This is a genomic window from Jeotgalibaca sp. A127 (assembly GCF_052266745.1).
In the GTDB taxonomy this organism is placed as follows: Bacteria; Bacillota; Bacilli; order Lactobacillales; family Aerococcaceae; genus Jeotgalibaca.
The window spans coordinates 57,672-115,342 of sequence record NZ_JBQPRC010000002.1; the positions used below are offsets into that span (position 1 = coordinate 57,672).

The 57,671-nt window shown below is 43.1% G+C and carries 57 protein-coding genes, 1 tRNA gene and 1 pseudogene (2 of these 59 cut by a window edge); 40 read left to right on the plus strand and 19 right to left on the minus strand.

Translation table 11 applies throughout. The features are described 5' to 3' along the window. From ACTVAI_RS02545 to ACTVAI_RS02565, 5 genes are all read left to right on the plus strand, one after another. Positions 1-241: the 3' portion of a 2-keto-3-deoxygluconate permease gene (locus ACTVAI_RS02545; RefSeq protein ID WP_443485805.1), read on the plus strand. The gene continues 698 nt to the left of window position 1, outside the view; the window shows 241 of its 939 coding nt (coding positions 699-939); the start codon falls outside the window, past its left edge; the stop codon is at positions 239-241. 84 nt (positions 242-325) lie between these two features. Continuing rightward, positions 326-1,132: a hypothetical protein gene (locus tag ACTVAI_RS02550; RefSeq protein WP_443485806.1), complete on the plus strand. Its 807-nt coding sequence runs from the start codon at positions 326-328 to the stop codon at positions 1,130-1,132. A gap of 127 nt (positions 1,133-1,259) precedes the next feature. Further along, on the plus strand, positions 1,260-2,180 hold the full coding sequence (locus tag ACTVAI_RS02555) for a peptidase U32 family protein (RefSeq protein ID WP_443485807.1): 921 nt from the start codon (positions 1,260-1,262) through the stop codon (positions 2,178-2,180). A 16-nt stretch (positions 2,181-2,196) separates the two neighbouring features. Further along, entirely contained in the window at positions 2,197-3,465 is a 1,269-nt protein-coding gene (locus tag ACTVAI_RS02560; protein ID WP_443472590.1) for a peptidase U32 family protein, read from the plus strand. A 248-nt stretch (positions 3,466-3,713) separates the two neighbouring features. Further along, positions 3,714-4,454 (plus strand): SDR family NAD(P)-dependent oxidoreductase, encoded by a 741-nt coding sequence (locus ACTVAI_RS02565; RefSeq protein WP_443472589.1) that lies wholly within the window; start codon positions 3,714-3,716, stop codon positions 4,452-4,454. 61 nt (positions 4,455-4,515) lie between these two features. On the opposite strand, the gene ACTVAI_RS02570 is transcribed toward ACTVAI_RS02565, so the two are convergent. Further along, a complete protein-coding gene (locus tag ACTVAI_RS02570) occupies positions 4,516-5,688 on the minus strand; it encodes a 5-methyltetrahydropteroyltriglutamate--homocysteine methyltransferase (protein WP_443485808.1) in 1,173 nt (390 codons plus the stop codon). A gap of 116 nt (positions 5,689-5,804) precedes the next feature. On the opposite strand from ACTVAI_RS02570, the gene ACTVAI_RS02575 reads away from it, so the two are divergent. Continuing rightward, on the plus strand, positions 5,805-6,707 hold the full coding sequence (locus ACTVAI_RS02575; protein ID WP_443485809.1) for a LysR family transcriptional regulator: 903 nt from the start codon (positions 5,805-5,807) through the stop codon (positions 6,705-6,707). Between the two features lie 244 nt (positions 6,708-6,951). On the opposite strand, the gene fghA is transcribed toward ACTVAI_RS02575, so the two are convergent. Both fghA and ACTVAI_RS02585 read right to left on the minus strand, forming a co-directional pair. Continuing rightward, positions 6,952-7,785 (minus strand): S-formylglutathione hydrolase, encoded by an 834-nt coding sequence (gene fghA, locus ACTVAI_RS02580; RefSeq protein ID WP_443472586.1) that lies wholly within the window; start codon positions 7,783-7,785, stop codon positions 6,952-6,954. A 4-nt stretch (positions 7,786-7,789) separates the two neighbouring features. Next, entirely contained in the window at positions 7,790-8,905 is a 1,116-nt protein-coding gene (locus ACTVAI_RS02585; RefSeq protein ID WP_443485810.1) for an S-(hydroxymethyl)glutathione dehydrogenase/class III alcohol dehydrogenase, read from the minus strand. A 122-nt stretch (positions 8,906-9,027) separates the two neighbouring features. Here ACTVAI_RS02585 and ACTVAI_RS02590 point away from each other — a divergent pair, with 122 nt between their 5' ends. Together ACTVAI_RS02590 and ACTVAI_RS02595 are read left to right on the plus strand one after the other, a co-directional pair. Further along, the gene (locus tag ACTVAI_RS02590; RefSeq protein WP_443472584.1) at positions 9,028-9,390 is read left to right on the plus strand and encodes a winged helix-turn-helix transcriptional regulator; all 363 of its coding nucleotides are present in this window, start codon (positions 9,028-9,030) and stop codon (positions 9,388-9,390) included. A gap of 58 nt (positions 9,391-9,448) precedes the next feature. Further along, positions 9,449-10,156, plus strand: coding sequence for a B3/B4 domain-containing protein (locus ACTVAI_RS02595; RefSeq protein WP_443472583.1), 708 nt, complete (start codon positions 9,449-9,451; stop codon positions 10,154-10,156). Between the two features lie 257 nt (positions 10,157-10,413). Here ACTVAI_RS02595 and ACTVAI_RS02600 read toward each other — a convergent pair whose 3' ends face one another. Both ACTVAI_RS02600 and ACTVAI_RS02605 read right to left on the minus strand, forming a co-directional pair. After that, complete coding sequence (locus ACTVAI_RS02600; protein WP_443472582.1) at positions 10,414-11,526, minus strand: 5-methyltetrahydropteroyltriglutamate--homocysteine S-methyltransferase; 1,113 nt, start codon at positions 11,524-11,526, stop codon at positions 10,414-10,416. Positions 11,527-11,931: 405 nt separating this feature from the next. Then, on the minus strand, positions 11,932-12,825 hold the full coding sequence (locus ACTVAI_RS02605; RefSeq protein ID WP_443472581.1) for an RluA family pseudouridine synthase: 894 nt from the start codon (positions 12,823-12,825) through the stop codon (positions 11,932-11,934). Between the two features lie 75 nt (positions 12,826-12,900). Between ACTVAI_RS02605 and ACTVAI_RS02610 the strand changes: the two genes are divergently transcribed. The 4 genes from ACTVAI_RS02610 (at position 12,901) to ACTVAI_RS02625 (ending at position 16,043) form a co-directional block, all read left to right on the plus strand. Next, positions 12,901-13,371: a DUF1456 family protein gene (locus ACTVAI_RS02610; protein WP_443485811.1), complete on the plus strand. Its 471-nt coding sequence runs from the start codon at positions 12,901-12,903 to the stop codon at positions 13,369-13,371. A 143-nt stretch (positions 13,372-13,514) separates the two neighbouring features. Continuing rightward, positions 13,515-13,835: a PTS lactose/cellobiose transporter subunit IIA gene (locus tag ACTVAI_RS02615; RefSeq protein WP_443485812.1), complete on the plus strand. Its 321-nt coding sequence runs from the start codon at positions 13,515-13,517 to the stop codon at positions 13,833-13,835. A gap of 365 nt (positions 13,836-14,200) precedes the next feature. Then, positions 14,201-15,058 (plus strand): ROK family protein, encoded by an 858-nt coding sequence (locus tag ACTVAI_RS02620; protein ID WP_443485813.1) that lies wholly within the window; start codon positions 14,201-14,203, stop codon positions 15,056-15,058. Between the two features lie 16 nt (positions 15,059-15,074). Further along, positions 15,075-16,043 carry a Gfo/Idh/MocA family protein gene (locus tag ACTVAI_RS02625; RefSeq protein ID WP_443485814.1) on the plus strand — a complete coding sequence of 323 codons (969 nt, stop codon included), beginning with the start codon at positions 15,075-15,077 and terminating at the stop codon, positions 16,041-16,043. A 197-nt stretch (positions 16,044-16,240) separates the two neighbouring features. Here the strand turns inward: ACTVAI_RS02625 and ACTVAI_RS02630 are convergent, their stop codons facing one another. Then, positions 16,241-16,918: a PspA/IM30 family protein gene (locus ACTVAI_RS02630; protein WP_443472576.1), complete on the minus strand. Its 678-nt coding sequence runs from the start codon at positions 16,916-16,918 to the stop codon at positions 16,241-16,243. A 31-nt stretch (positions 16,919-16,949) separates the two neighbouring features. After that, on the minus strand, positions 16,950-17,999 hold the full coding sequence (locus tag ACTVAI_RS02635) for a hypothetical protein (RefSeq protein WP_443472575.1): 1,050 nt from the start codon (positions 17,997-17,999) through the stop codon (positions 16,950-16,952). Positions 18,000-18,223: 224 nt separating this feature from the next. On the opposite strand from ACTVAI_RS02635, the gene ACTVAI_RS02640 reads away from it, so the two are divergent. The 3 genes from ACTVAI_RS02640 to ACTVAI_RS02650 all read left to right on the plus strand — a co-directional run bounded on the left by ACTVAI_RS02640 (position 18,224) and on the right by ACTVAI_RS02650 (position 22,489). After that, positions 18,224-20,830 carry an ABC transporter ATP-binding protein/permease gene (locus tag ACTVAI_RS02640; protein WP_443485815.1) on the plus strand — a complete coding sequence of 869 codons (2,607 nt, stop codon included), beginning with the start codon at positions 18,224-18,226 and terminating at the stop codon, positions 20,828-20,830. 80 nt (positions 20,831-20,910) lie between these two features. Further along, on the plus strand, positions 20,911-21,423 hold the full coding sequence (locus tag ACTVAI_RS02645) for a hypothetical protein (RefSeq protein ID WP_443472573.1): 513 nt from the start codon (positions 20,911-20,913) through the stop codon (positions 21,421-21,423). 13 nt (positions 21,424-21,436) lie between these two features. Continuing rightward, positions 21,437-22,489 carry a winged helix DNA-binding domain-containing protein gene (locus tag ACTVAI_RS02650; protein ID WP_443485816.1) on the plus strand — a complete coding sequence of 351 codons (1,053 nt, stop codon included), beginning with the start codon at positions 21,437-21,439 and terminating at the stop codon, positions 22,487-22,489. Between the two features lie 149 nt (positions 22,490-22,638). Here ACTVAI_RS02650 and ACTVAI_RS02655 read toward each other — a convergent pair. Continuing rightward, positions 22,639-22,710, minus strand: a tRNA-Val gene (locus ACTVAI_RS02655). Positions 22,711-22,836: 126 nt separating this feature from the next. Here ACTVAI_RS02655 and ACTVAI_RS02660 point away from each other — a divergent pair. From ACTVAI_RS02660 to ACTVAI_RS02680, 5 genes are all read left to right on the plus strand, one after another. Next, positions 22,837-24,345, plus strand: a complete 1,509-nt coding sequence (locus ACTVAI_RS02660) for a DUF1846 domain-containing protein (protein ID WP_443472571.1) — start codon at positions 22,837-22,839, stop codon at positions 24,343-24,345. A 75-nt stretch (positions 24,346-24,420) separates the two neighbouring features. Continuing rightward, the gene (locus ACTVAI_RS02665) at positions 24,421-24,882 is read left to right on the plus strand and encodes a hypothetical protein (RefSeq protein ID WP_443472570.1); all 462 of its coding nucleotides are present in this window, start codon (positions 24,421-24,423) and stop codon (positions 24,880-24,882) included. Positions 24,883-24,885: 3 nt separating this feature from the next. Next, positions 24,886-25,632: a DNA/RNA non-specific endonuclease gene (locus ACTVAI_RS02670; RefSeq protein ID WP_443485817.1), complete on the plus strand. Its 747-nt coding sequence runs from the start codon at positions 24,886-24,888 to the stop codon at positions 25,630-25,632. A gap of 36 nt (positions 25,633-25,668) precedes the next feature. Beyond that, positions 25,669-25,989 (plus strand): hypothetical protein, encoded by a 321-nt coding sequence (locus tag ACTVAI_RS02675; RefSeq protein ID WP_443485818.1) that lies wholly within the window; start codon positions 25,669-25,671, stop codon positions 25,987-25,989. 18 nt (positions 25,990-26,007) lie between these two features. Continuing rightward, complete coding sequence (locus tag ACTVAI_RS02680; protein ID WP_443485819.1) at positions 26,008-26,892, plus strand: VOC family protein; 885 nt, start codon at positions 26,008-26,010, stop codon at positions 26,890-26,892. Between the two features lie 225 nt (positions 26,893-27,117). Here ACTVAI_RS02680 and ACTVAI_RS02685 read toward each other — a convergent pair whose 3' ends face one another. Both ACTVAI_RS02685 and ACTVAI_RS02690 read right to left on the minus strand, forming a co-directional pair. After that, entirely contained in the window at positions 27,118-27,795 is a 678-nt protein-coding gene (locus ACTVAI_RS02685) for a Crp/Fnr family transcriptional regulator (protein ID WP_443485820.1), read from the minus strand. 20 nt (positions 27,796-27,815) lie between these two features. Continuing rightward, positions 27,816-28,136 (minus strand): putative heavy metal-binding protein, encoded by a 321-nt coding sequence (locus ACTVAI_RS02690; RefSeq protein WP_443472565.1) that lies wholly within the window; start codon positions 28,134-28,136, stop codon positions 27,816-27,818. 122 nt (positions 28,137-28,258) lie between these two features. On the opposite strand from ACTVAI_RS02690, the gene ACTVAI_RS02695 reads away from it, so the two are divergent. Beyond that, positions 28,259-28,495 carry a hypothetical protein gene (locus ACTVAI_RS02695; RefSeq protein ID WP_443472564.1) on the plus strand — a complete coding sequence of 79 codons (237 nt, stop codon included), beginning with the start codon at positions 28,259-28,261 and terminating at the stop codon, positions 28,493-28,495. Positions 28,496-28,510: 15 nt separating this feature from the next. Then, positions 28,511-29,077 (plus strand): NUDIX hydrolase, encoded by a 567-nt coding sequence (locus tag ACTVAI_RS02700; RefSeq protein WP_443485821.1) that lies wholly within the window; start codon positions 28,511-28,513, stop codon positions 29,075-29,077. Here ACTVAI_RS02700 and ACTVAI_RS02705 read toward each other — a convergent pair. Genes ACTVAI_RS02705 through ACTVAI_RS02715 form a run of 3 tightly spaced genes read right to left on the minus strand, consistent with a single transcriptional unit; the run spans position 29,074 to position 31,160 of the window. Beyond that, the gene (locus tag ACTVAI_RS02705; protein ID WP_443472562.1) at positions 29,074-30,279 is read right to left on the minus strand and encodes a DUF438 domain-containing protein; all 1,206 of its coding nucleotides are present in this window, start codon (positions 30,277-30,279) and stop codon (positions 29,074-29,076) included. The two genes, ACTVAI_RS02700 and ACTVAI_RS02705, sit on opposite strands and share 4 nt — an antisense overlap. Beyond that, positions 30,276-30,509: a DUF1858 domain-containing protein gene (locus ACTVAI_RS02710; protein WP_443472561.1), complete on the minus strand. Its 234-nt coding sequence runs from the start codon at positions 30,507-30,509 to the stop codon at positions 30,276-30,278. The genes ACTVAI_RS02705 and ACTVAI_RS02710 overlap by 4 nt, the downstream gene beginning before the upstream one ends. 33 nt (positions 30,510-30,542) lie before the next feature. Next, positions 30,543-31,160, minus strand: coding sequence for a phosphoribosyltransferase (locus ACTVAI_RS02715; RefSeq protein WP_443485822.1), 618 nt, complete (start codon positions 31,158-31,160; stop codon positions 30,543-30,545). A 240-nt stretch (positions 31,161-31,400) separates the two neighbouring features. Between ACTVAI_RS02715 and ACTVAI_RS02720 the strand changes: the two genes are divergently transcribed. After that, a complete protein-coding gene (locus ACTVAI_RS02720; RefSeq protein WP_443472559.1) occupies positions 31,401-33,821 on the plus strand; it encodes an AAA family ATPase in 2,421 nt (806 codons plus the stop codon). 295 nt (positions 33,822-34,116) lie between these two features. Here the strand turns inward: ACTVAI_RS02720 and ACTVAI_RS02725 are convergent, their stop codons facing one another. Then, complete coding sequence (locus tag ACTVAI_RS02725; protein WP_443472558.1) at positions 34,117-34,755, minus strand: HI_0552 family protein; 639 nt, start codon at positions 34,753-34,755, stop codon at positions 34,117-34,119. 95 nt (positions 34,756-34,850) lie between these two features. Here ACTVAI_RS02725 and ACTVAI_RS02730 point away from each other — a divergent pair, with 95 nt between their 5' ends. Continuing rightward, positions 34,851-37,031 carry a DNA topoisomerase III gene (locus tag ACTVAI_RS02730; protein ID WP_443485823.1) on the plus strand — a complete coding sequence of 727 codons (2,181 nt, stop codon included), beginning with the start codon at positions 34,851-34,853 and terminating at the stop codon, positions 37,029-37,031. An 18-nt stretch (positions 37,032-37,049) separates the two neighbouring features. On the opposite strand, the gene ACTVAI_RS02735 is transcribed toward ACTVAI_RS02730, so the two are convergent. After that, the gene (locus ACTVAI_RS02735; RefSeq protein WP_443472556.1) at positions 37,050-37,340 is read right to left on the minus strand and encodes a TIGR04104 family putative zinc finger protein; all 291 of its coding nucleotides are present in this window, start codon (positions 37,338-37,340) and stop codon (positions 37,050-37,052) included. 327 nt (positions 37,341-37,667) lie between these two features. Here ACTVAI_RS02735 and ACTVAI_RS02740 point away from each other — a divergent pair, with 327 nt between their 5' ends. The 6 genes and pseudogenes from ACTVAI_RS02740 to ACTVAI_RS02765 all read left to right on the plus strand — a co-directional run. Then, positions 37,668-39,125 (plus strand): MFS transporter, encoded by a 1,458-nt coding sequence (locus ACTVAI_RS02740; RefSeq protein WP_443472555.1) that lies wholly within the window; start codon positions 37,668-37,670, stop codon positions 39,123-39,125. An 87-nt stretch (positions 39,126-39,212) separates the two neighbouring features. Then, positions 39,213-39,593: a DUF1622 domain-containing protein gene (locus ACTVAI_RS02745; protein WP_443472554.1), complete on the plus strand. Its 381-nt coding sequence runs from the start codon at positions 39,213-39,215 to the stop codon at positions 39,591-39,593. Then, positions 39,583-40,302, plus strand: coding sequence for a 16S rRNA pseudouridine(516) synthase (locus ACTVAI_RS02750; protein ID WP_443485824.1), 720 nt, complete (start codon positions 39,583-39,585; stop codon positions 40,300-40,302). The genes ACTVAI_RS02745 and ACTVAI_RS02750 overlap by 11 nt, the downstream gene beginning before the upstream one ends. Positions 40,303-40,305: 3 nt before the next feature. Next, a complete protein-coding gene (locus ACTVAI_RS02755) occupies positions 40,306-40,476 on the plus strand; it encodes a hypothetical protein (protein ID WP_443485825.1) in 171 nt (56 codons plus the stop codon). A gap of 15 nt (positions 40,477-40,491) precedes the next feature. Then, the gene (locus tag ACTVAI_RS02760; protein ID WP_443485826.1) at positions 40,492-41,313 is read left to right on the plus strand and encodes a hypothetical protein; all 822 of its coding nucleotides are present in this window, start codon (positions 40,492-40,494) and stop codon (positions 41,311-41,313) included. A 48-nt stretch (positions 41,314-41,361) separates the two neighbouring features. Continuing rightward, a pseudogene (locus ACTVAI_RS02765) lies at positions 41,362-41,499 on the plus strand (DUF2087 domain-containing protein); the annotation flags it as partial. Positions 41,500-41,619: 120 nt separating this feature from the next. Here ACTVAI_RS02765 and ACTVAI_RS02770 read toward each other — a convergent pair. Beyond that, positions 41,620-42,810, minus strand: coding sequence for an AI-2E family transporter (locus tag ACTVAI_RS02770; protein ID WP_443472551.1), 1,191 nt, complete (start codon positions 42,808-42,810; stop codon positions 41,620-41,622). A gap of 113 nt (positions 42,811-42,923) precedes the next feature. Here ACTVAI_RS02770 and ACTVAI_RS02775 point away from each other — a divergent pair, with 113 nt between their 5' ends. Continuing rightward, the gene (locus ACTVAI_RS02775; protein ID WP_443472550.1) at positions 42,924-43,523 is read left to right on the plus strand and encodes a cob(I)yrinic acid a,c-diamide adenosyltransferase; all 600 of its coding nucleotides are present in this window, start codon (positions 42,924-42,926) and stop codon (positions 43,521-43,523) included. A 72-nt stretch (positions 43,524-43,595) separates the two neighbouring features. Beyond that, positions 43,596-44,471, plus strand: a complete 876-nt coding sequence (locus ACTVAI_RS02780) for an SDR family oxidoreductase (RefSeq protein ID WP_443485827.1) — start codon at positions 43,596-43,598, stop codon at positions 44,469-44,471. A gap of 57 nt (positions 44,472-44,528) precedes the next feature. Here ACTVAI_RS02780 and ACTVAI_RS02785 read toward each other — a convergent pair whose 3' ends face one another. Continuing rightward, a complete protein-coding gene (locus ACTVAI_RS02785) occupies positions 44,529-46,085 on the minus strand; it encodes an NAD(P)H-hydrate dehydratase (RefSeq protein WP_443485828.1) in 1,557 nt (518 codons plus the stop codon). 447 nt (positions 46,086-46,532) lie between these two features. Between ACTVAI_RS02785 and ACTVAI_RS02790 the strand changes: the two genes are divergently transcribed. From ACTVAI_RS02790 to ACTVAI_RS02815, 6 genes are all read left to right on the plus strand, one after another. Next, entirely contained in the window at positions 46,533-47,867 is a 1,335-nt protein-coding gene (locus ACTVAI_RS02790) for a uracil-xanthine permease family protein (RefSeq protein ID WP_443472547.1), read from the plus strand. 125 nt (positions 47,868-47,992) lie between these two features. Then, complete coding sequence (locus tag ACTVAI_RS02795) at positions 47,993-48,607, plus strand: 5' nucleotidase, NT5C type (RefSeq protein WP_443485829.1); 615 nt, start codon at positions 47,993-47,995, stop codon at positions 48,605-48,607. A 55-nt stretch (positions 48,608-48,662) separates the two neighbouring features. Continuing rightward, a complete protein-coding gene (locus tag ACTVAI_RS02800) occupies positions 48,663-49,367 on the plus strand; it encodes a zinc metallopeptidase (RefSeq protein ID WP_443472545.1) in 705 nt (234 codons plus the stop codon). A 162-nt stretch (positions 49,368-49,529) separates the two neighbouring features. Further along, on the plus strand, positions 49,530-50,129 hold the full coding sequence (locus tag ACTVAI_RS02805; protein ID WP_443485830.1) for a TetR/AcrR family transcriptional regulator: 600 nt from the start codon (positions 49,530-49,532) through the stop codon (positions 50,127-50,129). A gap of 22 nt (positions 50,130-50,151) precedes the next feature. After that, a complete protein-coding gene (locus ACTVAI_RS02810; RefSeq protein WP_443472543.1) occupies positions 50,152-51,372 on the plus strand; it encodes a YcjF family protein in 1,221 nt (406 codons plus the stop codon). A 524-nt stretch (positions 51,373-51,896) separates the two neighbouring features. Beyond that, complete coding sequence (locus ACTVAI_RS02815) at positions 51,897-52,637, plus strand: sulfite exporter TauE/SafE family protein (protein WP_443472542.1); 741 nt, start codon at positions 51,897-51,899, stop codon at positions 52,635-52,637. Positions 52,638-52,826: 189 nt separating this feature from the next. Here ACTVAI_RS02815 and ACTVAI_RS02820 read toward each other — a convergent pair whose 3' ends face one another. Together ACTVAI_RS02820 and ACTVAI_RS02825 are read right to left on the minus strand one after the other, a co-directional pair. After that, entirely contained in the window at positions 52,827-54,164 is a 1,338-nt protein-coding gene (locus tag ACTVAI_RS02820) for a DUF1576 domain-containing protein (RefSeq protein WP_443485831.1), read from the minus strand. 137 nt (positions 54,165-54,301) lie between these two features. Continuing rightward, positions 54,302-55,138 (minus strand): helix-turn-helix domain-containing protein, encoded by an 837-nt coding sequence (locus tag ACTVAI_RS02825; RefSeq protein WP_443472540.1) that lies wholly within the window; start codon positions 55,136-55,138, stop codon positions 54,302-54,304. Between the two features lie 167 nt (positions 55,139-55,305). Between ACTVAI_RS02825 and ACTVAI_RS02830 the strand changes: the two genes are divergently transcribed. Both ACTVAI_RS02830 and ACTVAI_RS02835 read left to right on the plus strand, forming a co-directional pair. Then, positions 55,306-57,060 (plus strand): ABC transporter ATP-binding protein, encoded by a 1,755-nt coding sequence (locus ACTVAI_RS02830; protein WP_443472539.1) that lies wholly within the window; start codon positions 55,306-55,308, stop codon positions 57,058-57,060. Next, a protein-coding gene (locus ACTVAI_RS02835) for an ABC transporter ATP-binding protein (RefSeq protein WP_443472538.1) crosses the window boundary here: on the plus strand, positions 57,044-57,671 show its start. It continues 1,145 nt past the right edge of the window; 628 of the gene's 1,773 nt are visible here — the first part of the coding sequence; its start codon is at positions 57,044-57,046; its stop codon lies off the right edge, out of view. Before ACTVAI_RS02830 ends, ACTVAI_RS02835 begins: the two co-directional genes overlap by 17 nt.

Sequence of the window (57,671 nt, forward strand, 5' to 3'; positions counted from 1 at the left end):
GACGATGCCGATTATGGATTTTTTCGAAACAAAAGTACTTCACTACGAAGGTTACTCCGGAATCGCATTGAGTACTGTAGCGGGTGTTACCACTGCCGTACCCGCTATCGTAGCAGTTGCGTTGCCACAAGTAAGGGAATATACAGTCTCTGCAACGGCACAAATACTAACGGCGACAATCATTACAAACGTCTTGGCACCAATTATTATTAGAAAATTGTATGGGAAAAGACATCACTGAAAGAAGAACGCTGAAATTATCTTATTGTTAGATAATTTCAGCGTCTTTTTGTATTATAATATAATTATAAACGGAGGTGTTGGTTTGAAAAAAATTGGAATTTTGCTAGCATCATTAATTGTTTTCTCTGCATGTACATCCACGGATAGTGTGACTGAGTCAATTCAGGCTGTTAAGAAAGCTTCAGAAAAAACACATTTACTTGAAAATGGGGCCTACACGAATACAGTCAAACAAACGATGCAAGATATGAGTGTAGAAAATATCGTCGACGGTATATTTATCAAGAAAGATAAAAATTATGATTGGTATATGAAATTAATTTTGAGCTTAGATGGAGATACTGCCAATCATACCGTGAGTGAAGTTGTACAGATTGACAGCATCCAAAAAAGTCGTTTTAGCCTAGTGGATGAAGACGAACTGGGAGGATGGGCCATCACTTCTGAGGAAAGCAAGGAAGACCCACCTAATCTCTTCTTTCATGCAGAATCACTCCCTTCGAAAAAGTACGTCGAAAAATTGGAAGTATCTGAAGATGAGTACGGTATGCTTTATACGTTTATCATGAACAATGCTTATGGAGACGTATTGACAAAAGAAGGAGTTACCCAGGCTGAGAAAGCTCTGAAAGAGGCGAAACAGAGTAAAGATACCGCCGATAGCATCACGATATTGGAGGAAAACATTGCCCGCGTCGCAGCCATCAATTATGATAATATCACCCTGTCATTTATTATTGACGAGGAAGGAGTCCTTGTTTCTCATCAAACCACGATGGTTATGCTGACAAATTCAAATGGGGATGAAATGGAAACCACTGCTTCAATGGGTACAAGCATCACAGATTATAACAACTCGGAAATTGAAGAACAGATTCCTCACCCGTAAAAACGTATTCATGTGAAATTTTTATCGATAAAGCCAAATTGGAAGGGTTATCCACATTTTTTGCCATTGTGATTTTTAAAACAAACATATAAAATGGATATACTGAATAATGAAAGAAGGTTGAAAGATGATTGAGTTGATTGCAACAACTGAATCGCTTGAACAAGGTAAACAGGTGCTGTTAAACGGCGCCGATTATGTCGTTACAGGTGAAGAGGTCTTTGGTTTACGTCTACCGGGACATTTAACAGATGAAGAAATTGGCGAATTAGTAACTTTTGCACATGAACAAGGTAAACAGGTCATTGTGGCCGCAAATGCGATTTTGCACAATGACAAAATTGAGCTTGCACGCCCTTATTTGAAACGCATGAAGGCATTGAACGTCGACAAACTGCTCGTAGGCGACACAGGCCTTATCCAGATCATGAAAGATCCCGAATACTACATTCCGTACATTTACGATGCTTCCGTTTTAACCACAAGCAGCGGTCAAGTGAACTTTTGGAAAAAGTACGGCGCGGTTGCAGCCTTGGTGGCACGGGAAGTCCCTTATGTGGAATTGGAACTTTTGCTTCCAAAAGCTGAAATTCCCGTTGTGACGCAAGTTTACGGCGCGCAATGCATCCAGCAAAGCAAACGTAATCTTCTCGACAACTACTTTAATTTTATCGAAAAAGAACCCCTTAACTTTGAAGACCGTCACCTTTTCCTTTCTGAACCTGGGAAAGATGATACGCATTACTCTGTTTATCAGGATTCGCACGGCACGCACGTATTTGCGACCAACGATATTCATTTGTTGGAACAACTACCGATGCTGGAAGGAATCAACGCGAAACAATGGTATTTGGACGGCCTCTACACACCGGGTGAAGATTTTGTTGCTGTGGTCAAAGCATATGACCAAGCGCGTCAACTTCTGGAATCAGGTGAATGGAACGAAGCACAGGTTTCACAACTGGATGAATGGGTGAAAAAACACCACCCAGCAAACCGTGAACTGGATACCGGTTTCTTCCTCTATGCAGCGGACAAGGTTCAATAGGAAGGGGACAGACGAAATGACTAAAACATTAAAACGTCCTGAATTGCTGGCACCAGCAGGGACACTTGAAAAATTGAAAACAGCGATTCATTACGGTGCGGATGCTGTTTATATTGGTGGCGATGCTTACGGCTTGCGTAGCCGGGCAGGAAATTTCTCTTTTGAAGAAATGGCTGAAGGAGTAGCTTTTGCCCATGAACGCGGAGCAAAAGTGTATGTAGCAGCAAACATGGTAACCCATGAAAACAACGAAATTGGCGCGGGCGAATTTTTCCGGACCATTCGTGATATTGGGATTGATGCGATTATCGTATCCGATCCAGCCTTGATGCAAATCGCGGCAATGGATGCGCCTGGTTTGGAAATTCATTTATCAACGCAGCAATCAGCAGTAAACTATGAAACGTTGAACTTCTGGCAAGAAGCCGGTTTGACACGTTGCGTGTTGGGACGGGAAGTTTCCATGGCAGAAGTGGCGGAAATTCGTAAACGTACAACGGTTGAAATTGAAGCTTTCATCCACGGCGCCATGTGTATTGCTTACTCCGGCCGTTGTGTGCTTTCCAACCACATGGCTGATCGGGACGCAAACCGTGGTGGTTGTTCACAATCCTGTCGTTGGAAATACGGGTTGTTTGATCTACCAACGTTAGGTAACCGCGAAATGGTTGGTAAAGGCGAAGAAGGAATTGACGAAGCATTTTCCATGAGCGCCGTTGATCTTTCGATGATTGAACACATTCCGGATATCGTGGAAAATGGTATCGACTCTTTGAAAATAGAGGGTCGGATGAAGTCGATCCACTACGTTTCAACGGTTGTGAATGTTTATCGTAAAGCGATTGATAGTTATCTGGAAGACCCAGAGAACTATGCGTTGCAACAGGATTGGGTAGATGAACTGTGGAAAGTGGCGCAACGGGAGTTGGCGACTGGTTTCTTCTACGGGGAACCAACTGAAAATGAGCAATTGTTCGGCGAACGTCGCCGGATGCCGCGTTATAAATTCGTTGGCCAGGTATTGGCTTATGATCCTGAAACGCAAATTGCCACAATCCAACAACGGAATAAATTCAAGATTGGCGATACGGTAGAATTTTACGGACCGGGCATGCGCCACCATATGGAAACAATCGAAGAAATTTGGGACGAAGAGGGCGCGAACATCGATGCCGCTCCGCACGCAATGCAGGTCATTACGATGAAAGTGAGTCAGCCGGTCAAGCCGCAAGACATGATCAGAAAATCATTGGAACGTACCCGCCGCAAAGCTGTCCAAAAATAACATTGAGAGGAATCCCTGAGGTTTGGGGATTCCTTTTTTTGACTATAATTTAACTCACCGGTTGATTGTGCAGGCTTTAAATAATAGTCTGCATAGCAACGAACGGCTGCCTCAAAGGTATGCACACTATAGACCAAAGTCTGCACAGCTCTAACAATTTACCCGAGAGGTGTGCAGAGGCAATTTGGTTGGCTTGTCTGGAGTGGACATCTATAATAAAAGCAATGACAAAGGAAAGGGTGGATGTAATGGGAAAATTACAAAATCGTGTTGCTTTGGTTTATGGAGGGACGTCCGGATTAGGCGAAGCGAGTGCGAAAAAATTCGCAGCGGAAGGGGCCAAGGTAGCGGTGGCCGGCCGTTCTGAAGAAGATGGAAAAAGAATTGTGAACGAGATTAAGTCAGCAGGTGGTGAAGCCATTTTCGTAAAGGTAGACTTAATGGATGTGGCACAGATAAAAGAAAGTGTTAAAACGGTAATCGATGAATATGGCACGATTGATATTCTTTATAATGGCGCCGGGATTCTGGACAAGTACGAAAATGTTATCGATACTGACGTGGATACCTTTGACAACCTGATGGCCTTGAATGTGAAGGCGCCATTCATCGCTACCAAGGAAGTCATGCCACTTTTTGTTGAAAAAGGATCCGGGACTGTCATCAATCTGGGTTCACAGGCGACCCGGTTTGCCGGTGTTGGGGGAACGGCATATGTGACAACAAAACATGCCATTGAAGGTTTCACCAAGCAACTAGCTTATGACTTCGGACCGAAAGGAATCAAGGCCAATTTGCTGGCGCCTGGTTTCATCGAAACACCGATGACTGAAGGCATTGAAGAAGCGCGCCTGAAGGAAATCCCCGACCAACGTGCCGGAAAAGCGGAGGAAATTGCCAATCTCGCACTTTTCTTGGCTTCGGATGACTCCAACTATATGAATGGCGCGACTGTCTTGATGGATGGCGGTTGGACAGTTGGCCGCTAAATAAAATTAAATTAAAGAGACGTTCGTTGACCATTTAAAAGTCACGAACGCCTCTTTTATGTTATTCGCCCCAGAATGCCAAAGCAAGCTCTTGGCCTTGGCTGATTTTCGCCCATTGTTGCTCAGTAGAAAGCTCATTTCCGCAGTCACAGGAAGCGAAGCCACATTGGTGGGAAAGGAATAATTTGTCTTTGTCGACATATTTAGTTGCTTCTTCCAACTGTGCCAATACATTTTGCTCATCCGCCAATGTTGACGTTTTGCTCGATAGGAAGCCCAAAACGACTTCAGTTTCCGGTTTATTCTCAAAAGCTTTCAAGGCTTCCAATCCACCAGCACGGGAATCATCCCATTCGAGATAGAAGCGGTCATAGTTTTGGCGCTCAAGGAAAAATTTCGCTACTTCACCGTAGGAACCGGCCATGGCATTACGGGAAGCATAGTTGCCGCGGCAGTTATGGGTATAGACGGTTAAGCCGACAGCATGAGCAGCATCGATGGCCGCATTGTTCAAGTTGATGAAATCAAGTGCGATACTTTCGATTTCTTCTTCAGACATATCTGTTTTGTTATGGAAACCAGTCGGGTTATCTTTGGCGAAAAGAGACCAGACGCAGTCGTCTAATTGAATAGTCTTACCGCCGACAGCCGCATACTGTTCGAAGAATTGGGTATAGGCAACCTTCATTCCTTCCGCTAACTCAGCCGGAGTCGCATAAACGTTACTGAAAGATTCCGGACGTCCTGTCAACTCGCCGTAAAGGTGGCCTGGCGAAGGGATGGTCAATTTGACTTCAACGTCTGCGGGTGCCAATTCACGGGTACGCAGATAGTGGGCGATGAAAGGGTGATCCTTGCTAGCCAAAGGAGCAGTGATTTCAATCCCGATATCCTTGCGCGTTTCGAAACTGTAGTCCGTCGCATGGGAGTGTGCTTCGTCCTCAAAGAAATAACCGTGGTCGGCGATGAAGCGGCGCACCCCTTCGAATCCCCAGAAAAAGTCGAGGTGCCAAAGTGAACGGGAGAACTCGCCATCTGTAATCTCCGGCAAACCGGCCTCAATTTGTTCCTGGACGATTTGTTTGACCGCTTGTTCCTCTGCCTCACGGTACCCTTGGAAATCCTCGTAAAAAGGGTAGGTGATATCGTCTCTATGTTCGATTTTCTCTTTATATTCTAATAAGTCAGCAGGGCGCAAAAATGAACCCACTGTTAGGAAACGTTTAGATGTCATATTTAAAAACTCCTTCTTTTGTTTTAGTGTTCTCATTGTATTATAATATTCTTATCATTGATAATACTTATAAATAGTCACTATCCATAGAAAAAAGCTATGACAAGGAGAAACATATGAACATCCGCCATTTACAATATCTCATTCAAGTGGTTGAAGCTGGTTCCATTACCCAGGCAGCCAAAGAACTTTACATTTCCCAGCCATCATTATCGAATGCCATCACCAATTTAGAAAAAGAAATGAATATCCAAATCCTGAACCGTAGCGCCAAAGGGATTATTATGACGAAGGACGGGGAAGAATTTCTCGCATATGCCAATCAAGTATTGGAACAGGTAGAACTCATGAACCGCCGTTACAAGGACCAGGAATCGCCGAAGCGAATTTTCAGTGTCGCGGCGCATCATTATTCATTTGTAGTGGAAGCCTTCGTTAAGTTACTGAAAGAAATCGACGCGGAACATTACCAGGCGAACCTGAACGAAGGGCGCACGCATGAAATCATCGAGGAAGTCGCAAATCTTAAGAGTGAAATCGGCGTCCTGTACCGCAGTCACTACAATCACCGTGTCATCACGACAAAACTCGACGAGCAGCACTTAACCTTCCATCCATTAAAAACAGCCCATCCGCATCTCTTTGTTTTTAAAAAACACCCCCTCGCTAAGAGGAAATCTGTTACTTTGGCGGATTTGGAGCCCTATCCCAAGCTGAGTTTCGAACAAGGTAAACACAATTCCTTCTACTATTGGGAAGAGGTATTGGCGGATCACCCCTCACCTAAATCGATTATCGTGACGGACCGCGCTACCTTATTTAATTTGGCGATTGGTTTAAATGGTTACACCATCAGTTCCGGAAATTTGAACAAAGAATTAAATGGCGAAGACATCGTCGCTGTCCCCTTGGAAACGGATGAAGAGATTGAAATAGGCTATATTACCAACGATTTCCATACTTTGAGTATGACAGCCCTGCGCTACATTGAGTTATTGGGGATGAGTTTGGACGATTAAACAAAAAGGCTTGACCGGGTTTTTAATGTGGCGATTAGCACAGGGAAAACGAGTGAACGCCGCACTTAGAGTCTCAAGTGCGGCGTTGGTGAAGGAAGTTGGTTTATGAACGCCGCTTTTTTCCAATAAATGCGGCGTTTAGTAATCTGAATAATTCTAAAAACCGCACTTTGGGGAAAAGTGCGGCTTTTAACGGCTTATTAATATCGGAACGCCGCACTCCTACAGAAATTGGAGGGTGTCATTACTTCAAATGCTTCATATGGAAGGCAAAGTGCTCTTCCAAAAATGTTGCAATGAAGAAATAACTATGGTCATATCCTTCCTGTTTATCGTAGGTGACTTGTGCATTGTTCGCAGAAGCTTGAGCCAAAAATGCTGTTTCGTCAAGTTGTTCCGGATAGAATCCGTCTGCACTACCTTGGGTAATCAAGATCGGTATATCACTGGCTGTTTTGATTAATTCAGTGGCATCCCAATCCAACCACTTGTTAGTATCATCACCCAAGTATGCAGTGAAGGCTTTTTGCCCCCAAGGAACTTGAATTGGATTCGTGATTGGTGAGAATGCTGAGATGGAATTAAACCGTTCTTTGTTTTTCATGCCGAGAACCAAGGCCCCGTGCCCGCCCATCGAGTGGCCCATAATACTCTCCTTGCCAGAAAAGTTCGGGATTAGGGATTTCACTATTTCTGACAATTCTTCGATGAGGTAGGTATACATTTGGTAATGTTTTGCCCAAGGTTCTTGGGTGGCATTTAAATAAAAGCCGGCACCTTGTCCCAAATCATAGCCTTCATCATCGGGAACGTCTTCGCCACGCGGGGATGTATCCGGAACGACTACGGCAACCTGATGCTTATCTGCCAGCCGTTGGAAGCCACTCTTCTGGCTGAAGTTATCATCGGTACAGGTCAAACCAGACAACCACCAAATCAGTGGTAGGGACTTTTGCTCTTCGTTTCTTGGTAGATAGAGACTGAATGTCATTTGACATTGGAGGGAATCGGAATAGTGTTGATATTTCCGTTGTTCCCCGTTAAATGCACGAATATTCTGGATTAATTCCAATTGCATGGTTTCACTCCTCGTAAGTTAGAATGGTACGGATTGATTCACCTTTATGTAGTAGATCGAAAGCTTCATTGATATCAGTAAAGTTCAAGTGGTGTGTAATGAATGAATCAAGATCAATCTTGCCATCCATAAATTCGCCAATCATGGCAGGTAGTTCTGATCTGCCTTTGACTCCGCCGAAAGCTGAACCGCGCCAAACGCGACCAGTAACAAGTTGGAAAGGACGGGTGGAAATTTCTTGACCAGCACCGGCAACCCCAATGATGGTGCTTTCGCCCCAACCTTTATGACAACATTCAAGAGCCTGACGCATAACGTGTACATTACCGATGCATTCAAAGCTGTAATCGACACCGCCGTCCGTCATTTCAACAATGACCTCTTGAATCGGTCTGTCAAATTTAGCAGGGTTGATGAAGTCGGTCGCACCCATTTTTTTGGCAAGTTCGAATTTGTCTTCATTTAAATCAATGGCGATAATCCGGCTTGCTTTCGCTTGGACCAAACCTTGGATAACGGCTAATCCGATTGCACCCATCCCAAAGACAGCTGCGACAGCACCTTCTTCAACTTTTGCTGTGTTATGGACAGCGCCGATACCAGTTGTAACACCGCAACCAAATAGGCAGACTTTATCAAGTGGTGCTTCAGGTTCAACTTTTACCAAGTTGATTTCATTCACGACCGTGTATTCACTGAATGTACTTGTTCCCATATAGTGGTAAACGGGTTCGCCATTATAGGAAAAACGCGTCGTACCGTCCGGCATCAAACCTTTACCTTGTGTTTCGCGGACAGCGCCACAAAGATTCGTTTTACCTGACAGACAGAATTTACATTTACCACATTCAGGAGTGTATAGCGGGATTACGTGATCCCCCGGTACAACAGATGTCACACCTTCACCTACAGAAACAACAACACCAGCACCTTCGTGGCCCAAAACGGATGGGAAAACACCCTCTGGATCATCCCCTGAAAGGGTAAAAGCATCGGTATGACAAACCGAGGTATATAATGTTTTGACTAAAACTTCATTTGCTTTTGGCTCTTCAACATCGATCTCGACAATCTGAAGTGGTTCTCCAGGCTTAAATGCGACTGCAGCTCTACTTTTCATGTTAAATTCCTTCTTTCTTGAAAATGTCTTATTTACTTTGTCATATTCGCATACTATAATTCGAGTTGCAATACTGACAAATTTGTCAGTGGGGTTATTTTAAATAAGGAAGAGTGAACGTAATGACCATAACTTACCAAGATAAAACTTTTTTTACAAGCAAAGACCTGGCGCTTTCTGTAGTGGGAGGACGCTGGAAAATCGCCATAATCTGGTGCCTGCTGCAAGAATCCCCTTTGCGCTTGAGCGAAATCCAACGGAGATTGCCTGACGTGAACCAACGGATGTTGATTCGGCAATTGAAGGAATTAGAGCAAGATCAAATTTTGACACGCCATGTTTATCCGGTTGTACCACCGAAAGTGGAATATAAATTGACGGAAATTGGTCGACAGCTGGCTCCGGTCGTAAATACTATTTGTGAATGGGGCGACCATTATCATGACTATTTAAAAGATAGCGGCGCCATAAAAAATTTGGGCTGATTTGTTTTTATCGCCTATAATAATCTTAGTGAAGGATACTAAAAAGGAGGATTAACCGATGAAATTTACTGTCTCGCCAACCTTTTGGGAGGTATTCCCGGAAGGTGAAATCGCTGTTTTGGTATTGAAAGGCATTAATAATCGACCTAAACCGGAAGAGAAAGTGGTCTTTGCTTCCCTTTTGAAAGATGCAAAGGAAGAGAGCAAACAATATCTAGGTGAAGAAGTCTTTTCGGAAAATGAAATAGTTCAAGCTTGGCGCGAAGCCTACCGTAAATTTAAAACGAAAAAGGGTGCGCGCTCGTCAATTGAAGCTCTTTTGAAACGCGTTGATCAGGACCGCGAGTTTACCCCAATCAACCCATTAGTTGATATTTACAACAGTATCTCCCTTTCGTTTGGTGTCCCATGTGGCGGCGAGGATCTGGATACGATGTCAGGGGACATCGTGCTCGGGAAAGCGCAGGGGGGTGAGGGCTTCCGGGCGTTGGGCGACGATGCGGATGCGCCCGCACTGCCTGAGGAAATTATTTACTATGACGCTGAAGGTGCGATTTGCCGATCGCTGAACTGGCGTGATGCCCAACGAACGATGCTAACGGAAAATACAAGCAATGCGATTTTATTTATGGAAGCTGTTGAACCGGAAATGATTGAACAGACGAATAAAGCAATGCGTGCATTAAAAGACCGCTCCGATGTTCATTTTGGTGTAGAAGGACGTTTGTACCGAGTAACGAAAGATAATCCGGAAATTACATTTTAGTCATACAAAAAGCTGATGCCTCGAATGGCATCAGCTTTTTTTGGAGATAGGTGCGGCGTTAAGTTGGATAAACAGTAAGGAACGCCGCACTTCAGGTGCCAAGTGCGGCGTTCATCAACTAAGTGGGGCACTAAACGCCGCATTTTCTCAAAAAGTGCGGCGTTTAGAAATTTTATTTTTCCTTAATGCCGCAGTTTTCTCAAAAATGCGGCGTTAAGGATTGCTGAGCGACCCGAACGCCGCACTCGCTAGGAATACTATCCCCATACTTCCTCGGCAATCTCTTTAACCAGTTTGATTTTCGCCCATTGTTCTGCTTCTGTCAGGGAGTTTCCTTCTTCGGTAGAAGAGAAACCACATTGCGTTGACAAACATAGGTTTTCCAAAGGTACGAATTGACTTGCTTCCTTGATGCGGGCGATGACATCTGCCTTGTTTTCCAGTTCCGGTGATTTGGATGTGATCAATCCAAGCACGACTTTTTTGCCAGGCGTTACTTTTGCCAAAGGTTCAAACCCACCGGCACGGTCGGAATCGAATTCCAGGTAGTAAGCATGCACATTTTCCTGATCAAACAACGGTGTTGCGACAGAAGTGTACGCACCGGATGCAAACCAAGTTGAACGGTAATTTCCACGGCAAACGTGGGTAACGATATTCATGCCTTCCGGTTTTCCGTCAATCGCCGCATTATTTGCGCGCACATATAAATCTTTCAAATAAACCAGTTCTTCTTCGGTCAACTGATGGCCGTCATAGAATTCACCGCCGATTAAGCGTCCCCACGTACAGTCGTCAAATTGAACCGTGCGGCAACCAGCAGCGTATAAGTCGTTGAGAACGGTATGGTAGGCAGCAGCCAAGTCTTCTACCAAATCATCGATTTCCGGGTAGACAGCATTTGTAAATTCAAGGTTGGATTTACGCAAGGATTCCTGTACGAATTGAGCGGGAGCCGGTACTGTTTGACGCGCCTCGATTCCTTCGGGAGTATTAGCGATCAAGAATTTATAGTGTTCCACAAATGGATGGTTTTCACCAGTAATCTTGCCGTGGATGCGCGCTGTTTCAGAACGGGTATTCATCGCCGCAAACTTGTTGCCGCTCTCGTTGTATTCCTTCGCGATACCGTTCAATCCCCACATGAAATCGAAGTGCCACCACGAGCGACGATACTCGCCGTCAGTTACAGCCTTCAAACCGGCAGCCACTTGTTGCTGGATTAATTCTTTGATTGCTGCATCTTCCACAGCCGTTAATGCTTCTTTAGAAATTTTTTCTTCAGCGAACTCTTTCCGTGCTTGTTTCAACTTTTCCGGACGTAAGAAAGATCCGACGATATCATAGCGAAATGGTGATGTTTGAGTCATTTGAAATCCCCCTAATAATTTTTGATAGTAAAAAAATACCCATCCCTTTGCACATTAAATTAATGTACAAAGGGACGCGTATTTTGTCGTGTTACCACCCTCATTCATGCCATTTTCACAAATGACATCTCTGCAAGTTCTATAAATAAAACCCTGTACGGTAACGGGTACTGCCGTCCAGTCTGCGTGAACAAACTAAAAACTCCGAGTTCATTTTCATAGTTTCATGGGTATCCCTTCCCACCAGCCGGGACTCTCTTTGACGTATCGACTATGACACTTCTCTTCAACGTTGATTATTAAAATCGTATGAAAATAGCTTAACAGATTCTCATAAAAAGCGCAACAACATAAAACGACGATTAACTGGGTATCTACCCGAATCAATCGTCGTTTCAAAGCTAATTAACTTTCTTTTGAATAAAACAGGAAATCTTTCGGTACTTTTGAAGTATAGCGTTCCAGTTTTCCAGTCTTTGGATGAATAAAGGCAAGCGTCGAAGCGTGCAGTCCCAAACGTTTCAAAGGATTACGTTTTGCCCCATATTTTTTGTCACCGGCAACGGGATGCCCGATGGATTCCATGTGCACCCGAATCTGGTTTTTACGGCCCGTTTCCAGTTCGACTTCCAACAAAGTATGCTCTTTATTGCCACGGATTTTTTTCCAATGGGTAACGGCATATTTACCACCATTGTCATAATTATAGGAATGAACTTTCATGGCTTTACTTTCAGTTAACCAGGACTTGATTGTCCCTTCAGATTCCGTCACTTCACCTTCAACGAGTGCTGTATAGATGCGTTCCTTGACAATCGTATGCCAATCTTTCTGCAAAGCTTCCTTTACTTCTTCGGTTTTGGCATAAACCATAACCCCGGAAGTGTCGCGGTCCAAACGGTGGACGATAAAAATCCGGCTGTTTTTATTTGTTTCTTTTACATATTGCGTTAATTGCCGGTAAGCAGTCATCTCCGCTTGGTTGCGGTCGCCCATCGAAAGAATGCCGGCATCCTTGTGAATCACGATGATAGCGTCGTCCTCGTGCAGAATGTTGATGCCTTTCAATGCTGTTTTAGTCATGGCAGTTTTATTGCTCATCACGCTGACGGTTTGTCCGACCGCCAAAGGATGGTTATGTTGGGTCACTTTTTTTCCGTCGACTGCGACTTGGCCACGCGTTAAAATAGATTTCACCGCATTACGACCTAGATTGGGATGAATGGCGATTAAAAATGGCAAAAGGGTGGTTGATTCGGTAATTGTGTAGTCTGTTACGCCTGTTTTGATAAAAATCACTCTTTCCTAATTATGTTGTCACTGTAGTATAGCAGAAAATTTGGTATAATATGAGAGAAATGGAAGGTGCTAAGTATGGATAATAATGATCGTTTGACACGTTTGCGATATGCTCTGGATATCAAGGATAATGATGTGGTGGAAATTTTCCGCCTGGGTGGCGCAACGGTAACAAAAGAGCAAGTGCGTGCGATGACAACACGCGATAAAGATGGTAATTACGAAGAAGAATTGGATAACGAAAGATTTGAACGTTTTTTGAATGGCATGATAACCTCACAAAGGGGTGTGCGTGAAGGCGCCCCGGAACCAGAGTTGGAACTTCATTCAGGAAATGTTAATAATTTACTGTTGAAGAAAGTAAAAATTGCGTTGTCACTCACGGGTGACGATATGTTGGAAATAATGGATGATGCTGAGGCGCGTATTTCAAAAAGTGAATTGGGCGCTGTTTTACGAAAAGAAGGGCATCGAAATTATAAACCCTGTGGCAACCGCTATGTGCGCAACTTTTTAAAAGGTTTGGCGTTACGTTATCGCGGTTAAAACTTGGAAAATGTACTCCCCGAACTCTGGGGAGTATTTTTTAAATAAAAGCGTAATAAATGGCATGTAAGTGTAGGATTATAACAAAACAAAAGTGATCACGACATCATATATGCCTATACAAATAGAAAAGGAGTAATAAGATGTTAGAACCAAAAAAAAATGAAGTGATTATGCAACTTATTATGCATGGCGGCGATGCAAAAGGTAAAGCAATGGAAGCAATCGCAGCTGCTAAAGCGGGCGATTTTGAATCCGCTACCAACAAAATAAAAGAATCCGAAGCAGCGCTTGTAGCGGCCCATCACGCGCAAACCGGCTTGCTGACGCAAGAAGCATCCGGAGATCCAGTGGAAGTTTCATTATTACTGATTCATGGTCAAGACCATTTGATGACGGCCATTACGTTTAAGGACCTAGCAAAAGAAATTATTGAAGTTTACGAGAGAATGGAGAGCAAATAGCGGCTGCTAAAGCAATTATTTTAGTGACGCATCCGGGATGATGAAAGGCGAAAAAGTTCTAACGGAAGCCTTGGCTATGCTTGATTAGTAAATGAGAGAGGGTTTGGGGTAATTGTCCCGAACCCTTAATTTTTTGGTCGAAAAACGTCTGTTAGGCTCATTGGAAATGGCTAACCGTCGCCATTTCACTAAATAACGCCGATTAAGAAATTTTGTATGATCTGATCGGCGCTATTTTACGATTTCGCGACTATTAGCGCGGCAACGAAAATTTAATCGTCGTTTTTCGGTAAAATTGTCCAAACTGTTTTTTTCTATTGAAAACGGTATAATAAAACCAATACAAAGATGTGAGGAGTGGAGAAATGATAGTAGGTGCAATCGAGGCAGGTGGCACAAAGTTTGTGTGTGCAATCGGGGATAAAGACAATAAGGTTATTGAGCGTGTTTCTTTTCCGACAACCACCCCGGAAGAAACATTGGCACACGTCTTCAATTTTTTTGATAAATATGAAATCAACGCTATCGGAATCGGTTCATTCGGACCGATTGAAGTGAATCATGATTCTGACAAATATGGGTATATCCTGTCCACACCAAAATTAGCTTGGAAAGATTTCGATTTTATTGGTGCCATGAAAGACCGTTACAAGGTGCCTATGGGCTGGACAACCGATGTAAATGCGGCAGCATTGGGCGAATCGACTTTAGGTGCAGCCCAAGGGTTGGACAATATGATGTATCTAACCGTCGGAACCGGTGTTGGTGGCGGCGCAATACTAAACGGCCGGATTCTGGAAGGAATTGGTCACCCGGAAATGGGGCACTTGTTGGTGAAACCCCATGAAAATGATCACTATGCCGGCTCTTGTCCATACCACGGTAACTGTCTGGAAGGAATGGCAGCGGGACCATCAATCGATGGTCGCTTAAACAAAGCAGGGAAAGATGTTGATCCGCAAGACGAAGTATGGGATTTTATTGCCTATTATCTGGGTCAAGCGATTGTGGCATACACGGTCATGCTTCGTCCCGAACGCATCGTCATGGGCGGCGGCGTGATGAAAGTGCCCGGCCTTTTGGATAAAGTGAAAACCTCATTCGAGACACTATTAGGTGATTACGTCCCCGTTCCGCCTTTGGATGATTACCTTGTTTTACCAAAATTGGCAGACGATGCAGGCATTACCGGAGCCATCATCTTGGCCAATCAACAGCTTTAAGAGGGGGATTACAACCGTGACAAAATTAAATTGGGTCGTTTTAGGAACAGGAACAATCGCAAATGAATTTGCGACTCATTTCAAAGCAGAAAAAGCGGTGCTTTATGGTGTCGCATCACGTAGCCTGGAAAAATCAGAAGCCTTTGCGGAGAAATACGATATCCCGCACGCATACAGTTCTTACGCGGAAGCATTGGCTGATCAAAACGTTGAAGTGGTTTACATTGCTGTACCACATAGCCATCATTATCAGCTGATTAAAGCAGCCCTTAAAGCCGGCAAACACGTACTCTGTGAGAAAGTCATTACCGTTAATGGGGAGCAGTTGCGTGAAGTAACCCAACTTGCCGAAGAAAATCACTTATACTTGGCAGAAGCCATGACGATTTTCAATATGCCGCTGTATCGTACCTTGAAAGAATGGATCCGGGAAAACGACCTGGGACCACTGAAAATGATCCAAGCATCATTCGGCAGTTTCAAGGACACTGATCCATCCGTTTACTATTTCAACAAAGCCCTTGCTGGCGGTGCCCTTTTCGATATCGGTACGTATGCGTTATCGTTCGTTCGTCATTTCCTATCCAGCAAGCCAACCGAAATCCTGACCCTCGGAAATCTGCACGAATCCGGCGTGGACGAATCATCCGCCATCATTTTAAGAAACGAAGAACAGGAACTAGCGACCGTTTCGCTCACATTCCGGGCAAAGATGCCCAAACAAGGCGTGGTCGCATTTGAAAAAGGCTTCCTGACGATCATGGACTATCCCCGTCCCACTCAAGCAACGTTTACGAGTTATGATGGCAAACACCAAACCATCGAGGCGGGAGATACCGTGCAGGCACTTAACTACGAAGTGGCCAACTTTACCGACATGATTCTTGGGAAAAAAGAAAACAAAACCCTCCCATTGACTATGGATGTCGTCGAAATTATGGACACCGTACGAAAAGAGTGGGGTTTGGAATACCCATTTGAATAAGGGTGATTACTCACGGGCATATTTTGCTCTGAGTAATCACTTTTTTTACTATTACTTGAAGATGGAAGTTCCAACCCCTCTTTTTTGAATTTTAGATTTATTCCAATGACATTGCCGGGCGTAAACAACACCAAATAACCAAGAACCCAAAAAAGAGGCTGCGGGAATCATCCCACAGCCTCATCTAAATATCAGTTTTACATACCTAAATCTTTTTTCATTCTTTCCAATTCATCTTCAACCGCTGCCGATGTTTGGGAAGCATATTTCTCTTCCAAAGCTTTCGCTTCGTCTAATGGCTCGGAATTGAGTTCAGACATGGCGTTGGCTTCATCCAGCATACGAGTAGCTTTGTCTTCCATTCGCTTGAATGATCCCATTGCGCTTTCGGAACGTGTGACATTTTCGGAAACATCGTTCAATTTCTCTTGTGCTTTGGCAACAGACATCTTGCCTTTAATCATGTCACGACGTTGGCGAAGGGTATTGATGTCTTTTGCCAATTTGTCATGCATTTGGCGCATCTTAACGGCATTCTCATGAGCAGAAGCATAACTTGATGCTAGACCTGCACCCACGCTTTCGATTTCTTGTTTTTTGGATAAGAAAATACGTGCGTCGTCTTCATTGCCAGCTTCCAAAGCTTTCTTGGCAAGTTCTTCATATTTTCTAACTTCTGCTTCATTTTGGTCGACTTCACGTTTCGCACGTGCTTCTTCCGCCATGACACCAGCAGTATCGTGTTTAACTTCCGCTAAATCTTCCATCATATCACGGAGATATTGGTCGATCATTTTCTCTGGGTCTTCCATTCGATCGATAACAGCATTCACGTTTGCACTGATAATATCTGAAAAGCGTCCTAAAATTGACATAATTTTATTCCTCCTAAAATTTATCTTTTTATTATTCTTTATCTTCATATTTCTTGGCCAACTCATCTGCTTCGGAATCTTTGCCAAATGTTTCAATTGGCGTCTTCAGAAGGTCCTCTGTTCGTTTTGCTTCAATTGCTTCTTGTTCCTTGCGTTTCCGCCACCATAGGAACAAGATACCGGCTAATCCCACAAGCCCCAGTACAATCAGCACCGGAATCCAAGGTGAAGTAGTTACTTCCATTATCCGATCTGCCGCGTCCTTGAAGGAATTACTGAAGAACTGTTCATCCGTTAAGTTACCATCATAGTAATTACGATCGATATAATCGAGCAGTATGGTTCCGGCTTCAGAATCAATAACCTGATTAGCCTGCGTTCCTGTTACATAATAGGTAATATACTGGTTTGGTATTCCTTCATAAAATACAAACAGTAAGTGCGCTTCATCGGCAAACAACTCGTCGTATTTTTCATTGGCAAATGCCTCGACTTGATCCATGCTGGCAGTTTGGGAACCATTTATTTCATCTGTAATATACAAATGAGGTTGAACGCCCGTTTTCTCGTAGAAATGTCTTAAACCATCTACTAGTTGTGCGTCATTAGTGATCCAACCAGCATCATCCGTGAAATAGGCTGTTTCGTTGACGGACCCGGCAGGTAAGGGTTCTCTCTCAACTGTGGATGGTGCAACTGATGAACCACCACCACCTACATTAGCCAAGAAGAAAAAGATTACTGCCAAGACGCTCAGAACAATAGCCAGAGTTCCACATCCCGGCGCACAACCGCCACCACCAGGGGAACGGTTTGGACCACGATTGGAATAGCGTCTGCCACCCGTGTTTATGAAGATGGGTCCTGTCCCGAATGGTCGGCCCCAAGAGCCACCGCCACCCCAGGAACTACCGCCTCGATTGCCACCTGAGCCACCAAACGATCCGCCGCCACGGCCGCCCCAACTGCTGCGTCCGCCGCCACCACGGTTTCCACCGAATGAACCACCGCCACCACGGAAGCCGCCACCGCCGCCTCCAAATGAGCCGCCGCCACCGCCACCGCCGCCTCCTCTACCCATAGACATCCCTCTTTCCATTCTCTTTTCCGGTCAAAATGTCTTTCGTAACTTCAATATAGCATAAGCAAAACCTGGGTGCAATTTTGAACCCATGGAAAATAAAACGTTTACTAAAATATTATTAAACAAAAAATTATATTTAGATAATAGATTTGGTGTACAATAAAAGACGGATGTAAGGCTGTTTTTGATTTGGCGGAGACCAATCTGAAAGGTGAGAAAATATGTTAGAGTTAAAAAACATTACCAAAGAGTACCGAACGGGAGACCAAGTTGTCCAAGCTCTTAAAGGCATCAATTTGAAATTCCGCAGTAATGAATTCGTTTCAATATTGGGTCAAAGTGGATCCGGTAAAACAACGATGTTGAATATTATCGGAGGATTGGACCGCTACACACATGGCGACTTGTTGATTAATGGTCGTTCGACCAAAGAATATAAAGACCGTGACTGGGATACGTACCGAAATCATTCGGTTGGCTTCATTTTCCAAAGCTACAACTTGATTCCTCACCAAAGCGTTTTGTCAAACGTTGAACTGGCTTTGACTTTGTCCGGTGTTTCGAAAGAAGAACGTCGCAAACGTGCCCAGGATGTTTTGGAAAAAGTTGGCTTGAAAGACCACGTCACTAAACGTCCCAATCAACTGTCCGGTGGTCAAATGCAGCGGGTCGCGATTGCCCGGGCTTTAATAAATGATCCAGAAATCCTTTTGGCTGATGAACCAACGGGAGCCTTGGATTCGGAAACAAGCGTACAAATTATGGCATTGTTACAGGAAATTGCTTCTGACCGCCTTGTAATCATGGTTACGCATAACCCGCAGTTGGCTGAAGATTACTCAACTCGGATTATCAAGGTATTGGATGGAGAAGTTCTGTCCGATTCTAATCCGGCGAGTGAGACGGAAATTCGTGATAGTAAAATTCTCAAGAACGATAAAACATTCATGTCCTTCTTTACGGCTTTAAGTTTAAGTTTCAATAACTTGTTGACGAAAAAAGGGCGGACGCTACTGACTGCATTTGCCGGTAGTATCGGGATTATCGGGATTGCCTTGATTATGTCCCTATCGAACGGAGTCCAAAACTATATCGCGCGTATTGAAGAGGACACCTTATCTTCCTATCCACTGACGATTGAAGAATCAACATTGGATATGGGAATGATTATTGGTGCTTTGATGGGTGTTAATACGGAGGATTTGGATGAAGTTCCAGAAGGTGAAGTTGCTGCAACGCCCATAATGACTGACGTGATGGATACTTTGGCAAGCCGCAAAGACTCCAATAACTTGACTGCCTTCAAAGAATTTTTGGAAGAAGACGCAGGTGTTAAAGCGAATATCAATGCGATTCAATACAGTTATAATATTCCGATTAATATTTATAACGCAGAGGGTGTGGATGGTGTCGTTCAAGTAAATCCTTCCAACGTCATGAACGCGATCGGGATGGGGCAGACCATGGATGCTCAATCTTCAAATCCACTACAAAATGCAATGGGTGGCGGAGCAATGGTGGGACCTGCGGGTGTGGATTCCTGGAAAGAATTACTGGACAATCAACCCTTATTGGAGAGCCAGTACGATACGGTATCCGGTCGTTGGCCCGAAGATTACAATGAAGTTATCTTGATTGTGGACGAGAACAATCGGGTGAGCGATTATATGTTATATTCCCTCGGTTTGTTGAGCCAGGAAGAACTGGGCGAAAGCTTCCAGTCCGTATTGAAAGGGGAAGACCATGAACTGCCTGATATTCCCACTTATACAAATGAAGAATTACTTGATATGACGTTCAAATTGGTCATCAACACCGATTTGTATGAAAAAGAAAATGGCATTTGGATGGACCGTAGTGATGATCAGGCATTTATTGATGAAGTTGTCGCAAATAGTGAAGATGTTACAGTGGTAGGGATTATGCGTCCTAACCCAGAAGCTGTGACAACAAGTGAAACGGGTTCAATCGGATACACAAGCAAACTGAAAGAACATATCATGGCATCGGTTAATGATTCTGAAATAGTTCAGGAACAAATGAATAATCCAGAGACAAACATTTTCACGGGCATGGCTTTCCCGGAAAATACCAATGAAGAATTTGATTTCGCAGCCCTGTCAGATGAAGAACGTGCCTATATGGCGACTCTTTCCGAAGAGGATTTAGCTGAATTGTTGAATGCTTACCAAGACAACTACAGTACGACGTATGAATCGAACCTGCAAACATTGGCTGCAGTGGATGAAGAAAAACCTAGCGCCATTAATATTTACGCAAAAGATTTCGAAACAAAGGATAATTTAGAAACGATTATTTCTGATTACAACCAACGTGAAACCGAAGCGGGTCGTGATGAGAACGTAATTACTTATAACGACTTGGTTGGAACGATCATGTCTTCCGTAACATCCATCATCAACATTATCAGTTATGTGTTGATTGCCTTTGTTGGCGTATCCTTAGTGGTTTCTTCCATCATGATTGGTATTATCACCTACATCTCTGTATTGGAACGTACCAAAGAAATCGGAATTCTCCGTAGTGTAGGGGCATCCAAACGTGATATTTCCCGCGTTTTTAATGCTGAAACGTTCATTATCGGTTTGTTCTCCGGCTTATTAGGTATTGGAATCACAGCGCTCTTGAATATTCCAATCAGCTTGATAATCAAAAATATGACAGACATTTCCGGAATTTCATCCTTACCGATTGAAGGAGCAGTATTCCTGGTCCTTGTCAGTTTAGTATTGACCGTCATCGCGGGCTTGATCCCGGCAAAAATGGCTGCCAAGAAAGACCCGGTAGAAGCTTTACGATCTGAATAATAAATATTGGACACCGTCACTCTAGCTAGTGGCGGTTTTTTTTCGTAAAATAGAGACGAAGATACAAAGGATGTGACAAGTTGAAACCACAAATTTTACAGTTGATGCCGAATACGGCTGATGAGAAACGATGGGTAGCTGAAATCACGGGTGAAGACCCGACCTTTAAATTGAAGCGTGATTTCCAACCGGATAGTCCAGAAGGCGTTTGGGAAATATATGATGGTTGGTATCAAATCCACGGCCAGGCACAAGGTGTTTCGCCGTTTAACAAAGAATATGTGCACGTGAAAGATGGTCGCATGCTGCGCCATTTAAATTTTCGCTTTGTCCTGGCACACTTGGATGAAATTAAAGCCGCCGAGCCGGAACGAATGGAACGGATGCGGAAACAAATCTATGCGATGCTGGATGAAATCAAACGCGAAGCCCCATACCAACCTGTCGAAGAAGCAATGGAACGACAAAAAGAAGACTGTGATATGACTGATGAACCTGACCAACTTTTGGGGGCTATAACCATTTTGAAAAAACGGAAAGAAGCCATGATTAAAGAGTATCAGGAATTGTTTGCGAATTATCAGGAGTGGTAAGGGAGGGGTATATTTGGAAAAGGTACTTGCGGAACGTTTGCAGAGGCAATTGTTAGCAAAGAAACATTTCCAGTCACCTGAAGAAACGGTTCGCTGGATGCTGGCAGTCCAGGGACAAGACTATCATCCAGCATTATGGGCGATAGCGATGCGGACGCCGGGTGTCACTAAAAAAGACCTCGAACAAGCAGTCGCTGATATGAAAATCGTTCGGTCTTGGACCATGCGCCATACCATTCATTTTGTGGCGATAGAAGTCTTAACCTGGATGATGGAACTATCCCGGGACCGTATGCTAAAACGGTATAAAAACCATATGCTAAAAGAAACGGATCTTGACACAAAAGACCTGGAACAAGCCCTGCTTATTATTGAAGCAGCCTTGAAAGGCAAAAAACTCATACCTCGCCCCGAACTCCGGGAGATACTCGAAGAAGCCACTGTCGATACGAAAGGGCAACGGTACTACCATATACTCTGGTATGCCGCTCAAAAGGGCATTATTTTCATCGGTCCCATGGCAGGAAAACAACAGACACTGGGGTTGGTATCCGAGTGGGCTCCACCCAGTCCTTTCACGACACGAGAAGAAGCCTTGAAAGAACTGGCCAGCCGTTATTTGGCCAGTCATGGACCTGCCACCCCAAAAGACTTGGCGTGGTGGGCCGGGTTGAGCGTAGGAGAGGCCAAAAAAGCTATGGAAATGGCGACTGTCACGGTTGATCCCGTAATGGAAGCTTTCGAACCATCACTTCATCTCCTACCAACTTTGGATGAATTCCTGATTGGCTACCAAGACCGAACGGCTTCTCTTACAGAGGCAATGCGCATACAACTCGACCCCTTGAAACGAGGTATCTATCGCCCGCTGTTGTTTAACGGCAAAGTGGTGGGGAGTTGGAAGCCTATCGTTAAAGGAGAAAAGGTAACCTTATCCTACACCATCCACCCCAACGTCCAAATTCCCCAAACGTTGCTGATAAAACAAGCAAAAGCCTATGCCACTTTTTTTGGCCACCATTTTGAGGGGGTAGAACAGGTTTCTGAATTTCAAATGCGGCGTTAAGCAGGAAAATCATCTGGGAACGCCGCATTTTTCGCTAAAAAGCGGCGTTGCGCGCGCGGAAAAAATTTAATCGCCGCACCTCGGTACCCGGAAACGCAAAAAACGCGAACGCAAGGAAAAATCCATTGGCGTTCACGCTATTTTATAGATGGGCCGTACTGGGTTCGAACCAGTGACCTCTTCCTTGTCGAGGAAGCATTCTCCCACTGAACTAACGGCCCGTTATAGGGGTAACATATTTATTATACGATGTTACCGGTGATAAAGTCAATGATGAAACCAAACGTTGCTATGCTCGGAAAAATCGCTATAATTAATAGAGTTGAACAGAATCGAGGAGGTAGGAAATGGGTAAAATAGGATTTGATTCAAAGAAGTACATCGAAGAACAAACGCGCTATATTTCAGAGCGTGTGAATCACTACGATAAGCTATATCTAGAATTCGGTGGGAAATTAATTGGCGACAAGCATGCAAAAAGGGTCCTACCTGGTTTCGATGAAGATGCGAAAATCAAAATTTTACAACGCTTGGCAGACAAATCGGAAATCGTGATTTGTGTTTATGCCGGCGATATTGAACGTAATAAAATTCGTGGTGACTACGGAATTACTTATGATATGGAAGTCTTTCGTTTAATCGATGAATTTCGGGAATATGGCCTGTCCGTCAACAGCGTCGTAATCACGCGCTATCATGGTCAACCAAGCACAAAAGTATTCATTAATAAACTCGAAAAACGCGATATCAAAGTTTACACCCATAAAAATATCGAAGGTTATCCTTCAGATGTGGAAATGATCGTAAGCGAAGAAGGATTCGGGTCAAATTCATATATTGAAACAACCAAACCAATCGTCGTAATGACGGCACCGGGTGGCGGTAGCGGCAAATTGGCGACATGTCTGAACCAGTTGTATCATGAAAATCAAATGGGTCGTTCGGCAGGATATTCAAAATTTGAAACTTTCCCCGTTTGGAATGTTCCTTTAAAACATCCGTTGAACATGGCTTATGAAGCAGCAACAGTTGACTTGAAAGACGTTAACATGATTGATAACTTCCATTTTGAAAAATACCATGAAGTGGCGGTCAACTATAACCGTGATATCGAAATCTTCCCGGTTATCAAACGGATTATCGAAAAAATCACGCAAAAAGAATCGGTATACCAATCCCCAACCGATATGGGCGTAAATCGGGTTGGATTTGGGATTGTGGATGACGAAGTCGTTCGTGAAGCATCCAAACAAGAAATGATTCGCAGAAGTTTTGGCGTGGAATGTGACTACAAAAAAGGGCTGTTAAGCGAGGATATTGTTTATCGCATGAAAATTTTGTTGGACGAAGCGGATTTGACACACACGGATCGTCTCTCGGTCCAACCAGCACGTGATTATGCCGATAAGTGTCGTCAACGTGCTGAAACCAATGAAACGCAAGCTGTGATGGCATTTGAACTGAACGATGGGCGCATCGTAACCGGACGAACATCCAACTTAATGGATTCCTCCTCGGCAGCTATTTTGAACTCCATTAAATTTTTGGCCAATGTGGCCGATGAAATTCCATTGCTGTCCTTGACGATTTTGGAAACCATTCAAAAAACAAAAGCAGACGTCCTGCATAACCGTCGTCCAATCTTGAATGCGAATGAAATTTTGATTGCCTTGGCAATTAGTGCGGTAACGAACCCGACAGCGCAACTGTGCTACAACAAGTTATCCGAATTGGAAGGTGTTCAGGCCCATTCGACGGTAATGTTGAAGAAAGACGATGAACAAATTCTGCGGAATTTGGGAATCGATATTACCAGTGATGCACAATATCCATCCGAAAACCTTTATTATATTTAAACGAAACGGGAGTGCTGTCAGGAGCGCTCCGTTTTCTGTTATAATGAGGTGAACTAATATTAGAAGAGGTGTCGTATGACCTTATCATTTGAAGAGAAAAAAAGAATTTTTGATAGCTACGCGGAACTGGAATCAGCACCGGTTTCTTTAAAAAGATTGAATTATCATTTTAAAGGAAGTGCGGTTGCTAAAACAGTAGTCGTACGTAATTTGCATCCAAACGGCAACGCTTTGATTTACGCGGGTTATTTGCCAAAAGAAGAAACACAAAAAGGGTACGTTTCGGTTTTGGAAGAGGATGAAGCGGGCCTTCGTGAGTGGGTAGACAAAGCGATTGCACATTTGAAAAAAACCGAGGATGGCTACGAGGATGGCTATTATGAATTATGGTTTGACGCGAATGGCGAAGCCTTGCGTTTGACTTACGAAAACCCTATTTGGTCGGTATTGTTGGCAGACGGACAAGTAGAAGGAATATTTAAAACGAAAGAAGCAGGCGAAGGCTACCTGCACGATGAAGGTTTTCAGAAAGGTTAGGCAATGGCACAAGGTAGAAAAAAGAAAGATGAAGTAGACGTTAACTTGAAAGTGATATCGAGCGTGCTGGCGGTGGCTGCCTCGTTCTTTATTCTTATGACACAACCTTTACCGGTTATCCAGGAATTTGTAGAATCCATTTTGATGACCCAAACGATTCCAGATTCAGAATTGGCGTATTTGGAATATGACGGGATTAACCAGGTAGTTGAAGTAAACGATAACGTGCCGGAATTCAGTGAGGACGAATTATCATTGGTGGACGGCAGCTGGCAATCCTTTACGGAACTGGATTACTTTAACCGGGTTGGTCCCGCTCATGCTATGCTTGGGACCGACTTATTTCCGACCGAGGAACGTGAGGGTTTGTATATCGACCCAACTGGCTGGAAGCAAAAGAAGTTGGATAATGGGCAATGGTTATATAATCGCAGTCACTTAATCGGTTTTCAGTTGACCGGAGAAAATAATAATATCCGTAACTTGATGACGGGGACACGCAGTTTGAATAATCCGAATATGTTACGCTTTGAAAATGATATTGCGTATTATTTGAAACAAACGAATAACCATGTGCGTTATATGGTGCGACCGATTTTCCGCGATGAGGAAAAAGTGGCACGTGGGGTACAATTGATGGCGCAGTCGGTTGAAGATGATGGTTTGCGTTTTAATGTTTATATTTTTAACGTTCAAGACGGTTACGAAATCAATTATAGTGATGGAACAAGTAGAAAAATGGTAAAATAGAAGCAGAAGAAGTGTCAGTGGAGGGGAGGAATCTGAATGAGTCTAAAACTACGTCCGAGAACGAAGCTTGGTAAAATATCCGCATGGGGAATCATTTATTTCATTTTAACCTGGGTTTCGGCGGCTCTTTTACAGCCGCGATTCGGCGGTGAAACAGGGAACCCGAATACATTTGACTGGTTCATGATTTTTTTCACGCTGACGGGAATGCTTGGTGCTTTTATCAGTTTGGTAGGTAGCCTGATTGCAATTGTTTGGCGTGAGGATCGTTCGTTATTGGGAATTTTGGCTTTTGTCATCTCTATACCGATTGCTGTATTGTTGGCAGGATTTTTATTGGGAGGTTTCATCGGGTAAAAATAAGGAGGAAGTAACATGCATAAAATCGTTCCAAGTTTGTGGTACGACACTGAGGCAAAAGAAGCTGTCAATTTTTATGTTTCCTTGTTTGATGATTCAGAAATAACCTGGTCCACGGTGGTTGAAGACACACCATCAGGGGACAGTGAGCAATTTGGTTTTAAGTTAGCCGGACTTGATTTTGTAGCTATTTCCGCAGGTCCTTTTTTCAAATTAAATCCTTCAATTTCTTTGATGGTGTTTTGTGATACGGTAGAGGAAATGGATGCTTTGTGGGAGCGGCTGATTGATGGCGGCTTTGCGTTAATGGAATTGGATAAGTACCCATTCAGTGAAAGATTTGGTTGGGTGCAGGACCGCTTTTGGCTTACTTGGCAACTCATGTACGATACGAATGCAAGCGAGATGCGACAGAAAATTTATCCTGCATTGATGTATATCAATGAACAGTATGGACATGCCGAAGAGGCGATTAATCACTATCTGGATGTATTCAAGCATTCTGAAATGCTTGAGATTTATCGCAATCCAGCGGGACTTCCAACTGAAAAAGAAGGTACGGTGATGTTTTCCAAACAACTGTACGAGGATGTCGCTTTCGTCATAAGCGAAAACAGTGTGGCCCACAATTTTAATTTTAACGAAGCATTTTCTTTTATCGTGTATTGCGACACGCAAGAGGAAATTGATTATTACTGGGAGAAATTGACCGCCGTACCTGAATCCGAGGTATGTGGCTGGTTGAAAGATAAATTTGGTGTCTCTTGGCAAATCGTTCCGCGTGAACTCGACGAAATGATGCTGACAAAAGACGCGGAGGCGAAAAAACGTGTAGTCGCGGCGTTCCTGGAAATGAAGAAGTTGGATATTGCAGCCTTACGTGAGGCTTTTAAAGGATAAAAAACTGGTGCGCCTCAATGGGTGCACCAGTTTTTTGTCGTTCTCGCGATGATTTTGATTAATTAAACCATTTGGTCCGCAAAATTAGGTTGAAATGGTTTAATAATTGTTAATTAAACCATTTGTGGTGAAAATTTATGTCGAAATGGTTTTATTCTGGTTAATTAAACCATTTGCGGTAAAAATTTCAGTTAAAATGGTTTAATTCGTTAAAAAGCCTTGGTTCTATCCCAACAGCAATTCGTCCGCATCCATGATTTCTATTTTTTTGTTCGAAATTTGCTTGATCAATCCGCGATCTTCCAACGATCCCAATTTCCGGCTAATGGTTTCCGGTGTCGTTCCCAGGAATGAAGCCAAGTCTTTTTTTGACATTGGCAAGTTTACAACGCTTGAACCTTCTTCCATCAATTCAACCAGGAACATGGCTAACCGCACTTCCACTTTTTCCGTTGCCACAATCGTAGTTTGGCGTTCGGACTGTTCCAGCCTCCTTGAAAATTCTTCCATGATTTTCAAGGAAATAGCAGGGTAATTTGCCAATAGCGGTTGTAAATCATCTTTGGTAATCACACAAACTGCGGTATCACGGGTAGCTTCAGCAAACGAGTCGTGAACGGAGGAACGGAACAATGCCATTTCTCCAGTGAAATCACCCGGTCCCAAGAAACGGACGAGTTGCTCTTTCCCATTTTCCGTCAAGCGATAAATCCTTACCAAGCCCTTATGGACGATATATAAAGAATCCGATTCTTCTTGGGGTTGATAGATAAATTCACCTTTTTTGAAGTGCCGAGTGTGCGCTGTCTTAGAAATTTCATCCATCTGCTCAACTTCCAGGTGGTTAAAAATCGGTACAAGCGAGACACAAGAATGAACGTAACCAGGTTGATTATTAGGCACCCATTTCACACCTTTCCAAATTAGTTCAGTTTCACTGCAGTCCCACTACACGTGACCATAATCATTCCATTATCAGCACCAAGTGTTTCATAGTCCATTTTTACGCCAATGACCGCATCGGCACCCAACTGAAGGGCACGGTTTTCCATTTCGTTTAACGCTTGATCGCGCGCCACGACAATTTCCTCTTCATAGCCTTGTGAACGGCCGCCGAAAAAGTTGCGCATGCCTGCACCGATATCTTTCATAAAATTAATCCCGGAAATAACTTCGCCAAAAACAACATCTTCGTAGGACACGATTGTTCTACCTTCAATACTACTCGTAGTTGTGATAATCATCAAAAATGCCTCCTTGTGTTTTGTTGTATCTGAAAAAATTATACCATATCATTCCAACTTGTTCGCTTGACAAACAAGAACGCTTGTTCGTATAATTGAAACAAAGAAACGGGGTGCGGAAAATGGAAGATACATGGTACTTGAAAGGGCAGGTAGAAAAGATTAAAATTTTGAAGTTGGATGAGATGCCACTAGTGCGTTTTACTTTGAACGGTGAGCGTGATACCAAGGAAAATTGTCTGATCAAAAATCATTCACTCAACTTTCTTTTCCACGTCACCGAGGGCAAAACAGTTGTCATTTATGGCAAACGTAATAAAAAAAATCAATTCGTGGTCCAAAAATACCACGTTAACTGAAAGGACAGAGGGACTGTGAATTATCGTCAGGCAATCATGGATTATGAACCTTATAATGAACAAGAACGGACAGACAAGGCCCGCATGCTCGAATATATCGATACTTTCCAGGATATATTGACGCGCAATAATGATGCTGCACATTTTACGGCATCCGCTTGGGTGGTTAATGAAGATTTCACCAAAACAGTCATGGTGTATCACAATATCTACGACTCCTGGTCTTGGGTGGGCGGCCATGTTGATGGCGACGACAACTTTCTTCGCGTCGCACTTAAAGAAGTCGAAGAGGAAACCGGCCTACAGAACATTACTCCCGTCAGTGAAAATATTTATGCCATCGAAATTCTCGATGTTCCCGCTCATGTGAAAAAAGGGAAAAAGATCCGCACGCACCTTCATTTGAACGTGACCTACTTACTCCAAGCATCCGAAACTGACACACTCGCCATCAAACCCGATGAGAACAGCGCAGTGGCCTGGATGGAATTGGATGAAGCGGTGGCCCGGACCACAGAACCGGAGATGAAACCCATCTACCAAAAGCTGAATGACAAATTACCAAAAAACGGACAATCTTAATCGATTGTCCGTTTCTCTTCTTCAATATTAATAATGTTTTCGATATTTTGTACCCATTCCAATGTTCCCATATAAGTGCCATCGTCATCACGCACAGCCGCGTAGCTGACCATCACATAGGTGTCGCGGGCACGGAACCAGAGCGTTTCGCTATCCTTGGCCCCAGCCTTGAAGTCCGCAATCAGTTTGCGCACGATAGGCTGACTTTTCGGTGGATGGCAATTATAAACTTCCCGCCCAATGGCATTTTTAGTACGCGGAAAGAGCTTACGTTCCGGACCATCATTGAAGTATTTTACGATATCATTTTCATCAATAAATGTTAATTCCAATGGTTGTAAATCCAGGATTTTTTTCAGTTCTTTCTGAGTCAAGACACCAAGTCCTAGATCGATATTACCGGATTCAATGGATGCCTCCACTTTTTCGCGTTTTGGTATCCATTTCTGTTCAGGTTTGACGATGCAGAAACCAATTTCTTCAGACTCGTCCGCGATGGAAATCCAGTCATCTTCATTGAAGAAGGGGATTATCATGGGCAACATAATTTCTTCTTCTTTTACAATCATTTCTTCCACTTCATATTTAACGGGTTCGAAATCAAGACCCTCACGTTCATCATTTTCAATACGGGTACGAAAATCCTTGATTAATTCACGAATTTCATCATCCACGCCCCACATAACTTTCGGTGGAGCCGTCATCCCGTAACGTTCCATAATCGGAAAGTAGGAGTTCTCCTTGCGCGCATAGTGTTTGTCAATTTCCCAGAGCATATCGAGTTGCATCAACAAACCTTTTTTTAATTGCGCATCTGGTTCTTCTAGATAAGCGGCCAACAGATTAACGATCTTATCCATTGTACTTTCAAGGGCCAAGTTCTCTTCTTTCAGTACACGGATCGGGTGTCCGGGGCTGTCATGGCCTTCACCTTGTTGATAGACGGCTTCAATGGAGCCGTTGAAAAGGGAAGCATGCACATTACACAAACGCATAATTTCTTCCGCTTCAATCCCTTCGCCCATCAAACGACGTTCCATGACTGAGATTTCAAACGCACTCACATTTCCGAAGTGTTCCTTGAATTCTTGTTTGATGACGTCTGGATTTTCATCGGCATGCAAACGCAAAATTAAATCCTTTAAAATGGCTTGGCGATCTTCGAAATCTTTTGAACGTTTATTTTTCAAATCTTCAATCACAGACTGTCCTCCTTAACGGTAAAACCGTTTGCCTGAAGGGTCGCTACAATGGTTTCGTAGGAAATCCCAAATTGCTTGGCAGCTTTTCCCAAAGTCATCATTCTTCCTGCAGTCTGTAACATTTTATCATCACGTAACGGTGCAAATCCCAAACCCACAATAACTTCGCGTACTTCAGGATTATTGGTTACTGTTTCATAGACTGTATCTTTCAAACTGATTTCTTTCATTCCTTCACCTCGCCTAAAATACTAAACAATTAACTATTTAAAATCAAGCTGTTCCAGAATTTCTTCATCTGTTATCTGCCCGAATTCTTTGTAATACGCTCCTACTGAACCAAGATAAGCGCGTGTGCGTTCGATAGCGACGACTTCATCTACTTCCTTCTCGAGTTGTTCCGCCATTCGTTCCGGTACAACTGGGATGGCAACGATGATCCGATTCGGATTATCTTTCTTGACGTCATCGATGGCCGCCAACATGGTAAAGCCCGTGGCGATACCGTCATCGACTATAATAGCGGTCTTGCCACTGACAGAAACTTCTTTCGCACCATATTTATGGCGTCGTCTTTTAATTTCATTTCTCAAGCGTGCTTCTTCATTTTCCAGCCAGGTATCATCGACCTTTGCGATTTCCAGCTGATTATAGAAAGCTTTCCCATTTTCTGAGATAGCACCAATTGCGTATTCGGGATTAAAGGGGTGGCCGATTTTACGTGTTATAATCAAATCCAAAGGGGCATTCAGACGTTTCGCTACTGCGACTCCTAGGGGAACGCCCCCTCTAGGCAAAGTAAAAACAACGACTTCTTGGTCTTGATAATCAAGCAACATTTCCGCAAGCTGCATCCCAGCATCTTCACGATTTTTGAACATGATAACGACTCCTTTCCGACTTAAATAAAACGCTTTCTTACACCTTAATAATAGCACGAAACGAAAAAAATCCCAAAGCCTATAATAAAACAGAATTTTTGAACTGCTTCATTTGCCTGGAAATTTGTGAATATAAGCATGTAAACGGGAAATCAACTGCAGAATATGTTAAAATAAGAGGCGATAATTGAAACAGAAATTTTAAATTTAGATACAGAATATATGAAAGGAGGCCAATTTGTGGAATCGACTTTTAAAGAAAATGACGCTATTACAATGGATGGGATGACCGTCGAATCAATGGAATCCCGTTTGCGTGGGATGGAATATAATATCAAAAATAATATGGCGCTGAGTAGCGTGCCTATTTTACGTGAAGCGTATCAGGCTTATCCCGATCACCCACAAGTTAACTACTTGTTGGCCTTGAATTATTTCAAGAGTCATGATTACAAAAAGGCAATGGCCTTTGCTCAAAAAGCAGTTGAAGCAGAACCGGAAAGGGATAATTATCTGGTATTATTGGCGCAATTATACCTTGATTTGAAGTTACCTAAAGAAGCAGAACATTATGCTGCCCGCGCTCACGAGGCGGATAGTAGCAACTGGGAAGCAGCAAAAATATTGTCTGAGATGGCATTTGGCCGCAATCAACTGGAAAAGGCACTGACCTTGACCGAGGAAATATTGAAAGAACGACCAAAAACCTATACGTCTCATCGCTTGAAAACCAAGATTTTACTGCAAAAAGAAGCGCCACTCGATACGATTTTGGAATCCATCACAACTTCGGAAAAATATGGCTATGATGATGACATTGAATACGACCGTGTTTATGCTTACTATATTCATGGCGATTTCGAAGAATGCCGAAAAATATTCGAATATTTGAAACAAACCCGCCCATTGTCGCATAGCACAGCCAAAGTGGCCTCCTTGATTGAAAGCATGCAACCGAAAAAAAGTCGCCGGTCAAATGAAGCCGACTTCTTCGGTTTTGAACCGGCCCAGCCTTATAATCAAAAAACAAGACGATCCCTGGACGATGCTTTGGAAGAGTTGAATCAATTGATTGGTTTGGACGAAGTAAAACGTGAAGTGAATCGCATCGTCAAATTGGTTGAGTATGAGAAACGTCGTTCCTATATGCTCTCCATTGAAAAGAGTCTGCAGCCAAGCTATCATTTTGCCTTTTCCGGAAATCCGGGGACGGGGAAGACGACAGTTGCCCGCATCATCGGTGATATTTTCACAGCCTTGGGTATTTTGGAAACCGGGCAGTTGGTGGAAGTGGATCGCTCGGACTTGGTTGGCGGCTACATGGGACAAACGGCACAAAAGACGCGTGAAGTGATTGAATCGGCCAAAGGTGGGGTTCTTTTCATAGATGAAGCTTACGCTTTGACGCCTGCCAAAAATGATCAGTCCGACTACGGTTCGGAAGCGCTGGAAGTGTTGATCAAGGCGATGGAGGACTACCGTAATGATTTTATCGTCATTTTGGCGGGTTACGACGAAGGGATGAAAGATCTGTTGAAATCGAATCCCGGTCTATCGAGTCGGATCAACATGCAAGTGAATTTCGATGATTTTTCTGATTTTGAGTTATTGGAAATCGCCAAGCAACAAGCGGAAGCGAACCATTATACATTGACGGAAAACGGGGAGAAAGCTTTCTTGGTGAAAATTAATCAAGAAAAAGTGTTGCCCCAGTTTGCGAATGCACGTGCGGTTCGTAATATCATGGAAGCTGCGATGCGCGAACGGGCTTTCCGTTTGAGCGAAGAGGTACTGACGGAGGAAGATTTGGTCATTTTGGAGCCATTGGACTTTGGAATTGATCCGGCGCAGCTGTTCGGCGACGACATCAAGGATTTGATGGGTCAGTTAGAAGAATTGATTGGGCTGGATAACGTCAAGGAACAGGTTAAATCCATTACCAACTATGTGCGTGCAGAAAAACGCCGCGAGGAAAAAGGGTATGCGATGACCGATTTGTCGCTACACATGGTGTTCACTGGAAAACCAGGTACCGGTAAGACGACTATCGCCCGTTTGATCAGTAAAATCCTGAAATCGATTGGCGTTTTGAAGCGGGGTCATATGATTGAAGTGACACGCGACGATTTGGTCGGTCAATACGTCGGCCAGACGGGTCCCAAGACACTTGAAAAAATCAAGGAAGCCTACGGTGGCGTGTTATTCATCGACGAGGCCTACTCACTTTATTCAGGATCGCAAAATGATTTCGGTTATGAAGCAATCAGTACCCTGATTAAGGAAATGGAAGATAACCGCGACAAGCTGGTGGTAATCATGGCTGGTTACCCGGACGAAATGGAACGGATGCTCAGTATGAACGCCGGAATCCGCAGTCGAGTCGCCTACACGATTGATTTCCATGATTATAGTAGCTCCGAGTTGGTGGAGATTTTCCGGGCTGGTGCCAAGAAGCAAGGATTTGTGTTGCCGGATGAAACAGTGGCGAAATTGCAGGAAGTTTTCGAAGCAGCCTATGCAAAACGCGACCGCCATTTCGGAAATGCCCGTGCAGCGCGCAGTTTGTTTGAGCAAACGAAGCTGCAACAGAGTAATCGCCTGGCATTGGATGAAGAGGCAGACCTCTTTATCATTTTGCCGGAAGATATCAAGGAAATATAAATATGAAACGGACATAACTTTAGGGGTGCCCCGGGTTATGTCCGTTTTTGATTGGATTTGGACATAACTCAGGATAATCTCAGAGTTATGTCCATTTTGAAACGAAATCGGACATAACATAGTCGCGATTGAAAAGTTATGTCCACTCAACCCGCTTACTCAAATCCAAATTTCCGTCTGAGTAAGCGGGTTGGGTTCAAAAGTGATTACTCAACCCAGAAATCGCACCTGAGTAATCACTTTAGAGGGAAAAGTGATTACTCAGAGCCAAAATTGCCCGCGAGTAATCACTTTGTCAAATCCGGGTCGCCTCAAAGTAGGGACTCAACACTTGAAAGCCCTCAAGGATTGCTGCTATCAGAGTTTCGTCAGTCTCAAACTTAGCCAAATCGGGAATATCATGCTTCACGAGCGCTTTGCGAATGACGCCTGCATCACGCTTCTCTCGCAGTGCCAGGCGGACTTCCTCGGTACCCTCTTCCCGGTGGTTTTCCCCATCCTGCTGTACCAAGTAATACATGCCATCCGAAGCGGGAATATCCAGCACCTGATTCTGGCGCGCCACCGTTTCCGGCACCACACCGCGCTCGATGAAACTGACCTCAACAGAAATGCCCAACCGTCCCTCAAGCGTCAGCAACCGGATAGCAAACGTCGGGTCCAAGCGACTGGCGCCTTCATAATGGTAGTAGCAGAAAAAAAGAGGCCGACCAACCTGGGCCTGATTCATCCAGCCGCTCACTTTTTGCATCGAAAAATCAACCAGCTGCTCATCCACCATCTTAGCCAATATAACAAAAGCTCTCCGCGCTGATTGACCATCCTTCTTGAATATATCCATCTCAGCCATGCGCTCACCAGCCTTCGCCGGCGCAATATATTTTAAATCGCGATAGGTCAAATAATGCGCCATCGCAGCAATATCGATTATCATCCACCACAGCTCCTTTGAGTCATTATAACAAACCAACCTTCGAAATTATGGTATAGTATTACAGACTCTAAAACCGAAGGGGATTGAAAATTATTATGCAAAAAAGTGTCGTACTGGCCGAAAAGCCTTCTGTGGCGCGTGATATTGCACGTGTATTGAAGTGCAACAAGAAAGGCCAAGGCTATTTGGAAGGCGATCGCTATATCGTAACATGGGCATTGGGGCACCTCGTTACTTTAGCCGAGCCGGAGCAATACGATAATAAATACAAAACATGGAACCTCAACGACTTACCGATGTTGCCGAAAGACCTGAAGCTTACCGTCATCCGTCAAAGTGGTAAGCAGTACAATGCCGTGAAACAACAACTTCTCCGCAAGGACGTCAACGAAATCATCATCGCGACCGACGCCGGCCGTGAAGGGGAACTGGTTGCCCGTTGGATTATCGACATGGCAAAAGTCCATAAACCAATCAAGCGCTTGTGGATTTCTTCTGTTACCGACAAAGCCATCAAGGATGGTTTCAACAACCTGAAGCCTGGCAAGCAATACGAAAATCTCTACAAATCTGCCGTTGCCCGCTCTGAAGCAGACTGGTACATCGGCTTGAACGCTACCCGCGCATTGACCACGAAACACAATGCACAGCTAAACTGCGGTCGGGTGCAAACGCCGGTCGTCGCCATCATTGCCAAACGTGAAGAAGAAATCAAGCAATTCCAGCCTAAAACTTACTACGGTCTGGAAGCACGCACCAAAGACGGATTGAAACTGACTTGGCGCGATAAACAAAATAACAGTCGCTCATTCAATCGCGAGCACATTCAAAAATTGCATAAGCAAATCGGTAATCAGGACGCAATAGTCAAAAATATCGACCGTAAGCGCAAATCTACCCCTGCACCAGGGCTTTACGATTTAACGGAACTACAGCGTGATGCCAACCGTCTCTTTGGTTTTTCCGCCAAAGAAACGCTGAACTTGATGCAAACTCTTTACGAGCGCCATAAGCTGTTGACGTATCCGCGGACGGATTCCCGTTACCTATCCAGCGACATCGTTGCGACTTTACCGGACCGTTTGAAAGCAATCGCGATTCCAGCTTACCGCGCGGCTGCGAATAAAATCCAGTCCCAACCGATCAAAGCCAACAAATCCTTTGTCGACAACAACAAGGTTTCCGATCATCATGCCATCATTCCAACCGAGGAAGTCGTGCAGATTCAGAAACTAACCGATCGCGAACGCAAGATTTACGATTTGGTCGTCAAACGCTTCCTGGCCGTTCTGTCCCCGAACCACGAGTGGGAACAAGTCACTTTGGAAGTCGATTTACAGGGCGAAACCTTCTTTGCAAAAGGAAAAACCATCCTTGCTGCTGGATGGCGTGATATTTACAACCACCAGGACGAAGATGAGGAAGAAATAAAAGATCAACTCTTGCCACAGCTACAAATTGGCGCCACACTTCCGATTGATTACGTAACCGAAACAAATGGCCAGACCAAACCACCTGCACCTTTCACGGAAGCGACACTCTTGACCGCAATGGAAAATCCAGCGAAATACATGGATGCCAGCGATCAGAAACTCGCGCAAACCTTAAAAGAAACAGGAGGACTGGGAACAGTTGCGACGCGTGCCGATATTATCGATAAACTATTCAACTCTTTCATGATTGAAAAACGCGGCAATAATATCCATGCTACAGGTAAAGGGCGTCAGTTGTTGGAACTTGTCCCAACCGAGTTGCAGTCACCGGAACTAACGGCCGAATGGGAATTGAAACTTGAAAAAATCGCCAAAGGCCAATTGAACAAGGAAGCTTTTATAGAAGAAATGAAAGCTTACACGACAAAAATCGTCTCAGAAATCAAACAAGACGATACGAAATTCAAACATGACAATATAACCTCGAAACTTTGCCCGGATTGCGGCAAGCCGATGCTGGAAGTGAACGGTAAGAAGGGCAAAATGCTCGTTTGCCAAGATCGTGAATGTGGTCATCGCAAGAACATTTCCCGGATTACGAATGCACGTTGTCCGCAATGCCATAAGAAATTAGAAATGGTGGGAGAGGGCGACGGCCAGATGTTTGTCTGCAAGAATTGTGGTCACCGTGAAAAGCTTTCTGTATTCCAGAATCGCCGAAAACAAGGCAATAAAAAAGCCGATAAACGGGATGTCCAAAAGTTCTTGAAGAACCAGCAAAAAGAAGAGCCAATCAATAATCCATTGTTCGAGGCCCTTAAAGGCCTGAAATTAGACGACTAAAAAAGAACCACTCCTCAACTATGAGGAGTGGTTCTTAAACGTATCCGCTAATAAATAGGGATAAAGCAAGGGGATGAAAAGTGTATATAAAAAGACAATCGTGAAATATAACTTATTATCCGGCAATAACAACAAAACCAGCAATAGAATCGGGATGCGCAAAAACATGACCTTGTCTTGGTCCTTGTAAGTGAGTGTGATTTCCTGATTACAATGCGGACATATAATATGCCAGTGCTTCATTTTATAAAAGGCTTTATAGGTTTGCCAAAACGTTTGCTTCTGGTTGCAGTGCGGACAATGAATCATATATGCTCCCCCTTAAAAGATATTCAGAAATATCATATCACGTAACCACTTGAAAAGCTCATATTTTCACATAACAGCTATGGTCAAGAAAAAGCAAAAAAGAAAACGTTTGAATAAAACGTTTTACATTTTCATGAAAACGCATCATTTTGCAAAGCTTGAACTATATTGCCTATTTTTTTAAAAAGACGCACAAATGCATCAACATGAAGTGTATTGTATTTAATTTAATTTAAGCTATAATTATCTTATGCAATGAAAGCGATTTACAGTTAAGTATCTATCTTTTATTGAAAAAATAATTTCCGAACTGGAAGGAGCTTTAATATGTCACAAAATCAATCTAGTACAACAAGCAATTATCATCGTGCTAAACAGTGGGAGATTGCGTTCTTCTCATTGAACAACTCAGCAACGAACTTATATCTTTTTGCTTTTGGATTCTTGACTTACTATGCAACAGGGGTTGCAGGATTTACGACTTTATTAGTAAGTAACCTATTAGGAGCAGCTCGTCTATTTGATGGTCTTATCGATCCGACAATCGGGGTTGTCATGGACCGCTTCAATACACGTTGGGGTAAATTCCGTCCGCTAATGTTAATTTCTAACATCGGCTTGATTCTATCATTCTTGCTATTGTTCAGTACTCACCGTTTTACGGGAGTAACTCAAACAGTTTTATTCCTAGTAGCACTTGTATTCCATAAAATTGTGTACTCATTCCAACAAACAGTTACTAAAGCAGCACAACCGGCTTTGACTAATGACCCGACACAACGTCCATTGTTCTCTATCTACGATACAGTTTTCAGTTCAATCGGGGTATTTGCTTTAGGTCAAGTTATTGTTTCTAACTTCTTGGCACCACGTCATGGTGGCGAATTTAACACAGCATTCTTTACTGAATTCCTTGGTGGCGTTATGGTCATCTCAGCGGTTCTAACAGTCCTTGCTATTATCGGTATCAGCAGAAAAGACCGCACAGAATACTTTGGTTTAGGTGAAGAAACTGTTGAAACGAAATCACTTAAAGACTACTGGTCAGTCATTAAAGGGAACACGCCATTGCAAGTTCTTGCTTTGAGTGGTGGTATCATGAAATTTAACGCACAGCTAATCGGAGACCAAGCATTCTTGGTAATCTTGTTCGGTATCATCTTAGGTAACTATGGTTTATCTGGACGTATCTCGCTATTGCAAATCATTCCCAACTTGTTGATCGTGGTATTGTTCACACGTCTAGCAACGAAACGTGACTTGAAATCTTCTTACACAATTTCAGTTCTTGTTGCACTAGCGTCATCAGCAATCATGTTGGCAATCTTGTTCTTCTCTGAAGACCCTACACAAATCTTTACGAATGGTGGTTTGTTGTCAACGCTATTCATTATCGGATACATCGGCTTGAAGGTTGGTAACGCATACCCAACATCTATCGTTTTGACAATGTCAGCTGACATTACTGACTTTGAAACAGCACGTTCAGGACGCTTTGTTTCCGGTCTAATCGGAACAGTCTTCTCATTGACTGACTCAATCGCTTCTTCACTAGCGCCAATTGTAATCGGATTTATCGTTGCAGGTATCGGATTTACAGATGGCTATCCAGAAGCAACAGAACAATTAACATCTAACCTTTTAACAGGTGGTTTGTTGATGATCGGTGTTCCAATGGTTCTTTACTTGGTGGTTCTTGTGTTGATCCGCAAATACCCACTTAATAGAGAAGCAATGGACAAAATCCAAATGGATATTGCAGCTAGAAAATCTCATAAAGCATAATAATGTATACGGCCAGAGGCACATGCCTCTGGTCTATTTTTTTGCGCAAGGGTACAATAGAAGAAAATGAACAGGAGGTAGAACGAGATGGATTTACATGGATTGTTAGTACGTTTTATCCCAAATCTAGCAGCTATTATTGAGTTTGTCGGTGTTATCATAATTATCTATGGTGTCACACGTTCGGTATTTTTGTTTTTATTATCGCGTGGGAATTTAATGGCTTCTGATCCCAAATTGGATTTAGCCAAAGCGCTGTCGTACAGTCTAGAATTTAAATTGGCGGCCGAAATCCTGAAGTCCGTTATTATCCAAACGCTGGATGAATTTATCATTTTGGCGGCCATTGTGGTCTTGCGGGTTATTTTAACCGTCGTTATCCACTGGGAAATTGAAACAAGTGAAAAAAGTAAATTGGTGCATCGTTTGGATGAAATGAAAGGAACGGGCAAGAAGCGTGCGAATTGATAAAGTTTTAGAAGAAAAGGGATTCGGATCGCGTAAGGTGGTAAAACGCCTTTTTCAAAGAAAGGTCGTTTTGGTCAATGGTGAAGCAGTCGTGGACGGAAGCTTCAATGTTGAAGAGCGGCTACATCGAGTGACGGTAGCCGGGGAAGAAATCCGTGGTTTTACGCATATTTATTTGATGATGAATAAACCGAATGGCGTGGTAACGGCCATTACAGATGCAACACGAAAGACGGTTTTGGACCTGGTGAAGAAAGAGGATAAAACCGTGGATGTGTATCCGGTCGGGCGTCTGGACCGTGATACGGAAGGCTTGTTACTATTGACGGATAATGGTCAGTTGGGGTACCAGTTACTGATTCCCGACAAGAAAGTTTCGAAAACATACGAGGTGACGACAAAGGAACCACTGGAAACAGAAGATGTGGATAAATTCGCGAGAGGGATTATTTTTATTGGTGGGGAAACATGTAAGCCGGCCCATCTAGAATTGTTGGACGAACACCGTGCACGCTTGACGATTTCAGAGGGGAAATTCCACCAAGTGAAAAAAATGTTCCTGGCGGTCGGGAAAAAGGTCGTTCATTTGAAACGGACTGCCATGGGGCCTTTGGAACTTGATCCAGGGTTGGGATTGGGTGATTATCGCCCGCTATCAGACACCGAGTTGGCATTGCTGAAACCTTATTTTACTTATAAAGGAGGGTAAACGATGCGAAAAAAATACCAACAGATTCAGGAAAAATTACGTGGGTTGGACTTCTCTTCCTTTTGGGACGGGTTCCATTCTTTTCCATTTGCTCTTTACGATGAGGAAACGGTGTATTTGGCTGACAGGGAAATACCGTGGGATGAACGGTTTTTGGCCAACACAGCCATATAGTATGAAGGCAATCAGTTGGCTATTTGGAATATGACGTTTAACGAGAATGAAGATTTAGATTTGTTGGCTGCTAACCTGGTTCATGAAATGTTTCATTGTTTTCAGGCAGAAAAGGGAGAAAGTCGTTATCCTGATGATTTGGAGTTGCTGACCTACCCGCTCGACAGCAAAAACTTTCAAATGAAGGCTGTAGAGAACAGATTACTCGCGGACTTTATCCATTCAAAAGATGAGCAGTTGCTAAGGCAGTTTGTTTATCTGCGTCTTGAGCGTGAGCGTTTGATCGGCCATCACTTTTACAACGAATTGTTAGTGGAAACTGTGGAAGGAGCAGCGGAGTTTGTAGGGCTGCAAGCGCTGAGGCAACTTGCGCCCGAAAAGTACGAGAAGCGTCTGATGTATTATTTAGAGCAGTTGACCCGATTATCCGATGAAATATTTGCGGTCAGGCGTCAAGCATACTATACAGGTACGTTGTTGTTAATTGTATTATCTGAGAAGAAGCACGAAAATTTAGAACATAAAGACCCACTCTATCTATCGTTGATAGCAGACATCGTACCGGAACGGTTTATTTATTCGCTAGAAACAGGGGTAACCGAATTGCTGACCAAAGAAGTGGCGCGGCGAAGAGCCACGCTTGCTTCATTTGACCAAGCTAAGAATCTAACCGGCAAAATAACGGGATACGACCCTATGAATATGTTTAGATTGGATGATTGGCTATATTGTGCCAACTTTGTGAAGATTGGAGATAATTTCTTATCAGGTCCGGTGCTTTTGGAGGTGGAGCCAAGCAGTATCGATCGTGTGCATAAATATTATTTAAAGAAGTGAAACAGTGTATAACGTTTCAGAAGGGCCAATCACTAATTTTCCGAGCAGGAAACTAATGCTATCCTGAAATCCGTTCATCTCGATTTCGTAACCTTGCGACGTTATTTGGTGGATTTTGGATTTCTTGTACGCGATAAGGCGGGAAGCAGTTATACGAAGAAAAAAGTGATTACTCCAAGCCAATGATGGCCGTGAGTAATCACTTTTTGGTTTAAACTGATTACTCAGGGCAAAAAGATCATTTGAGTAATCAGCTTAGCTTATAAAGTGATTACTCAGGTCCCAAAATTCGGTTGAGTAATCACTTTAGTCATCCAGATTTTCAAACTCGTAATGTCCAGCGACGTCGCCGTAGAAACGGTTATAGTGTTTCTTGAATTTTTCGAAAATGTGCTCGAACAAGACCTGGATAATTGCGAAGATTGGAATACCTAAAATCATACCGATCAAACCTAAAAGATTCCCCATAATCAACAAGACAATAATGATTGTTAATGGATGCATCTTCAAGCTCTTGCCGATGATATTTGGTTCAATCAGGTTTCCTTGGATTGTCTGAGCAATTACCCAAACAACAGCCATTTTCAACAGCATGCTGGGCGAGGTAAAGGCAGCGACTACCACCGCTGGAATAATACCAATCGTAGCCCCAATAAAAGGTATAACCGCGGTGATTGTGGCGATAACCGTAAGAGCAAAAGCATAATCCAGTCCGATAATCAGGTACCCTATCAATAAGATTCCACCCAAGCTCAAAGCAACCAACCCTTCACCAACTATATAGGATCCCAGCACTTCAGTCATTCGGTTTCCCAACACATTTAAATCATTCCGCCAAACCGGTGGTGTCATCTTCATGATAAAAGGTTTGAATTTCCCGCGGTCCGTCAGCATAAAGAAGAGAATGATGGGGAACGTTACCAAGACAACCACGACGTTTGAAATGGTGGAAAAGACACTGACAATCCGCTGTGAGGAGTTATTGACCCAGTTCCAAATCATGGCAGGGATATCACCCACGATGGAATCGAATTTTTCAGTGGCGTCGTGATAATAAGATTCAAATGGACTCCCCACAATAAATTCTTCAAATCGACTTGTCAGGGTATCGATGTACTGAGGGAATGCTTCCACAAAGGAAGTTATTTGAGAAACCAGAATGGGAATCAGCGATACAATTCCCCACGTCAACAAAAGTAGAAAAATGATGAAGACGATCGCGGTCCCGAGAGTCCGATTGACCTTACGCTTTTCCAAAAACGTAACGAGCGGATTCAGAATATAAAAGAAAACAATAGCCAGAATAACCGGGGCCACGATAGTTGAAAAAATAACCCGTAACGGAGTAAAAATAAATGAAATTTGATTATAAATCATAACCAAAATTCCCAGCATAATTAAAACAACGAGACTGAAAAGCAACTTATTGCCGCCAAAGAAACGTATGAAGCGCTGGTCGCTAGTGGCGGGAGTTCGCCTTTTTTCTTTTTCAATCATGATAAACACCTCATTATATTCCTTATTTTCCCTTAGTTTAGCATAAGAACAAGCATTATATCTCATCCAAAGGTTGGATATTTTGGTATGATGGTAAAAAAAGGAGTGATAGGATGAAACCATCAATTTATACGCGTACGGGCGACAAAGGGAAGACCCGCATTGGCGGCGGAAAAGCGGTTGATAAAAATGACGCGCGCGTGGATGCTTTTGGCGAAGTGGACCACATTAACTCATGGTGTGGCTTGGTCGAAGCGACATTAGCAAAAGAAAATCATGCGGAAGATGTGCAACAGGATTTGCGGATTATCCAACAATTTTTGTTTGATTGTACATCGGATCTTTCGATTCCCAAAGGACACCGTGAATATAAAATAACAACAGAGCACATTGAATGGCTGGAAGGACGGATTGATGCCTACGATGCAATCCCACCGGAAATTTTGTATTTCATTATTCCGGGTGGGACAGTGGCTGCTAGCTGGCTGCATGTTTTACGCACGGAAACACGGAATGCGGAACGGACGATTGTGAGCTTTATGCAGGCGGATCCGGAAGAAGTGAACCCTTTTGTGTTGAAGTTTGTGAACCGCTTGTCGGATTATTTCTTTGTGGTTGCACGCGTTATGAATGTCCGTAACGATGTGGTCGATGTGCCCTATGAACGTAGTGAGAAAGTCTTCCATGTTTCCCGCGAAAAACGTAATCAGTAGCCTTTCAAAATCGTTCTTGTTAAAATGAAGATGTGTTAAAAAACTTAGTTAGTCATTGAAGGAGGAACCATCATGACCGATAAGGAAAAAGACATCATCGAAACTGAAGAGCCAAAAAAAGGGTACCTATCTCCGGATGAAAACGAAGCATTGTCTCCGGAAGAACAGATTGATAATCCGGACTATAGCCCCGCAGATAAGTTACGCGATATGGTTGCTGTCATAACGGGAGCGGATAGTGGGATTGGTGCTGCGACTGCCGTCGCCTTTGCCAAAGAAGGTGCCAAGTTAGTCCTGACTGATTTAGATAACGAGGAAGATGCGGAAAAAGTGCGGACGCTTTGTGAGAAATACGGCGCCGAAGTCGTTTGGCTGACGGGCGATGTGGGTGACGAGGATTTTGCGCAGACTGTAATTGATAAAGCTGTTCAAGCGTTTGGCCAGATTGATATCTTGGTTAATAATGCCGCGCAACAGTTGCAACAAGAATCAATCATGGATATTACAGCAGCACAACTTGACCGAACCTTCAGAACGAATATTTTTGCCATGTTCTATTTCGTGAAAGCTGCCATGCCGCACTTCACCAAAGGCGCGCGTATCATAAACACTACATCTGTGACGGCATATCGTGGCTCACCGAACTTGCTGGATTATGCCTCCACAAAAGGTGCCATCTTGGCATTCACTCGTTCACTTGCACAGAACCAAGAAATTTTAGATAAAAAAATCCGGGTCAATGCGGTTGCGCCAGGACCTATCTGGACACCGCTCATTCCTGCCACAACTGGACGCGACAAAGAAGAACACGGTGGCGACCAACCGTTAGGCCGCGCCGGAGAATCTTACGAATGTGCGCCAGCCTATGTTTACCTGGCAAGTGACGATTCGAGCTATGTAACCGGCCAAACCATCCATGTTAACGGTGGCGAGATTGTGAACGGATAATAAATCAAAAAAACCTGCAGATTTCTGCAGGTTTTTTTGATTTATTATAATTATTGTCTAAACCATTCCACCCAATACGTCCTCAAGTCCGTTCACGACATCAGAAGCCATCATGCTGTAGCGATTCTTCTTGCTGGCAGCCACATCTCCGGCCAAACCATGAATGTAAACGCCCAACTTCGCTGCCTCGAATGAGTCCATTCCTTGCGCAACCAACCCCGCTAAAATTCCGGTTAAAACATCGCCAGTCCCAGCCGTTGCCATTCCATTATTTCCGGAAGAGTTGATATACCGTTCGTGCCCATGCGCTACCACCGAACGCGCGTCTTTAAGTACATAAACCAAGTCGGTATCTTTCGTACAAATGTCCGCTGTATTCAACAAATCTTCCTGAATTTTATTAACAGGCATATCCATCAACCGTGCCAATTCCAGCAAGTGCGGCGTTAAAATGGTTCCTTTTGGTAATGAATTGTTCAACTCACCCAGGCGTAAACAGGCATTTCCACGCATCAATGGGAAAGTGTTATAAAAATGTGCGGCAACGTTAATCGCATCCGCATCCACAATCAACGGAACATTCGCTTGCAAAGTCACGTAATCCAACAATTTTTTCGATTCATCGGAAACACCAAGTCCTGGTCCCATCACAATGACGCGGGAACGTTTCACGGCTTGTTTGATTTTTTCTTTTTCTTCTGCTTCATCCAATTGATCTGGATTAAATGTCGTTAAAACTGCTTCCGGTAATTGCGTCTGTAAAATTGTTCGATTTGCGTCAACTGTCAAAATCTCAACCAAGCCGGCACCCGTACGATAAGCCGCATGTGCTGATAAATAAGCAGCCCCACTCATATTTATGGCACCTGCCACAATTAACACACGCCCAAAGGTTCCTTTGTTGCTGTAGGCCTGGCGTCTCGGCAAACGCGCCAAATCACTTTTTTCATAGCGATAAAATTCTGAATCAACGGTATCCGCTGCAATGGGTGGGAAACCAATATCAGCCACCACCAAAGTTCCGCAATAAGCACTGCCGGGGAATAGAAGCTGGCCTACTTTTTCTTCACCGAACGTAACCGTGTAGTCAGCTCTGACTGCGACACCTTTTATTTTCCCGTCATCTGCGGAAATACCAGAGGGCATATCGACTGCGAAAATAATGCCTTCATGCGTATTCATTGCTTTGATTATGGAAGTTGTCTCGCCATCCACATCCCGATCCAATCCGATACCAAAAAGGGCATCGACTAAAATCGTATAGTTGGCGAAATTCACTTCGTCCAATGTATTCCAAATGACCATATCCAAATTTTCGACGATTTTAAGTTGTTGCGCTGTTTCTTTTGACAAATATGCAGGATTTCCTGCCAAAAACACGTCCACTTGATAACCGCGATTTAATAAAATACGTGCCACTGCCAGCCCGTCGCCACCGTTATTTCCAGACCCGCATACAATTAAAATAATATCTTCCCTAGAGATGACTTTTTCCATATTGCTCACAACGGCATAGGCTGCATTTTCCATCAAAACAAGAGAAGGAATGCCGATATTATCGATTGCATACATGTCTATTTTTTTCATTTGGGCACTATTTACTAACTTTTTCATTAAAACTCCTCCATTATCAATCGCTCATGTTTAGTATAACACCCTTCGCTTAGAAATTAACACGAAGAGCCGTTACTTTTTTAAACGAAAAAAACAACGCCTCAGCGTTGTTTAAAGGGATAGGAGTTGCAGCTCCTAACAATGTTTATGAAATTTAGGTCTGAAAAGCCATGGCTTTTACTTACATGAATAGCATACTGGAAAAATGTGAAGAAATCTTTTGGATTGTGTAAAATTTTAACGAAAATTCGATTAAAATTACCATAGTCTTTTCAAAGAATCTTTTCTTGCATTTTTTGAAAAGCCATGCTATATTATCCGGAGCAAAGTCCTTTAAAGTGATCCAGAGAGGTCAAGAAGGGTAACAAATCCATATTTGATACCTATAGGTCCTTTTGCGTAGAAAAAGGGCGTTTTTTTATGCCCAAAAACTAGGAGGAATAAGGTATGGCTATTAATCAAAGACCATTATTGTTGGATGTTCACGAAAAACCACCTGTATTGAAAGGAATCTTGTTAAGTTTCCAGCACGTATTTGCAATGTTTGGTGCTACAATTCTTGTACCACTAATCTTAGGGATGCCTGTTTCAGTCGCGTTGTTCGCAAGTGGTATCGGAACGCTCATTTATCAAGTTGCTACAAAATCAAAAGTACCGGTTTACTTGGGATCGTCTTTTGCTTACATTGCTGCCATGGGAGTCGCCATAGAACAAATGGGCGGCGATATCAGTGCCGCACAAACGGGTGTTGTGATGGTTGGTTTGGTCTACGTCCTGGTAGCAGGATTGATCAAATTGATTGGAACAAAATGGATCGACAAATTGTTGCCGCCAATCGTCATCGGACCAATGATCATGGTTATCGGTTTAGGCTTGGCAGGTTCAGCGGTATCTAACGCTGGTTTCGTGGCCGGCGGTGATATCCGTAATATGTTCGTTGCAGTAGCAACTTTCTTGATCACCGCTTTTGTAAATACGAAGGGCAAAGGTTTCTTCAAAATCATTCCTTTCTTAGTAGGGATTGTGGGCGGCTACTTGGTAGCATTTGCCGTCGGTTTGGTCGACTTCACACCTGTACTGGAAGCAAAATGGTTTGAAATTCCAGGTTTCTACTTACCGTTTGAAACAGGTTACTTCCAAACGTATGACTTATACTTCGGACCTGAAGCTTTAGCGCTTGTACCAGTTGCACTTGTAACGATTTCTGAACATATCGGGGACCATACTGTTCTTGGTAAAATCTGTAACCGTCAATTCTTGAAAGAACCAGGCTTGAACCGCACCTTGATTGGTGACGGGGTCGCTACCGCAGTTTCTGCTTTCATCGGTGGACCAGCGAACACAACTTACGGCGAAAATACCGGCGTTATTGGTATGACACGTATCGCTTCGGTATCCATCATCCGTAACGCAGCATTCTTTGCAATCGGAATGAGTTTCCTTGGTAAATTCACAGCTTTGATTTCTACTATTCCAAACGCAGTACTGGGCGGAATGTCTATCCTGTTATATGGTGTTATCGCAAGTAACGGTTTGAAAGTTTTGATTGAAGAGCAAGTAGACTTCGGGCAAGTCCGTAACCTGATCATTGCTAGCTCCATGTTGGTACTGGGTCTGGGTGGCGCAACATTGGAATTGAGCTTCTTGACGCTTTCCGGTACAGCCCTAAGCGCTTTGGCAGGAATTATCTTGAACCTGATTTTACCGCAAGAAGAATCTTATGACCCAAAGGAAGTACCAGAAATTAGTTTGCCAAAAAAAAAAATAGCTGAAGAATTATAATAAATACAAGAAAAGCGAGCCGATGATCGGCTCGCTTTTTGTTTTTACAAAAGCTTGATAATTCTTATCAGCCAATGGTTTCTGGTATAATATAGATAGAAACTAAATAAGGGGATCAACTAAATATGACTGAGAAATTAAGTATTGCCATCGATATGGATGATGTTTTAGCGGGAACCACGGAGAAAATGGTCTTGTCTTATAACGCTTTGAAGCAAACCAACTATGTGCCGGATGATTTGCTGACAATGGATTTAGAGAATCTCTTCGACGAAGTGACGATGGTCCAATTGTTTAACGAAATGAATGCACCGGGTTTTACGCGGGATTTAGTGGTGAAAGAAAATGCCATTGAAGTGGTTGAGGAATTAAATAGTATCTACGATGTCTATATCGCGACTGCTGCCATGGAAATTCCCGGTTCCTTCCAGGATAAATTCGAATGGCTCCAAGAATACTTCCCGTTTTTGGATGTGAATCACTATATTTATTGTGGAAATAAAAAAGTGGTTCGCTCCGATTATTTGATTGATGACAACTTGAAACAACTGCATCAATTCCAGGGGACCGGTATTTTATACACGGCACACTTTAATCAAAAGATCGAGGCGCCATTCACGCGTATTGATAACTGGTTGGATGCCCACACACATTTCGTTGCCAATAAAAAAGACCGGGTTGAAGAAACGCGTGAGCGAAGACTAAAAAATTATGAAAAAATTTTGGCAGCCTTCAAATAAATTCATGGAAAATTCATATCCATCTGATATGATAAATTAGAAAGGAGGGGTATACATGCCTTTTTTATATCCCATTTTTGATAGAACCTATTTCTTAATAATCATTGGTCTCGTTATTTCCCTTGCGGCGCAAGCTTATGTAAAAAGTACCTTTACTAAATACAGTCAAGTTGCCAGCCGGAAAGGATTCACGGCTACGCGAGCAGCGCAATATATCCTGGACCAGTCTGGTATCCATGATGTCCGGATTGAACGTGTTCGTGGCGATTTGACAGACCACTATGATGCCCGTAACAAAGTATTGCGTCTTTCCGACACAACAGCCGATTCTACATCGGTAGCAGCTATTGGTGTTGCAGCTCATGAGGTTGGCCACGCGATTCAAGACCAAGTTGGTTATATCCCATTGCGTTTGCGCCATGGATTGGTGCCACTCGCTAATATTGGTCAAGGTATTTCCTGGCCCATGATTTTGATCGGGCTTATCATCGGGTCGGGTGGACAGTTCTTGGTTCAACTCGGTATTTTGATGTTTGCCATGACGTTTGTGTTTCAAGTTGTGACCTTACCCGTGGAATTCAATGCTTCAAACCGCGCCTTGCAAATTCTTGGCGGGGGAAATATTTTGGAGCGCGATGAAGTTCCTAAAGCAAAAAGTGTTTTAAATGCTGCGGCTTTGACTTACGTCGCTGCAGCAATTATGAGCTTCCTACAATTATTACGATTGGTTCTATTGTTTGGTGGCCGCAGAAGAGACTGATTCATCACCCTGGGGCGCCATTGTCCCCGGGTTTTTCTGTTTTTTCAACACTTATTCTAGTATTCAACTGTTATCCAGTTTTTGTTGTGAATAAGAGCGCTTTTGTAATATAATGAGAAAAAGCTAGTATGTATCGGCACGCACCAATTATAGGAGGTTACTATGAGAATTAATGGCAAACAAACCGACCGTCGTGTTGTTCGGACAAAAAAAGAAATTTTGAATGCACTCACAACTTTACTGGAACAAAAGACAATTGATGAAATTACAGTGAAAGAAATCACTGATTTAGCAGGTATAAATAGAGGGACATTTTATCTCCATTATGTGGATAAGTACGACTTGATGGAAAAAAGTATTAACCAATTGATTTTGGAAATGCGTGAAATTGGGACCGAAATCATTACGTTAGCAGTCAATAACAATGGTGTGGGAAGTGTTCGTGAGGAAATTGAAGAAGGTTTAATTGCCTTGTTCGACTATATTAAGGAACATCACCGTTTCATCAAGAGTTTGACTGGTGAAAATGGGAATTATTCCTTCCATATTAAATTCAATGAACTGTTAAAAGATAATTTTGTGGACCGCTTTAGTTCCATGAGTTTGGAAATTCCGGCCGTTTATGTGGTATCCGCCATTTCGTATGCAATTCAAGGAACAGTCCAGACCTGGTTACATGAAGGAATGAAAGATTCACCGGCTCAAATGGCGAAAATCTCATATGAAATACTCTCCCGTTTCTTGAATGGATTCATGAAGTAAAGAAGCCAGTGAGGTGATAAAAATGGCGAGAACAAATCTTGACTTGGGTTTAGTCGATGAATTATTGAATAAAACCCAAGCTGAAATTGAAAAAATGGCGCCCGTAAATATTTTATTGGTAGGGAAAACTGGAGTAGGAAAGAGTACATTAGTCAATAATGTCTTTCGTGAAAAGCTTGCGTCGACTGGAATTGGGAAGCCGATTACGAAACATTTACGCCGTATTTCCAAAGAAGGTGTACCTATTGTCCTTTACGATACGCGGGGCTTGGAACTAAGTGAAAGTGTTCAGTCTGAAGTACGTAAAGAAATCTTCCAGGCACTCGAGGAGAATCGAAAAAAAGGACCGGAAGAAGCGATTCACGTTGTCTATTATTGCATTAATGCCAGTTCATCCCGGATTGAAGAATCGGAAATCGATTTTATCAATGAGTTGGCCAAGCAAGTACCGGTCATTATCGTCTTGACACAATCTATCGGTCAGCCAGCAGAAGTGTTCCAGAAATACATCGAAGATTTGAATCTGAATGTCATAGCTGTTCGAACGGTAATGGCAGAACCCTTTGTTATTTCCGATGATTTAACAATTCCGCAAAAAGGATTAGTAGAGTTGATTACGTTGACTTTCGACGTGATTCCTTCTGATGCAAAAACAGCTTTTAATAACGCCCAACAAGTGGATATTGAGCGCAAAATAAAAGCAGCCAGGAGTTGGGCGAGGCGATACATAGCAACGACATTCGGTGTTGGTTTTACTCCGATTCCATTTTCAGATGCGACTGTTTTAGTTCCGATGCAAATAACGATGATGGCGCACATTACTGCTATATTCGGTATTTCCTTGGAGAAGACAAGTATTGCAAGCATCCTGGGTGCGATAGGTGGAACGAGTGGCGCGACTTACTTGGGGCGTTATATTGTATCAAATGTCATCAAGTTGATCCCAGGTGCCGGAACATTGGCAGGCGGGATTATCAGTGGCGGGACAGCTTCCATCTTGACGACGGCATTGGCATTGAGTTACATCGAGGTACTGGCATTCATAGCCAAGGGTGAAGTCAAAGGCGAGTACCCTGATTTAAAAAATATAGGAGAATTAATGCGGAAAGAACTTCAAACACGTTTGAAGAATAGCGATAAAGATCCTGAAATGCGCGAGATGATGGATAAACACGCAGTAGTTGAACTAGAAAAAGAGAACTTTGTGCAAAAAGTAGTAAAAATATTCAAGAAGAAAAAATAGACCATTCCTTAATTGGAGTGGTTTTTTATTTGGGTTGATGAAAATGAAAATAGTTACATGTTGATAACAAGTTAAAAACTTAACAAGGTCTATAATGTATTAAATTAAACCAAAATAACACTAATTTTATATAACGTTTTCATCATTATTTCAAAAATACACTATCAAAACAATGTTTTGATTAAAATTTTACAAACATTACATTTGACGTATTTATGAAAATGGTGTATGATTATATTGTAATCAAGTTGATGGTGCGTTTGCACTGAAAAGTATATAGAAGAAAATAAGAGGAGAGATAATGATGGAAAAACAAACATTCTGGGAAGAACTATTAAATGCGGTTGTACTTTACGGTAAACAACTACAAAACGAACATGAATAATCAAGCTTGAGAAACCTGCGGAGGACGCAGGTTTCTTTTTTTTATCTTGAAAACCAGAGTCGTTTGGAAATGAAATCTTTGATGCCCCTAAATCCCTCGCATATGCTATAGTTAATTTAAAACTCTGAGGCGGTGTGAGATGTTTGGGTTAGAAACAATTGAAATGGTAATGCTTGTAACGAGTGCTCTAATTGTAGGATTTTCAAAAGCTGGAATCCAGGGCGCTACGATTCCGGCAGTGGCGATGATGGCCATCATCTTTGGTGGAAAAAGTTCGGCAGGAATTATGTTACCCATGTTGATGGTCGGAGATCTTGTTGCCATCTTCAAATACGGTAAAAAAGGGAATGTCCGTGATGTGCTTAAATTGATTCCCGCTACCGTTGTAGGGATAATCGCCGGCGCTGTCATCGGTGCCTGGATCAATGACGCCCAATTCAAATTCCTAATTGGGCTTATCGTCATCATCTGTGTTGTCCTTTTGGCAATTCGCGAATATCAAAAACAAACGATCCCTTTACCGGATAACGCGGTCTTGAAAAGTGCTGTCGGAGTGCTGAGCGGCTTTTCTTCCATGATAGGAAACGCAGCAGGCCCTATTTTCAACGTCTATATTCTGGCACAGAATCTTAAGAAGGAAACGATGATCGGAACGACAGCTTGGTTCTTTTTCCTGATGAATGTCATCAAACTACCGTTCCACATTTTTCTCTGGGGCACGATTGACTTTGAAACCGTGAAATATACCGGCTTTGCCATCCCATTCATCGCGCTTGGTGCAGTGGGTGGTATCTGGATTGTCAACCATATCAGTGAAAGATGGTATCGTCGTCTCGTCATCGTGATGACTGCGGTCACCGCAATACGTTTAATACTATAGGGAGTGGGACAAAAGGCGGTTAGCCCCGAACCACTGGAGCGAATAAGCGCAAGATGGTCGCAGGCCATCTGAGCATTATTCGTGAAGTGGACGTCGGGGCTGCCTTTTGTCGCACGTTTAGAATACAGATATTCGTATACAGGAAAGAGGGTGAGACAAAAGTCTCACCCTCTTTGTATAAACCCATTATTAATCCAACGTCTCAATTTCCTCGGCTGGATCGACCTCAGCACTTTGTGGGTTGAAACGAGCTGCCCGGTGAGCGTGAATGGCATCCAAAATCGGTACCATCATTCCAGCCACAAGACCGCCGGCAAAGCCATTGTTGTATAAATTAACCCCGCCGTGCAAAAAACCAACATTCACAACCAACGTCAGGTGTATCGCACCCGCGAGAATACCAACCACTGTTCCGTAACGACCCGCAATCGGAGCCAAAGTGGTGGAAAATAAAATCGCAATTAAAATACTGGGATCTTGCGTCAAATGCTCTGTAATATACGACATCAACGTCGTCCCAATCATGATAGGTGCAATATTGAGTAGATGCTTTCCGAAAGATCCGAAACCAACGATAGTCATAATGCCACCAATGACGGGTCCACTTAAATCGCCACCCAATAATAAGATGAAAAGGGTAGAAAAGATTCCCAGCAACCCCATATTAATAATGGTTGCGCCGATGCCGCCAATATCAATAAAGTCCGTTGATAATTGACCGGTATGTTTGTAAATGCGCGACAAACCAGCCAGTGTAAACCTATTAATAACAAAACCATAAAGCCCCATTATCCCAAAAAATCCGAGTAAAATCGTGCTGAAGGCCACTGTATACTCCGTTGAAATAATCGTTACTGCCTCGATTTCCATACCGAAACTGCGCATGATGGAGATGAAAATCGTTCCGACGAACCCGCACGTAAAGCCAACGTTATATAAACTAAAACCCTTGGTAAAGTTAATAACATGATGTCCTAATGGTGGTAAAATAAACCCGGCGATAAAGCCAGCGGAAATACCAACCACTAATCCAACCGGTAACGACAACCCTTGATTAAAGGTCAACTCACTGACCAAAGGACCAAGAGCTGTTCCGAATAACGCCGCCAGCAACGAGCGTTCTAACGGGTTATGCGTTATTTTCGCATAGCCGAGTGCGCCAAGCACAATCGGCATTGAATTATAAAAATTCTTCCCGAAAAATGAAAACCCGATAATCAAAAATAACGCCGAAATAACGGGACCGGTTATTTTTGCCCGACATAGCCAGACAACACCGAGTGCCTGCAGGGTCATCACTGCTGCATTGATTAAAGTCGCGCCCGGGTTTGCCAAGGCCATGTAGTCAGTCAATAAGTTAGCAGGAGATCGGGTGATGAGCCAAAACCCATCCCATATCTCCCAAGGTGTATTAAAAGTAAAAGCCAGTAGGATCATTGCAAATGAAATGCCGACAAACAAGCGATAAAGCACTTTTGTCGGCAACGGCTGAAAATTTGAAGCTGTATTTAATGGTATTACCGTCATAACATTCCTCCCAATCAAAAAAAGTGACGTAGCAAATTAATTTGTTTAATTTTACTATAACTAGCGTTTTATTGGCAAGTCAATAATGTGTATTTTTCGAGTATTTTCGTGACTGGACAACATATTTACGATAACGTTTACTTATTGCGTTTTGCATAATCAGTCGGCGAACTGCCGTAATACTTCTTGAATAATTTACTAAAATACAACGCATCCTCATACCCAATCAAGTGTGCCGTTTCCTTAATGGAAATATCCTCCGTATTATCCAGAAGTGTCTTCGCTTTCTCCAACCGATACCGAATTAAATAATTAATCGGTGATTCCCCAAGTTGGTCCTTGAATATTCTGGAAATGGTGGCCGGACTGGCATAACAAGCCTCCGCAATCCGATTCAAAGTCAAATCCTCACGATAATTCGTTTCAATATATAGCTTAATTCCATCAACTAACTGTTGCCGTTCCAATTCCTCATCCGTCAACACCAGCTCTTTGTCCTCCAGCTGGTCCGTACTCTTGTCCCGCAAAATATAAACCATTAATTTTAGTACCAACGATTTCAAAATGATATCATAACCACTCTTGCGCTCGTTCCGTTCCTTGATAATTTCAAAGCAAGTTTCGAAAAAAACATCTTCATATTCACTCAGGTGCACAATCGTTGCTTCCAGTGGGAAAAAATCACGGGGAAAGCGGTCGATGGAAAAATGTCTGATTCCAATATGGATTTGGCGGTTATGCATGCCTTTGGGAATTTGTTCATAATGGTAAACACCCGGATTGAATAATAAGATGGCACCTTTTTCCAAGAGGCGCGTTTCACCTTCAATTGTATATTCGGATTGGCCTTCTAAAATAATGGATATTTCAAAAAAATCATGGTAATGATTTTTACCTGATCTTGGACCAATCATTTCGGAATCAAACACATAAAGGATCTCCGGATTGAATGTTTTGGAATCAATATTAAGCATCGCGCCACCTCCTGTCTATCAATAGAATTATAGCTTTTTCTCTGGTTTCTAGCCATGAAAATGGCTCTTGATAATTTTGTCCATTACATTTGAGTGTATAATCCATTCGATTTAGAATGATTTTCCTTTAAAATAGTAAGCAAATGAATAAGAAAGGCGGAACTACGATGAACAGCAGTATTAAATGGGTAAAAAAATACCTTCAACCGTATCGTATGAGTTGGTTATGGGCCAGCATTTTAACAATCTTCATTGCCCTCAGCAATATCGCAACGCCCTATATTAGTGGGACGATTGTTGACCAAGTTATTACCAACGGACAAACAGAATGGTTGGTGCCGTTACTGGGGCTCTTAATTGGGATAACGATCATCAGAATGGTCATACGCTATCTGTATCAAATTCGATTTGAACAAATCAGTCAAGATGTCTTGTTCAAAATTCGTGAGGATTTATATGTTAAGTTACAAGAACTCGATTTTACTTTCTTCAATACCAATCGCGTAGGGGATATTATGGCCCGGATGACAGGGGATACGGATGCGGTTCGTCATGCTGTGGCTTGGGCTTATTATAATATTTTGGATAACATTGTGCTCTTTATTTCGGCCCTCATTTTCTTGAGTGCGATAGAATGGCGCTTAACGCTGTCACTCTTGATTGTTACGCCGTTCATAGCCTTTTTCACGGTCCTGTTATCTCGCAATGCCGGCCGCGCTTTCTACCAAATTCGAGAAAGTTTTTCGCGCTTGAATACAGTGGTGGAGGAACATATCAGTGGGAACAAAGTGGTCCGCGCCTTCGGGAGGGAAGCGTTCGAGATTGAGAAGTTCAATCGTTACAACGAAGACTTTCGTCAACGCAACCTGGACTCTGCCAAGGTTTCTGCGCGTTACCTGCCGATCATTGAAGTGTTTGCCGGGTTTTTAGCAATCATCACGGTTGGTCTGGGAGGTTTGTTTGTAATGAATGGTGCCATGACCATCGGGGATTTGGTTACTTTTAACGGCCTTATCTGGATGTTGAATGTGCCGATGCGTAACTTGGGGAACCATGTAAATGACTTGCAAAATTTTGATGCCAGTACCCAAAAAATTAGGCAAATGCTGGCTGTGAAGCCACAGATTCCGATTGAACAACGAATTGAAGTGCCGCGTTTACGTGGCGATATTACGTTTGAAAATGTTTCGTTTGCCTTTTCCGATGAACCGGAAGTGGATGTCATCCATGACATCAGCTTCAGCATTAAAGCCGGCGAAACGTTAGGTGTATTGGGCGAAACGGGTTCAGGAAAATCAACCCTCGTCAACCTCATTTCCCGTTTCTTTGATCCAACGAAAGGGCGGGTATTGATTGATGGCATCGACATTAAAGAAATGAATGTCATCAATTTGCGTCAACAGATTGCAGTGGTAATGCAGGATGTGTTCCTGTTTTCCGATACGATTAAACATAACATTACTTACGGCGCCCCAAAAGTACCTTTCCAACGGGTTCAAAAAGTAGCGGAAGTGGCCGATGCCAGTCAGTTTATTGAACGGATGCCGGAACAATACGATACCTATTTGGGCGAACGCGGAAGCGGTTTGTCAGGTGGTCAGAAACAACGGTTGTCCTTAGCCCGTGGTTTGATAAAGGACCCGGCGATTTTGATTTTGGATGACACGACTTCAGCGGTCGATATGGAAACCGAAGTGAAAATTCAGGAGGGACTAAAAGGTTCTACTGCCCAACAAACAACCGTTATTATCGCAAACCGTATTTCTTCGGTTAAAAATGCCGATAAAATCATTATCCTTTCTAAAGGTAGGATTGTGGAGCGGGGAACACACGAGAGCCTGCTCGCGAAAGGCGGACTCTATTATCGAATTTATCAAGAACAATTGGGACAAGCGGAAGTAGGTGATGAAGATGGAATTTGAAGACACAAAATCAACTAAAATAGACTTCCAGGGCTTTAAGCGGATTGGGTCCTATTTAAAACCTTATAAATCCAATATCCTCAAATTATTGGTGATGTTATTGTTTTCCAACTTCGCCTTAATCCTGGGTCCATATTTAATCAGTTATGTGATTGACTCAGCCATCCCGAATCAAGACACGAACGCTTTGATTTGGGTCACGGTGTTTTATACCGTTGTTTCCGTCTTGAATGCGGGAGCAATCCGTTACCGGATTTACCACATCACGAAGCTCGGGCAGGATGTATTGCGTGATATCCGTTCGGATTTGTTCAACCACATCCAGAAATTAGGATTCCGCTTCTTTGACACACGACCGCACGGGAAAATTTTGACCCGTGTAGTAAACTATATCAATGCTTTGAGTAATATTTTATCATCCGGCTTGATTACGGTTATTTCTGACATCTTGAGTATTGTTGTAACCTTGGCGATTATGTTGTCGATTGACGTAGTGCTGACATTGTACAGTTTCCTATTGCTTCCTTTATTGTTTGTCATCACCATGGTTATCAAAAACAAGCAAAGGATTGCTTATGAGGAACTGAGTGCGAAACAGGCGAACCTGAATG

Excerpts from the sequence above, each read along its gene's own strand:
- ACTVAI_RS02800 (WP_443472545.1), top strand. The coding sequence starts at position 48,663 with ATGCCTTTTTTATATCCCATTTTTGATAGAACCTATTTCTTAATAATC.
- ACTVAI_RS02785 (WP_443485828.1), bottom strand. The coding sequence starts at position 46,085 with ATGAAAAAGTTAGTAAATAGTGCCCAAATGAAAAAAATAGACATGTAT.
- ACTVAI_RS02740 (WP_443472555.1), top strand. The coding sequence starts at position 37,668 with ATGTCACAAAATCAATCTAGTACAACAAGCAATTATCATCGTGCTAAA.
- ACTVAI_RS02600 (WP_443472582.1), bottom strand. The coding sequence starts at position 11,526 with ATGACTCAAACATCACCATTTCGCTATGATATCGTCGGATCTTTCTTA.
- ACTVAI_RS02630 (WP_443472576.1), bottom strand. The coding sequence starts at position 16,918 with ATGTCAATTTTAGGACGCTTTTCAGATATTATCAGTGCAAACGTGAAT.
- ACTVAI_RS02660 (WP_443472571.1), top strand. The coding sequence starts at position 22,837 with ATGGGTAAAATAGGATTTGATTCAAAGAAGTACATCGAAGAACAAACG.
- ACTVAI_RS02665 (WP_443472570.1), top strand. The coding sequence starts at position 24,421 with ATGACCTTATCATTTGAAGAGAAAAAAAGAATTTTTGATAGCTACGCG.
- ACTVAI_RS02725 (WP_443472558.1), bottom strand. The coding sequence starts at position 34,755 with ATGATAATCGATATTGCTGCGATGGCGCATTATTTGACCTATCGCGAT.
- ACTVAI_RS02690 (WP_443472565.1), bottom strand. The coding sequence starts at position 28,136 with ATGATTATCACAACTACGAGTAGTATTGAAGGTAGAACAATCGTGTCC.
- ACTVAI_RS02715 (WP_443485822.1), bottom strand. The coding sequence starts at position 31,160 with ATGTTCAAAAATCGTGAAGATGCTGGGATGCAGCTTGCGGAAATGTTG.
- ACTVAI_RS02820 (WP_443485831.1), bottom strand. The coding sequence starts at position 54,164 with ATGACGGTAATACCATTAAATACAGCTTCAAATTTTCAGCCGTTGCCG.
- ACTVAI_RS02730 (WP_443485823.1), top strand. The coding sequence starts at position 34,851 with ATGCAAAAAAGTGTCGTACTGGCCGAAAAGCCTTCTGTGGCGCGTGAT.
- ACTVAI_RS02790 (WP_443472547.1), top strand. The coding sequence starts at position 46,533 with ATGGCTATTAATCAAAGACCATTATTGTTGGATGTTCACGAAAAACCA.
- ACTVAI_RS02695 (WP_443472564.1), top strand. The coding sequence starts at position 28,259 with ATGGAAGATACATGGTACTTGAAAGGGCAGGTAGAAAAGATTAAAATT.
- ACTVAI_RS02795 (WP_443485829.1), top strand. The coding sequence starts at position 47,993 with ATGACTGAGAAATTAAGTATTGCCATCGATATGGATGATGTTTTAGCG.
- ACTVAI_RS02805 (WP_443485830.1), top strand. The coding sequence starts at position 49,530 with ATGAGAATTAATGGCAAACAAACCGACCGTCGTGTTGTTCGGACAAAA.
- ACTVAI_RS02755 (WP_443485825.1), top strand. The coding sequence starts at position 40,306 with ATGCGAAAAAAATACCAACAGATTCAGGAAAAATTACGTGGGTTGGAC.
- ACTVAI_RS02585 (WP_443485810.1), bottom strand. The coding sequence starts at position 8,905 with ATGAAAAGTAGAGCTGCAGTCGCATTTAAGCCTGGAGAACCACTTCAG.
- ACTVAI_RS02615 (WP_443485812.1), top strand. The coding sequence starts at position 13,515 with ATGTTAGAACCAAAAAAAAATGAAGTGATTATGCAACTTATTATGCAT.
- ACTVAI_RS02640 (WP_443485815.1), top strand. The coding sequence starts at position 18,224 with ATGTTAGAGTTAAAAAACATTACCAAAGAGTACCGAACGGGAGACCAA.
- ACTVAI_RS02675 (WP_443485818.1), top strand. The coding sequence starts at position 25,669 with ATGAGTCTAAAACTACGTCCGAGAACGAAGCTTGGTAAAATATCCGCA.
- ACTVAI_RS02775 (WP_443472550.1), top strand. The coding sequence starts at position 42,924 with ATGAAACCATCAATTTATACGCGTACGGGCGACAAAGGGAAGACCCGC.
- ACTVAI_RS02710 (WP_443472561.1), bottom strand. The coding sequence starts at position 30,509 with ATGAAAGAAATCAGTTTGAAAGATACAGTCTATGAAACAGTAACCAAT.
- ACTVAI_RS02780 (WP_443485827.1), top strand. The coding sequence starts at position 43,596 with ATGACCGATAAGGAAAAAGACATCATCGAAACTGAAGAGCCAAAAAAA.
- ACTVAI_RS02620 (WP_443485813.1), top strand. The coding sequence starts at position 14,201 with ATGATAGTAGGTGCAATCGAGGCAGGTGGCACAAAGTTTGTGTGTGCA.
- ACTVAI_RS02735 (WP_443472556.1), bottom strand. The coding sequence starts at position 37,340 with ATGATTCATTGTCCGCACTGCAACCAGAAGCAAACGTTTTGGCAAACC.
- ACTVAI_RS02595 (WP_443472583.1), top strand. The coding sequence starts at position 9,449 with ATGAAATTTACTGTCTCGCCAACCTTTTGGGAGGTATTCCCGGAAGGT.
- ACTVAI_RS02680 (WP_443485819.1), top strand. The coding sequence starts at position 26,008 with ATGCATAAAATCGTTCCAAGTTTGTGGTACGACACTGAGGCAAAAGAA.
- ACTVAI_RS02810 (WP_443472543.1), top strand. The coding sequence starts at position 50,152 with ATGGCGAGAACAAATCTTGACTTGGGTTTAGTCGATGAATTATTGAAT.
- fghA (WP_443472586.1), bottom strand. The coding sequence starts at position 7,785 with ATGCAATTGGAATTAATCCAGAATATTCGTGCATTTAACGGGGAACAA.
- ACTVAI_RS02565 (WP_443472589.1), top strand. The coding sequence starts at position 3,714 with ATGGGAAAATTACAAAATCGTGTTGCTTTGGTTTATGGAGGGACGTCC.
- ACTVAI_RS02570 (WP_443485808.1), bottom strand. The coding sequence starts at position 5,688 with ATGACATCTAAACGTTTCCTAACAGTGGGTTCATTTTTGCGCCCTGCT.
- ACTVAI_RS02830 (WP_443472539.1), top strand. The coding sequence starts at position 55,306 with ATGAACAGCAGTATTAAATGGGTAAAAAAATACCTTCAACCGTATCGT.
- ACTVAI_RS02610 (WP_443485811.1), top strand. The coding sequence starts at position 12,901 with ATGGATAATAATGATCGTTTGACACGTTTGCGATATGCTCTGGATATC.
- ACTVAI_RS02825 (WP_443472540.1), bottom strand. The coding sequence starts at position 55,138 with ATGCTTAATATTGATTCCAAAACATTCAATCCGGAGATCCTTTATGTG.
- ACTVAI_RS02770 (WP_443472551.1), bottom strand. The coding sequence starts at position 42,810 with ATGATTGAAAAAGAAAAAAGGCGAACTCCCGCCACTAGCGACCAGCGC.
- ACTVAI_RS02560 (WP_443472590.1), top strand. The coding sequence starts at position 2,197 with ATGACTAAAACATTAAAACGTCCTGAATTGCTGGCACCAGCAGGGACA.
- ACTVAI_RS02815 (WP_443472542.1), top strand. The coding sequence starts at position 51,897 with ATGTTTGGGTTAGAAACAATTGAAATGGTAATGCTTGTAACGAGTGCT.
- ACTVAI_RS02590 (WP_443472584.1), top strand. The coding sequence starts at position 9,028 with ATGACCATAACTTACCAAGATAAAACTTTTTTTACAAGCAAAGACCTG.
- ACTVAI_RS02635 (WP_443472575.1), bottom strand. The coding sequence starts at position 17,999 with ATGGGTAGAGGAGGCGGCGGTGGCGGTGGCGGCGGCTCATTTGGAGGC.
- ACTVAI_RS02575 (WP_443485809.1), top strand. The coding sequence starts at position 5,805 with ATGAACATCCGCCATTTACAATATCTCATTCAAGTGGTTGAAGCTGGT.
- ACTVAI_RS02670 (WP_443485817.1), top strand. The coding sequence starts at position 24,886 with ATGGCACAAGGTAGAAAAAAGAAAGATGAAGTAGACGTTAACTTGAAA.
- ACTVAI_RS02555 (WP_443485807.1), top strand. The coding sequence starts at position 1,260 with ATGATTGAGTTGATTGCAACAACTGAATCGCTTGAACAAGGTAAACAG.
- ACTVAI_RS02745 (WP_443472554.1), top strand. The coding sequence starts at position 39,213 with ATGGATTTACATGGATTGTTAGTACGTTTTATCCCAAATCTAGCAGCT.